This is a genomic window from Clostridium sp. TJA085 (assembly GCF_058310235.1).
In genome coordinates, this window is the sequence record NZ_JBZEEZ010000006.1 from 1 (window position 1) to 57,671 (window position 57,671).

Below are 57,671 nucleotides of genomic sequence, written 5' to 3' on the forward strand. Positions count from 1 at the left end.
TCCTTTCCATTCCGAACAGGAAAGTTAAGCTCTATAGCGCCAATGGTACTGCATGGGTGACCGTGTGGGAGAGTAGGACGTTGCCAGGTGAGAAAAAGAAAGAGATAGTTTTAACTATCTCTTTTTTCTTATATAAAATTATTTTTATATATAATAGATTTATGCTATTAAGTAATATCTTACAGTTCTTTCTTCCGATTACTTTAGTATATATAAATTAAGTATATATAAATTATTGGACTTCTTAATTTATCTCTAGAATATGCAATTATTACAGAGTGATTTTGCATATATAATTTTATTAATTCATTTATAATCTCATTTATTTTCGAAATTAAACTTTTTATTATTATAAAAATTGATATGGATAAAATTTTTAAATTAATTTATATTTTTCTTCATTTATTATAGGAATATTATACTGTGATATGTTAGTAGTTATAAATTTTGTTTTTCTTCTTAAATCTATAATGATTTAATTTTTAATATCTTTATACTTTATAAACATTAAAGAACCTAACATTTTAGCAAATGTATTATTTTATATGATATTATTAAATTATGGGGGGAGGTTTTAAATATTTTAATACTTATTTTAGGAATAATATGTTTGACGTATTATGGATTTATAAATATAATGTTTGGTTATACTACATTTAGTGAATTTTATTTAATATTAGGATTAATATTAGTTATTTATTATATTTTTTCATATAAAATAAAAGAATATTTGATTATGAAGAAATTATTTAAGGGTATAAAAATAATTTTATTTATAGGAATATCTATAATTATTTTAGTTGAAGGAGCAATAATAATGTATCCTAAGAAAAATATTGATGGTAGTGATTATATAATTGTTCTTGGAGCTGGATTAAGAGGAGATAGCATAACAACAACCTTAAGGGATAGATTAGATGCAACAATAGATTATGTTAATAAATCTAATTTTGATGGAAAAATAATAGTTTCTGGTGGACAGGGACCAGGAGAATCTATAACCGAGGCAGAGGCTATGAAAAATTATTTAATTGATAAGAAAATTAAAAATGACATAATAATGGAAGACAAAGCTACAAATACTTTTGAAAATTTTAAGTTTTCTAAAACAAAAATTGAAAATATAACAGGAAATAGTATTGATAATTATAAAGTAAAGATAGTAACTACAGATTTTCATGTTTTAAGGAGTTTTATATTAGCAAAAAGAAATAATTATGATAATGTTACTTTTTATAGTAGTAATACTAAATGGTATCTGATTCCTACATTATATGCTAGAGAGTTTTTTGCATTTTTTAAATCTTTAGTTTTTGATAGGTAAAAATATGTATTTTTTTATTATCATTATTTTTATATAGAAATAATGATTTAGTTTATAAATTAGTAGCATAATTATAAAAGTATTAATATTAAGGTTAAGATTGGAGTTGTAGTTTATGAATAGAGATATAAGTAATTTAAAAGGAAAATTAGTTAAACATTTTAAAGGAAAGTTATATTTAGTTGTTGATGTTGCTAAGCATTCGGAAACAATGGAAGAATTAGTTGTATATAAGGCTTTATATGGTGATTTTGGAATGTTTGTCAGACCTAAAGAGATGTTTTTAAGTGAGGTTGATAAAGAAAAGTATCCACAGTGCAAACAAATGTATAGATTTGAAGAAGTAAACAATAATGATATGAAGGAAATAGCAAATATATTGACTAAATAATGAATAAATATTTTTTGACAATCACTCACCAATTTAATAAATTAAATTGGTGAGTATATAAAATAAAAATTAATTATACAAAATCAAATAAATATTATACTTTATTAATTTAAGAAAGAAGGACGCTATGAAAAATCTATGTAAATATAATAAAGAAATAAGTTTTATTTGTGCTAAAAATATATCTATATTTTCTGATTTATCAGATTATGAAATAAAAAAAATAATTAAATTATTAAATAAAAAAGAATATATAAAAGGTGATGTTCTTTGTATAGAGGGTAAAGTTTGTGAAAGTTTATTTTTTATTATAAGTGGACAAATAAAAATTTCAAAAATGACAACAGATGGTAAAGAACAAATAATATATGTACTAAATCAAGGAGATTTTTTTGGTGAAACAAATCTTTTTAATAATATAATAAGTGATTTTACAGCAACAGTTATTAAAAACTCTAAAATATTTATTTTGTCAAAAGAAAACTTAGAAAATATTATAAGGAAAGATGTAAGCATAGCTATTAAAATTTTAAGATCTTTAACAAAAAAGTTATCAGAAACAGAAAATTTGGTTAAATTACTTGCAACAAAAGACATTGATTCAAGAATAGCAAATATGCTTGTTCAGTTAATAAATAAATATGGAGAAAAAATTGATAATAAGATTATTATTGAGTTACCTTTAAGAAGAGAAGATATGGCAAATTATTGTGGTGTTACTAGGGAAACTATAAGTAGAAAATTATCAAAGTTTGAATATAAGAATATAATTGAAATTGAGGGGAATAAAAAAATAATAATAAAAGATATTAATAGATTGAAAGATATTCAGTAAACTATCAAAATAATTAAAATTTTATAGGCAATATAATAATATAAATTTAAAAAATAAATTTTATATTATTATGTTGCTTTTTATTTTTATGAGAATATTTTTATAAGAAATTATATAAAGCATTGTTTAAAAGTAAATGTTTTAATTTTTATATAAATGATTTAAGTAATTTTGGAATATTAACATGGAGATTCTTAAAAAGTATAAGAAGATTTTAAATGAAAAGAAAAGAAGAATTTATAATATTAGTTATTATGGTTTTACACCAGAAGAATTATTTAAAGTTAATAATAATGATATTCATTAAAAATATTTTTTTCTTGTAACTAATGTTACAGAATAAAAAAAATCTGAGTAGTATACTCAATATTGTCAGAGAGATAGAAAAAATTAATTGTATAATTTGTATATTCTAAAAAGAAAAAATAAATATCATCTATAAAATAATTTTTTAAAATCAATATTAAATATAAAACAATTAAGATAAATAGGAGGAAATAATATGTCAATGTTTTGTTTTCAATGCCAAGAAACAGCAGGCTGTAAGGGATGTACAATAAGAGGGGTTTGTGGAAAAACTGAAGATGTAGCAAAGATTCAAGATCTTTTAGTTTATGTAACAAAAGGACTAGCTACAGTAGCTCATGAAGGAAGAAAAGTTGGAATTGTAAGTAATGAAATAAATAAATACATAGTTGAAAACTTATTTATAACAATAACTAATGCTAACTTTGATTTTAAAGCTATTGAAAAAAGAGTTAAAGAAACCTTATCTTTAAGAGATGAATTAAAAGAAAAAGTACAAGCGGCAGGCGGAAATCCAGTAGGAGATGATTTCTATGGTTGTGCAACTTGGAAAGAAGAAACTGAAGAAGAAATGATGGAAAAAGCATCAAAAGTTGGAGTATTATCAACTGAAAATGAAGATATAAGGAGCTTAAGAGAACTTATAATTTATGGTTTAAAAGGTATGTCAGCATATATGAAACATGCTATGAACTTAGGTTATGATAAAGAAGAAATTCACGAATTTATGGCAAGAGCTTTAGTTCAAACTTTAAATGATAGTTTAACAGTTGATGAATTAACAGCTTTAGCTTTAGAAACAGGTAAATTTGGTGTTGATGGGATGGCACTTTTAGATGCAGCGAATACAGGAACTTATGGACATCCTGAAGTAACTAAAGTTGATATTGGAGTTAGAAAAAATCCTGGTATATTAATTTCAGGACATGATTTAAAAGATTTAGAAATGTTACTTGAGCAAACACAAGGAACAGGAGTAGATGTATATACTCACGGTGAAATGCTTGCTGGGCAATACTATCCAGAATTTAAAAAGTATGAAAATTTTGCAGGAAACTATGGAAATGCTTGGTGGTTACAAAACAAAGAGTTTGCATCATTTAATGGACCAATTCTTATGACTACTAACTGTATTACACCAGCTCAAGATTCATATAGAGATAGAATATTTACAACAGGTGCAGTTGGATATGAAGGTTGCAAACATATAGAAGCTGATGAGAATGGATATAAAGATTTCTCAACAATTATAGAATTAGCTAAAAAATGTGAAGCTCCAACAGAAATAGAAAAGGGAGAAATAGTTGGGGGATTTGCTCATAATCAAGTTTTAGCATTAGCTGACCAAGTAGTTGATGCAGTTAAATCAGGTGCTATAAAGAGATTCTTTGTAATGGCAGGATGTGATGGTAGAGCAAAATCAAGAAATTACTATACAGAATTTGCACAAAAGTTACCAAAAGATGCTGTAATATTAACTGCTGGTTGTGCAAAATATAAATATAATAAGTTACCACTTGGAGATATAAATGGAATTCCAAGAGTATTAGATGCTGGACAATGTAATGATTCATATTCATTAGTTGTAATAGCACTTAAACTTGCAGAAGTATTTGGATTAGATGATGTGAATGAATTACCAATAAGCTACAATATAGCATGGTATGAGCAAAAAGCTGTAATAGTATTATTATCATTATTACATTTAGGAGTTAAAAACATCCATTTAGGACCAACATTACCTGCATTCCTTTCACCAAATGTAGCTAAAGTTTTAGTTGAAAACTTTGGAATAGGTGGAATAACAAATGTAGAAGATGATATGAAGATGTTTTACGGAGAAGAGTAGTATTAACAGAAACTTAAATTGAAATAATAGTTGATAGACAATATAATATAATTATATTTAGATGTAATTATAGGTTATGGAGTTAACCTTTAACCGCTTTAATTAGCTAATGACTCCTACAGATTAGGGATTCTTATATATATCTGTAGGGGCATTAGCTTTTTTGTTGGTTATAATAAATATAGTAGAATGAGGTGAATAAAATGCAAAAGATTCAACTTATATTTATAGTTGGTTGTGGAGGATTTATAGGCGCAGCTCTTAGATATTTAATATCAATAAATGCTGCAAAAATATTTGGTCCAAATTTCCCGTATGGTACTTTAATAGCAAATATTTTAGGTGCAATTATAATAGGACTTGTGATGCGACTTAGCTTAGATACAGCCATAATATCCCCTAATATTAAATTATTTTTAACCACAGGCATGATGGGTGGTCTTACAACTTTCTCAACATTTTCATATGAAACAGTTAGTATGTTAAATTCAGGAGAATATATGTTAGGCGTATTAAATTTAGGGTTAAATATTGTATTTAGTTTTATTGGAGTTGTTATAGGAATGTCTATTGCTAAGTTATTAGTATAAGTTTGGATTAAAAGGAGTGTGCTAGGATGAAAGAAATGAGTACTGGTAAATTAATAAAAATTTTCATTCAAGGAGACGATAAATATAAAGGAGAGCCACTTTATACAGCAATTATTGATAAGCTTAAAGAGAGTGGGGTATCAGGTGCAACAATAATAAGAGGAATTGAAGGTTTTGGTGAAGATAAAAAAATTCATTCAGACTTTTTAGAAGTTCTTTCAAGAAAACTACCAATAGTTATAGAGATTGTTGCAAGAGAGGATAAGGTAGAAAAAATATTAGAAATAGCTTCTTCTATGATAAAGAATGGAAAGATAGCAATAATAGATAATGTTGAAGTTATAAATTTTAAAAAATAAATTACTTAAAACTATATTAAAGCTTAAAATTTATTTATATAAATTAAGTTTTAATATAGTTTTTTATATATTTTTTATATAATATAAAGACAAGTTGTTAACAAATCGTTAAAATATTAGTATAGTAGTCAATTAAATTGAAATAGAAGTATTGTAAGGTTTACAATCACAGTATATGAATTTATAAGAAAGGTGGACTATAAATTTGAAGAGAATAGAAAAGGTTTATAATTACTTAAATAAGGTTTGTTCAAGTTATTCAAGAGAGAACTTAGATAAGTGTATGGGGGTAAGTGCTCAGGAAATTGGTAATGAACTTGGAATACTTAGAAATAACGTAAGTAAAGAACTTAATGATCTTTGTAGAGATAAGAGAGCAATTAAAATTAAATGTAGACCTGTAAGATATTTTGACAGAAAAATATTTGAAGAATTATTTAATGTAATACTTTCGAATGAAGTGACAGAAATAGAAGACATAGAATCATTAATAAAACCAATAGAAGAAACAAAAGAAAAGTCTCCTTTTGATTATTTAATAGGAAGTGATACTAGTTTAAAAACACAAGTAGAACAAGCTAAAGCTGCAATTATGTATCCACCAAATGGATTACATACTTTAATAGTAGGACCAACGGGAGTAGGAAAAAGTTTATTTGCAAACATAATGTATAGTTATGCAAAATATATTGGAAAGTTAGATGAAAATTCTCCTTTTATAGTATTTAACTGTGCAGATTATTATAATAATCCACAACTTCTTTTATCATATATATTTGGACATGTTAAAGGTGCATTTACTGGAGCAGATTCTGATAAAGAGGGTATTGTTGAAAAAGCTAATGGAGGTATATTATTTTTAGATGAAATACATAGATTACCACCAGAAGGTCAGGAAATGATATTTTATTTTATGGATACAGGAACATTTAATAAATTAGGTGAAACAGAAAGAAAAAGAAAAGCAAATGTATTAATTATTGGTGCTACTACTGAAGATCCAAACTCAGCTTTACTTAGCACTTTTGTTAGAAGAATACCTATAACAATTAGAATTCCTAGTTTTGAAGAAAGATCAGTTGCAGATAAAATAGATATTATAAAACATCTTTTCCATAATGAAGCTGTAAGGGTGAATAAACCAATAAAAATATCAGTAGAAGCTATTAAGGCTCTTATAGGAAGTACTACTTTTGGTAACATAGGACAATTAAAATCAAATATACAATTACTATGTGCTAAGGGATTTTTAAACAGTATTAATGGGGAAAACTATATTGATATAAATTTAAAAATGATGCCAAATAATATTCAAAGTGGACTTCTTGGAATAAGTTCAGGAATGAAAGAAAAAGAAGAGATAATAAATTTAGTTTCATCTGAATTAGTTATAAATCCAGATAAAAATGCAATATTATTAGAAGGCGAAAGTAATTATGATCCGCCATTTAATCTTTATAAGATAATAGAAGATAAAGCCTCAATTTTAAGAGAAGAAGGTATGGATGAAGAGGCTATAAATAAATTTATAACTACAGATATAACAGTACATATAAAATGTTTTTATGATAGGATCAAAAATGATAAATATTCAAGAGAAGGTTTATTAAAAATTGTTGATGAAAAAATAATAAATTTCTCTCAAGAAATTAAAGCCTTAGCTGAAGAAAGGCTTGGAAGAAATTACAATGATAGATTTTTATATGCAATAAGCTTACATATGAGTGCTTTTTTCAATAGATTAAATCAACATATAGAACCAGATTATGAAGAAATGCAAGATATAATAAAAGAATATCCTAAAGAATATAAAGTTGCAGAAGAAATATGTAAAAAAGCTGAAAAATATTTTAATACACAAATTCCAAAAGGTGAGGCTATATACATAACAATATTATTAACATCAATAGAAGATAATGATACAAATAAAAAGGTTGGAGTAGTTGTTGCAACACATGGAAGTAGTACTGCAAGTAGTATGGTTAATGTAGCTGTTAAATTATTTGATAGTGATAATATAGTGGCAGTTGATATGCCTCTTGAGATAAGCCCTAAGGAAACCTTAGAATTTGTTACTCAGAAGGTAAAACAAATAGATAGAGGAAGAGGAGTAATGCTTCTTGTTGATATGGGTTCATTAAATAGTTTTGGTAATATAATATATGAGGAAACTGGTATAAAAATAAGAACACTTGATATGGTATCAACACCTACTGTATTAGAAGCTGCTAGAAAATCATCATTAAATGATGTTGATTTAGAAGGATTATATCAATACTTAAAAGAATTTAAGGGATACAGCATTAATAAAAAAGAAAATGATAGTACAAGTAGAAATAAGGGCGTAATAATAACAGTATGCTCTAGTGGAAAAGGAGCTGCAATTAAACTTAAAGAATTAGTTGTTGATATAGTAAAGAATATATCAGATGAAAATGTTGAGGTTATACCAATAGGAATTAAAAACTGTAAAGAAAAGATAAAAGAAATAAGAAAAAATAATAAGGTTTTATCAATAGTAGGAAGTATAGATCCAAAGCTTAATATACCGTTTATATCTCTTGAAAGTCTTATATCAGGTAAGGGTGAAAAAATTATAGAAAGAATATTCAAGGGTGAAAGCTTATTATTAGATGATGAAATACAAGAAGATATTGTATTAAGTAATCTTTGTTATGATAGCTTAAAAGAAACAATGACATATTTAAACCCTGATAAAATAAATAATTTATTGCTAGAATTTACAAATATATTAGAAGAAATAACACATAGAGATTTTACAAATTCTATGAAGGTTAGAATAGTACTTCATACAGCCTGTGCTTTAGAAAGAGTATTAACTAATGATCAACTTAAATATTCATATGATAAAGAAAATCTTGATGAAAGTATAGTTAATGGAATAAAACAAGCAACATATATGTTTAAGGAAACTTTAAATTTACAGTTAAGTGATGATGAAATATATTATTTAGCAGAAATACTTTTACTATAGTATTAAAATTTATACGAATTATTAAAAAGTATATTAATATACAATTAAAAGAGTATCAAAAATAAAATAAATTGTATTAATAAAAATTTTTAAAACTTATCTCCTATAAAGTAATTAATAATTTATAGTTAAAATTAATTATTTAATACACAACCTTGGCATGAAAATTGCCTTTTAAATATAAGATATGTAAATTATAACTAAAGAAAAGAGGGATAGGTATGATTCGTGTTATTTTAGGAAAGGATGAAAATTTTTCAAAATACGATTTTTTAAAAGTTTAAAAAGATTACTTAACATAAAAACTGTGAATATGAAATTTAAGGTTGATTATATAAATAATACAAAAGTGGCTGGAGGATGATTTATAATGAAAATAGTTTTAGCAAGAATAGATGATAGATTAATACACGGTCAAGTAGCTACGGTTTGGAGTAAGGAAACTGGATGTCAAAGTATAATAGTTTGTAATGATGAAGTTGCAAACAATGAAATTAGAAAGACATTATTAACACAAGTTGCACCTCCTGGAGTAAGATCATATGTTTTGGGCATAGATAAAGCAATAAAAGTTTATAATAATTCTAAACACATTAAGGATAAAGTTTTATTACTTTTTACAAATCCAACAGATGTAGTAAAAATGATAGAACAAGGTGTTGATATTAAGAGTGTAAATATCGGTGGAATGTCGTTTAAAAAAGGAAAGAAACAAATAAAAAATGCAGTTTCAGTAGATAATGTTGATGTTGAGGCATTTAAAAATTTAAATGACAGAGGAATTGAATTAGAAATAAGAAAAGTTCCTTCAGATTCGAAACAATATATTATGCCATTAATTGAAAAATTACAATTTAAATAGAAATATAGAGTTGCTTTAAAAGCAACTCTTTTTTATTTATATAAATTAATTAATGCGAAAAGAAATAATATTTTAAATATACGAATAATATTTTTATATAAAAAAATAAAATTCGTAAAAATACTTGATTTTAATATTGATATAGATTACAATTCAGATGTAAGGATTAAATATATTAAAAATCCGAATATTAAGTCCTATATAAATCTCTAATATGGTGAGATGTTTCTACCAAGCTACCGTAAAGAGCTATTGGCTATAGGAAAACAATATATTTCTTTAATTATGGAGGGAAGTAGTTTTATGAAGTATGATGTGGTTATAGTTGGAGCAGGTCCTGCAGGGATATTTACTGCTTTAGAACTAAATAAAAGGGAACATAATAAAAAAATATTATTGATAGAAGCAGGTAGAAGTATAGATAAAAGAAGTTGTCCTAAAGAAAAAACTAATAAGTGTGTTTCATGTAAGCCTTATTGTCATATAACAACAGGTTTTTCTGGAGCAGGAGCATTTTCAGATGGAAAACTATCACTAAATTATGAGGTTGGAGGAGATTTACCTGAGCTTATAGGGGGCAATTTAGTTCAGAAATATATAGATTATACTGATAAAATATATTTAGAATTTGGGGCAGATAATAAAGTAGAAGGTGTAAATAATCCAGAGGGAATTAAAAAAATAAGAAAAAAGGCAATAGAGGGAAATTTAAAGCTTGTTGATTGTCCTATAAGACATTTAGGAACGGAAAAAGCACAAAAGATATATTTAAGATTACAAGAATATTTAATTAAAAATGAAATTGAAATTAGATTTGATACACAAGTTAAAAATCTAATTATAGAGTCAGGAAAAATTAAAGGGGTTAATGTAACTGATTCTTTAACTAAGAAAAAAGATGAAAATATATTTGCAGATAGGGTTGTTGTTGCAACAGGAAGAAAGGGTGCTGATTGGCTTAAAGATATGTGTATAGAGCATAAAATAAACCATAAGGCTGGCACAGTAGATATTGGGGTTCGTGTTGAACTTAGAAATGAAGTAATGGAAGAGGTAAATGAGGTTCTTTATGAATCAAAGCTTATAGGATATCCAGCACCATTTAAGGACAAGGTTAGAACATTCTGTCAAAATCCAGGAGGTTTTGTATCACAAGAAAATTACGATAATAATTTAGCTATAGTTAATGGACATTCCTATAAAGATAAAAAATCAAATAATACAAATCTTGCAATACTTAGTTCACATAATTTTGAAGAACCATTTAATCAACCAATTGAATATGGGAAAAAGGTTGCTGAACTTGTAAATATGCTAGGCAATGGAAGTATATTAGTTCAAAGATATGGAGATATATTAGCAGGAAAGAGAACTTGGCCAAATGAATTAGATAGATCAAATGTAAAGTATACACTACCAGATGCGGTTGCAGGTGACTTAACATCAGCTATACCATATAGAACAATGACTAATATAATTAATTTTATAGAGTCATTAAATGTTGTAGTTCCAGGCTTTGCAAGTGAGGAAACATTACTTTATGGACCGGAGATAAAATTTTATAGTAATAAGGTAATAATTGATGAAAACTTTGAGACAAATATTAAGGGGCTTCATTGTCTAGGAGATTCTAGTGGTTGGACTAGAGGTCTTATGATGGCTTCAGCTATGGGTGTAATTATGGGTGAAAAATTATCTAGACTATAAAATGTTTATATTAAAAGGGCATATACAATAAATTGTATATGCCTTTTTTTAATCTAATTTTATATGGCAATATCCATTTGGGTTTTTCTTTAAATAATTTTGATGGTAATCTTCAGCTTTATAATAATTTCTTAATGGTTTAACTTCAGTAACTATGGTTTTAGAATATTTAGTTTGTTCTTCTTTTTTTATTGATTGAATTATTGGAATATCTTTTTCATCTAAATAATATATACCAGTCCTATATTGACTACCAACATCATTTCCTTGTCTATTTAATGAAGTTGGATTTATTATAGTAAAAAATTTTTTAAGAAGATTTTGTAGTGATAAAGTATTTTCATCATATGTAACCTTACAAACTTCAGCAAAGTAAGTATTTTTATAACATACATCTTCATATGTTGGATTTAATGTATTTCCATTTGCATAACCAACCTCTGTTTTTATTACACCATTTATTCTAGATAAAAACTCCTCAACACCCCAAAAACAACCACCAGCTAATACAATTTCTTTCATAAAAATACCTCCTAAATCTTTAATAATTATTCAAATATTTGTGCATAAACATTCTGAATGTTATTTGTTTGTTCATTAGTTATAAACAAATTTTTGATATAATTGTTAAAAAATATATTATTTATTATTATACAAAGGAGGAGATGTTATGACAAAGCAAAAGAAAAAGTTAAGCTTCCCTACAGCCTTTACAGTTTTATTTATAGTTTTAATAATTTCAGCTATCTTAACTTATATAGTTCCAGCTGGATCTTATGCAAAACTAACATATAATAAGGATGATAATAATTTCAGCGTTACTATGCCAAATGGAGATGCACATTCAGAACCGGCAACTCAAGAAACATTAAGTAAACTAGGAATAAAAATAAGTATAGATAAATTTAAAGATGAAAGTATTAATAAGCCTATTGCTATTCCAGGCACATATGAAAGGGTTCAACAAAAACCACAGGGAATTAAAGAAATAGTTGAGGCACCAATACAAGGTACTTATGATACTGTTGATATTATACTATTTGTGCTAGTTATAGGAGGAATTATTGGTATATTAAATGCTACAGGTGCTTTTAATGCAGGTATAGCAAGTCTTTCAAAGGCCACTAAAGGAAAAGAATACTTACTTATAATATTATTTACTATATTAATATCAGCTGGTGGTACTACCTTTGGAATGGCAGAAGAGACTATAGCTCTTTACCCAATATTAATACCAGTATTTTTAGCAGCAGGTTACGATGCACTTGTTTGTATTGCTAGTATATATATGGGGTCATCAATTGGTACAATGTTCTCAACAGTAAATCCTTTTTCATCTGTAATAGCTTCAAATGCAGCAGGTATTAATTTTACAGAGGGATTAAATTTTAGATTTACAGGACTTATAATAGCAACAATAATAACTATAGTTTATATTGTTAGATATGCAAATAATGTAAAAAAAGATCCTACTAAGTCAATTATATATGATCAAAAAGCAGAAATAGAAGCTAAATATTTAAAAGAAGATGATGAAAATGTCCCTGAATTTACTTTTAGATTAAAATTAATGCTTATAATATTTGCATTATCTTTTGTGGTTATGATATATGGAGTTTCAGCTAAACATTGGGGATTTATAGAAATGACAGCTTTATTTTTAGTTGTTTCTATAATACTTGGATTTATATCAACATTAAGTGAAAAAGAATTTGTAGATAATTTTATATCTGGAGCAGGAGATCTTGTTGGAGTTGCACTTATAATTGGAGTTGCTAGATCTATAAATTTGGTTCTTGAAAATGGTCAAATTTCAGATACTTTACTTAACTTCTTCTCAAATGGAGTTAAGGGTATGAATGGATCTATATTTATAATATTAATGCTTATAATATTTATTATATTAGGATTCTTTATCCCATCATCATCAGGACTTGCAGTTCTTGCTATACCTATTATGGCACCACTTGCAGATACTGTAGGACTTCCAAGAGATGCAATAGTAAGTTCATATCAATTTGGTCAAGGACTTATAGCATTTATTACACCAACTGGGCTTATACTTGCAACATTAGCTATGGTAGATGTTACGTATAATAAATGGCTTAAGTTTATAATGCCATTGATGATTATTATAGCTGTATTTGCATCAGCATTATTGTTAGTACAAATTCACTTTTAGAGAAATATAATTATATAAAATCTATATTATTTATAAAAAACTCTCATACAAATAGCGTTGTATGAGAGTTTTTTTATGAAGTTTTTTTAGCTAATATATTAAAAAATGATGCAATTATTATTATTAAGTAACCTATTATTGATAAAATATCTGGTATTTCACTAAATAATATAAATCCATAAGCAGCAGCTATTATAAGGCCTGCATAATCAAACATAGATATTTCAGATGCAGGAGCATTTCTATAAGCTAAGGTTAGAAAAACTTGTCCTAATATAAAACAAATTCCTGCAAGTATCATATATAAAATATTATTTTTAGTAAAACCTGAATTATTAATAAACATAAATGGAAAACATACTATTGTTGCAATACCTGTAAATGAAAGAATAACAGTAAAGAAATCTTCTTTATCTCCAATAACTCTAATCATAGTGTAAGCAAGTCCAGCAGTTGCTGCAGCAATTATACCCATTAATGAAGGGATTATTGAAGAACTAAAATGTGGTTTTATTACAAATAAGCTACCACTAAAAGCTAAAATAAGTAAAAATAATTGTTTAGCAGTAATTTTTTCTTTAAGATAAAGAAAAGAAAAAATTATAGCAAAAAATGGACTTAATTTATTTAACATAGTAGCATCAGATAATAATAAATAATCTAGTGAAAAATAAAATGCGCATATTGATATAGTACCCATAATTCCTCTTAAAAAAAGATATTTTCTATTTTCTTTATTTCCTAAAAATGATGCTTTCCTTTTGCTAATAATTATACACACAACTATAGTTGCAACAGCATTAGTTATGAATGTTTTTTGGTAAGGGGTTATGCCAGAAGCTAGTTTACCAAACATATTCATAGTAGTAAAAAAGAAGGAAGCTAACAACATAAATATAATAGCTTTTCCTTTATTATTAATTGATTTATACAATATTACATCCTCCTAATTTCATTTTTATCCCATATAAACAATTGTTCAGAGTTATTTAATGCACTAAATAAACTTTTTTTAAGTCCAGGGATATCTTTGTTCATATTTCTTATAAGATTTTTTAAATCTTCTCTTTTAGTTTTACCATCAGCTGGACAAGGATTAGTTATAACAGGATAATTATATTCACGAACAGCCTTTTTTATCATAGATTCTTCTATATAAACCATAGGTCTTATAAGAGTTACATCATATTTCTCCATAGTGCTTTTTGGGGAAAAACAATTAATTCTTCCTTCGTAAAATATAGAAAGCATAAAAGTTTCGAGTGCATCATCTTTATGATGTCCAAGAGCTATTTTATTGCAGCCTAGGCGTCTAGCATTATCATTTAAAGCGCCACGTCTTAAATTAGCACATAAAGAGCAAGGGTTTTTCTCTTTTCTTATATCAAATACAATTTCAGCTATATTAGTTTTTATCTCATGAAATTCAATACCTAAAGATTTGCAAAGCTCATGAAGCGGAGCATTATCAACATTTCCAGGATTTAATGTTATAGCTATTAAATCAAACTTTTCAGGAGAAAATCTTTGATAGTTTTTCAATATATGCAATAAGGTTAAACTATCTTTCCCTCCAGAAAGACCAACAGCAATTTTATCTCCATTTTGAATAAGTTCAAAATCATTAATAGCTTGTCTAGTTTTACTTAAAAGCTTTTGCATAGTCATAAAATATACCACCTTTTATTAAAATATTAAAACAACTTCTATATTGTACAGCAATTAATAAGAAAAGTTAAGTAAATAACATAGATGAAGAAATAAATAAAACACAGGGAGAAAGATTTTAAAATAGAGGGACATATGTTTATTAAACAGATGGATAAAAATAATATTAAATTTGTAAAAATACAATGAAAAACTAATAAAAATGAAGAAATTAAGAAAGTGAAAAAAATATTTAAATGTAATAAATTTACATTTTAAAAACTTGTTATTTTTAAATATTGATATTGACTTTCTTTAATCTTTATGAAAATTAAATACATATATTAAAATTAAATCTATATTTTATATTATATAACAAATTTTATTTAAATTGGATAATATATAATGTGTTTATAAAGATTTATATTCAATTTGATAAGTGATACTTTAATTATTAAATATAAGAAATATGAGAAAAGTAAATATAGATATTAATAAAAAAATAGTATCGACATTGTCGATACTATTTTCTAGCGTTTACTACATTTAAAGAAAACTCCGTCTTGTAAATATATTAGATATCCATTTTGAATATAAAGTTCATCAAAGTCACTATTTGGATCAGTTGAACTTGTAATATCTAATGCTGTAATAGGACCTTCATTAAGCCCAGTTCCTTTAAGAGAGTCCATTTTATAACCTCTGCAAAAGTCCTTTTCGGATAATTTTGTTATTAAATATTTTGGTTTATCAATTTTAACATTAAATGCATTATTAACATATTTATTTTTAGAAATAACTAATGTTTTATTTAACGGACTTGTATTGTTTGTTGAATATAAAGTGTGACCAATTACCTTATCTATTGACCATGTTCCGTAATAAGGGGACATAGTATCTTGAGTAGATTCATTATTCTTAGTTTTTTCTTTTACTCTATTTTCAACAACTTTATTGTCGCTTGGAGTATTTTTATGATCTTGTTTAACAGATTCTTTTTTAGAAGTTAATTTATCATTAGTTTCTTTATTAGAAGTATTATTGTTTAATTTATTATTTTTTGACTCATTATTTTCTGTATTTTTTTCGTTAGTTGTAGTAGAAGTATCATTTGAGTTATTTAAATCTGTTTCAGATTTATCATTAATTGAATCTTTATTTATAGATTCATGTTTATTTGATTCTTCTTTATTTGTAGTTTTATCATCAGGCTTACTTTCATCTACAACAGTTTGATTATCGCTTTTAGGAGATTCTTCTTCTACTTGAGTAGTTGAATTATTCTGATTTAGTTGATTTGAACCTTTATTGCAACCTGATACTACAAATACATTACCTAAAATAAGTAAACCTATAAGAATTTTTTTCATAAAAAATTACACCTCCATCTTAATTTTTTTATGAACATACGAATAAGTTATAGTATATATGATAAATATGAAAAATTTAACAAAAAAATTGTGAACAATATAATAAAATATTAATAAAAAAGATGGATTAATAAGTCCATCTTTTTATTGTTGTGCTTTTGGTAGGTCAGATACTACGATATTTCTAACTGTAGTATGTAATTCACTTATTTCTTCTTTTGATAATTTAGTTGTATCAATAGGTTTATGAATATATATTTCTACCGGGCAAGCTTTTATTTTTCCTCCATTTGCTTCTAAAAGTTTATATGAACCATTAATTGTAAATGGAATTATTTTAACTTTTGATTTTAGTGCTAATTTAAAGCTTCCAGCCTTAAATTCAGCAACAGGTTTCCCTTTACTTCTAGTACCTTCAGGAAAGATTACCATTGAATATCCAGATTTTAAAGTTTGGATACCTTGAACTATTGCTTCTGCAGATTTTCTTATATTACTTCTGTCCATAAATACACATCTTATATATTTCATCCACATACTTATGCCTGGCCATTTTTCTAGTTCTTTTTTTGCAATAAATCCTTTAGGAACTTTAATACTACTCATTATAAGTGGAATATCAAAATTGCTTTGATGATTTCCAACAAATAAAACAGCTTCATCTTTAGGAATATTCTCTTCTCCAAAGACTTTAACCTTAGCTCCACTAAGCCACATAACATATTTTGCCCAAAAAGAAGTTATTTTAAATATAGCTTCAGTTCTTTCTTTATCTTTACCTTTATGCTCTAAATATTTTATTTTAATTAAAGCTAAAGGTGCAATAATTAAGCTAAGTATTATTCCAGGATAGAAAAGTATTGTTCTTAGCATAATATCCATCCTCTCTTGAATTTTTCATTTATAAGAAATAAATCCCATAAGAGAAGTATATTATAATTCTTAAAACTTTTAAAGGACTAAAGATTTTTTTATGTATATATTTAAAAATATAGATAATAAAATAGAGAGTTTATAAATTTATTGGTAATAATATAAATAAGATAGGAGAGATATATATGAAAAAATTAAAGAGCTTTCTTATAATAAATAGTATTATTTTTTTATTTTTAGGAATTTTCATATGTTCAAAAATAAGTTATTCACAATCAGATAGATTATATTTAGAAAATTTTGTGGATAAAAGATTTGTATCTGTTAGTAACTTTAATAATGGAGTGGTTTTAACTCCTAAAAATAGAAATGGGCTTATAGGATACATAATATATCCTAAAAATAATAAGGATATAAATTCTTACATACCTAGAATGAGTAAACTTTCAGAACGTGGATTTAATGTTTATATAATAAAAAATCCAATTTATATGAGTTTTGATAAAAATAAAGTAGTAAGTAAAATAATGAATTTAGATAATAGTATTCAAAAATGGATAGTAACAGGTGAATTAGATGGTGAGGTTTATGCAAAGAAGTTTTATAATAAATGTAAAGATAATGGAATTTTAAATATTAGTTTTTATAAGTATGATAAATTAAATGAAATTTTAAAAGAATTATAGTAATAATAAAAAAACTTTATATTAGTATTTAAGGATAAGTTTATTATATATTCTTAAAAATTTAAGATTAAATTAAGATTAGTAAATTAAACTAATTGTATATAAAATACAACTTAATAAAGGAGTTATATAATGGAATGTAAGAGAGTTGAAGATAAAGTGGAGTATGAAGATATACAAGGATTAACAGATGAAGAAGTACAAAAAAGAGTTTTAAATGGTGATGTAAATAAACTGCCAAAAGCTCCATCAAAAACATTTTTGCAAATTTTAAGATCGAACTTTTTTACTATGTTTAATGCTTTAAATCTAGTTCTTGCAGTAGCTGTAATAATTGCAGGTTCACCTAAAAATGCTATATTTGCAGGAGTAATAATTGTAAATAGTTTAATTGGTGTTATACAAGAGGTTAAAGCAAAAAATATAATTGAAAAATTATCGGTTATAAGTGAAGCAAATTGTATGGCAATTAGAAATGGAAAAATTAAAAAAATAGGTATAGAAGATATAGTAAAGGATGATATTATATACATAAAAACTGGGGATCAAATACTTGCAGATGGTATAGTATATAAAGGTAACGAACTAGAAGTTGATGAATCAATGCTTACTGGTGAATCAGATCCAATACATAAAAGATATAATAGTAAACTTTTATCAGGAAGCTTTGTAGTTGCAGGTGATGGTTATATGAAGGTAACTAAAGTTGGATCAAATACATATTCATCAAAGCTTGCAGATGAAGCTAGAAAGTTTAAAATAACAAATTCAGAACTTCAAAATTCATTAAATAAAATACTTAAGGTACTTTTAATATTAATAATACCTATTGGTATATTACTTGCAACAACTCAACTTATATTTATAAAGTCAAGTTGGCAAGATGCTGTTATAGGTACTGTATCAGGTATTATAGGAATGGTTCCAGAAGGTTTAGTACTTTTAACAAGTGCAACGTTTATAGTTGCTATAATAAAGCTTTCTCAGTATGACACACTAGTTCAAGAGCTTTCAGCAACAGAAGTTCTTGCAAGAGTTGACGTATTATGTGTAGATAAAACAGGAACAATTACAGAAGGAGCTTTAAAGCTTATAGATGTAAAAAATGTATCAAATTATGATAATAAATATATAGATGATATTTTAGCTTCTATTTCACATAACCTTCCTAGTAAAAATCCAACTCAACAAGCTATATTGGATAAATATAAAGAAGATTCAAATGTTGAAATAGTAGAAAAAGTACCTTTCTCATCAAAGAGAAAATGGGGTGGGATAGTTACAAAAGATATAGGAACTTGGGTATTTGGAGCTCCTGAAATTGTAATGGGAGATAAATATTCAAATGTTAAAAAGCAAGTTGAAGATGAAGCTAAAAAAGGTAGAAGAGTCTTAATTTTAGCGGAATCAAATATTAAAACATTGAAGAATGAAAAATTATCAGATATAAATGAGGTAGCTATAGTTCTTATTGAAGATATAATAAGAGAAGATGCTCCAGAAACTTTAAGATTTTTTAAGGAAGAAGGAGTAAAAGTAAAGGTTATATCAGGAGATAACCCAGTTACAGTTTCTGCAGTAGCTAAAAGAGCTGGTGTAGAAGGTGCAGAGAATTATATAGATGCAAGAGATTTACCGGATAATATGGAAGATCTTAAAAATGAAGTTGAAAAATATAGTGTGTTTGGAAGAGTTACACCTCATCAAAAGAAAGCTTTAGTAATTGCTCTTCAAGAAAATGAGCATACTGTAGCTATGACGGGTGATGGTGTTAATGATGTATTAGCACTTAAAGAAGCGGATTGTGGAATTGCAATGGCAAATGGTTCAGATGCAGCAAAAGCTGTATCGCAATTAGTTCTTATGAAGTCAAATTTTAGTGCACTTCCAAAGGTTGTAGCTGAGGGAAGACAACAAATAAATAATTTAGAAAGAGTTGCTCAGTTGTTCTTAACAAAGACAACTTATTCAATAATTTTGGCTGTTGTGTTCTCAATATTACTTTTACCATTTCCAATACAACCTATACAACTTTCACTTATTGGAAGTTGTGCAATAGGAATACCAGCATTATTTTTAGCAATGCTTCCAAATAAAGAAAGAGTGAAAAAAGGTTTCTTAGGGAGAATATTAACTGCTAGTATTCCAAATGGTGTGCTTATAGCAATATTTGTATCCTCTACTTTTGTAATATCCTATAAATATGGAGGTGCATCACTTGAGCTTGCAAGAACACTTTCAGTGCTTATGCTTGCAGGAGTAAGTCTTGTAATATTATTTAAAGTAGCATTACCTATAACACCATTTAAGATTCTTCTTGTAACGTTAATGATGGGAATAATACTTCTTGGATTTATTACTCCAATAGGAAGAGAAATATTTACACTTACAAGAATACCACCAATGGAATGGTTAGTATCAGCAGGGGCAATTGCTTTATCAGTACCTATACTAGCAACTGTTGTGACATTATTAAGAAGAAAGAAGAATGTTGAACAATAATAAAGATAGCATATGCTATCTTTATTTATTTTGTAAAAAAATTACTTTTTTAATTGACATATTTATGTTACTATAATAAAATTTAAATAGTAAGCTCCCATAGTTTAATGGATAGAACAATCCCCTCCTAAGGGATAGATACAGGTTCGATTCCTGTTGGGAGTGCCACTTATACATAAAGAATGGCTTAACTATGAGGGTTAAGCCTTTTTATTTTGCTTAAAAGGTGACAAAAAGGGGACTAAAAGTTTTTTCGAGTATTTAGTCACCTTTTTTATTGAATAAATTATCTAATAATTCAGCTGTATTATCCTTCATTTCTTCCATGATATGAGTATATGTATTTAATGTTGTAGTTACATCTTTATGACCTAACCTATCAGATACTATTTTTATATTTTCACCATTTAATATTAATAAAGTAGCATGAGTATGTCTTAATCCGTGTATAGTTATTTGAGGTAAATTAGGGTATTTAGATACTTTCTTTTTAAAGTCCATTGATAGATTCCTAGGATTACATATTTCATCTTGTCTATTTAGTATTATAAAATCATTAGGATTACCTCTTCTAAGGCTTAATTCATTAAGTAATATGTTTGGTATGGATATAGTTCTATTACTGCCATTAGTCTTTAAATTATCCGTACATAAAAGCTCTTTAGTAGATTCATCTCTTATTACTTGTCTATTAATATTTAAATATCCTTTTTCAAAATCTACATCACACCATTTCAATCCACATAATTCAGCTACTCTAACACCAGTTAAAGCACATAATAAGACTGGAAAGTATAAATAAGTTGCTTGCATTTTATCCAGGAAGAAATCTAATTGATCCTTAGACCAATATTCTATTTTAGGTTTTTCAATATATACTTTTTCAATGTCAGTAGGCAAGAATGATATTAATTTTAATTTTTTAGCATACTTTAAACAATTATTAAGAGTTTCTATTACCTTTTTAGCGGAAGAGGGTTTTAATGGGTGCTCTTTAGTTAATAAATGATTATAAAAATTCTGTACTGTTAATGTATCAATTTCAGTAAGTTTATAATTACCTAGTAAAGGTACTATATAAGTGTTAATTCGGCTTATATAATGGTTTCTAGTATTAACACCTATAGATAATACTTTATGGTTATTAAACCAGTCTAAAATGAAATCTTTAAGTAATATATTCTTTGATTTAGGAAGTAAAAATCCATTATTAACTTTTGTATTATAATCATTAACAAACTTTTCTGCTTCTTTTTTAGTTTTAAAACCTTGTTTTTTAACTCTTATTCTTTTTTTAGTAACTGGATCATTGCCTAAGGAAATAACAACTTGCCAATTACCTTTTGCTATTTGTTTAAAACTTGCCATAATATCACCTCGATTCTTAATTTGTAGTTACTTTATTTTAAATTTAAATAACTAAGTAATTATGTAGTGATAAGTTATAAATAACACTACAATATATTTACTACATAAGTAGGGAATAAAAGGTGTCGTGAAACGCTACCACTTAATAAAAAAACATTTCTGCTATTTGTTGAGAATATCTAAGTTCTTCTAAAGCACTTAGACCACAAGCAGGTGAAAGATGGAGTAACGAAATGTTACTTCATCAGCTCAGCGAAAATTTTCGTCCACCTAATGTAAGGAAATAACTAAGTGGAAATTTCCCCGTTGAAACTAGAAAATCAATATTTTACCCAATTTCAAATTGGATAATCTAAATGGTTTAATATAAAAATTACTATATATAATATTATATTTTAGTAGAGTTATTTCTCTTCTTTTGATTTATTGATTAATTTATATACCTCTAATTCTAAGGTATCAGTAAGTCTTTTTATAATTGGATTTATTTTTTTATTATAAATTTCTTCAATATTTTTAATATCTTCCTCATAAAGTGTTTTAGATGAAGGAATGCTAGCTAAATATCCTTGAAAAAATTGATTTAATTTTTTATCTTCGATTTTATTTGAAAGAATTTTTAAAACTTCAATACAATCGTTAAATTCAGTATTTTCATGTACTACGAAACTTTCATTACTAGCTAAACTTTTTAGTGTATTTTGAATAGTTAATAGTCGTTTTTTATCATCTTCATCATATAATAAGAAATCAATTGGAACGTTTAGAGCAGCAGCTATTTTATTAATTATTTCTATATTAGGGTATCGTGTACCCCTTTCATATTGACCTAAAGCAACTCTAGAAATTTTAGCTTTTGTGGCTAAATCATTTTGTGTAAGATTTTGTTTTAATCTTAAATCTTTAATATTATTACCAATATTCATTTCCTCACCTCGTATAATATTATATCACTAAAGAATACAAATGAAACAAAAAAATAAAAAATATATTGACAAGATAACGAATGAGTCATAAAATAAGTCTTGAAGATAACGAATGAAACAAATGAGGTGAAAAAATGAATATAAATTTAAACAAATTAAAATTAGTACAAGCAAGAGCGTGCTTATCAACTAACGATTTGGTTAATAGAACAGGACTTGGACGAGCAACAATTTCAAGAGTTATTAATGGAAAAGTAAAAGCTACACCTAAAACAATAGGGTTAATAGCAAAAGCTTTGAATATTGATGTATCTGAAATTATTTCAGAAGAGGAATAATTTATATAAGTATATTATTCATATCTAAAATTAATTTATTTAGAAGTCAATTTAAGTGACATCAAAAATCACATCTATTAATCAAATAAGATGAACTAAGTTCTATTAGGATTCTAGTCTTAAAGTATCGCAATAAGTTGCCAAAGATATTAAATAATTGGAGGGAGAGAATTGAGTAAAGTATTAAAGATTGAAGAAGTAGCAAATAGAATAGGAGCTACTGTTCCATATGCTAGGGAGCTATGCAGAAGAGGAGAAATTAAAGCTAAGAAGGTAGGGAAAGAGTGGTCTATTGAAAGTAAATCAGTAGATGAATATTTAGGAATTACTACAAGTGAAGAAGAGCTTAAAAGAGAAATTTATATCAAAGAATTAGAGGGTAAGATTAAACATTATGAATTTATTTTAGGAGCTATAAAAGGTAATCTAAGTAATATTGAGTTAATGCTAACCACTAATAATTAGAGAGGTGTTTAAAATGAATTTTAATCTATTTAAGAAATATATAGACTTATGTATCGAATTACATAAAGAACCTACGTGGGAAGGTGTACAAGCTTTTAGAGGTATATTTGCATAAGACAAGTGGAGGTGTTGAAAATGAGTAAGGAGGTGAGTAAAAATTATTACAATATTCCTTCTAAATTGAATAAAGATGAAGTTCTTATATATTATTCATTATGTGAGAATACAAACTTTACTTTAGATGAATATGAAGGAAGAGAAAAATTTGAGTGTTTTTGTAGTGTAAGAACTTTAAGTGAAGATACTTTATTATCTACAAGGATAGTAAGCAATGTATTAAAGAAATTAGAGGGATGTGGATATATAGAGCTTATTAGTAAGGGTAAGCCTCCTAAAACTCCAAGTAAATACAAATTAACATATGCAGAAAATATCAAAAAAAGCGTAACGTTAAACGTACCATTAAGCGAAACATTAAGCGAAACAATGCAAAGTATTGAAAATAAAAGGATTAATAATAATTCTGAAACGTTAAGCGTAACAATGAATGAAACATTAAGCGTTACACCTTCTAAAGATATATCTAAAGATAAGTCTAATAATATATATAGTCCTTTAGATAGTGAAGCTTATGTTAATGAAATTAATAAGGAATTAGAAAATGATTTACTTAAGAAAATAAAAAGTAAATATTCTAAAGAACTTATAAAAGATGAATTAGAGAAACTTAAGAATGAAGGTCTTAGTAGTTTAGATTTATTAAAAGAGCTAGAGAAGAATTTAAAATATAAGAAAAAAGAAATAAAAGAAGAGTGTAACAAAGATATAAAAACTATATTTGATTGTTGGAATTCTAAAGGGATCATTAAGCATAAGGCTTTAAGTCCAGTAATTAAAAAGTCAATAGAGAAGGCATTAAAGGATTATAAGCTAGATGATATAGTACAAGCTATAAATACTTATAGTGAAATATTAAATAGTCAGTTTTACTTTAATTATAAGTGGAGTTTAAGCGACTTTTTGAATAGAAAGAATGGCATAAATACATTTATGGAAGAAGGTTCTAATAAGATTAACTATGAAGAATGGGAGAAAAATAAAGATAATATTTCAAAATTAAATCCTAAAAATATAAAAGTTAATCCATTAGAAACACCAACTAAATTAAGAGGGTGGGATTAATATGGAACGAGTTAATTTTAATAAAATTAATGAAATAATTGATAGATGTAAATCTAAAGCAGAAAAGACAGAGTATAAGTGTCCTATTTGTAGAGATACAGGACAAATAATAATAGAACAATTACACGCTCAACCAATAATTAAAGAGTGTGCTTGTAAAAATAAAGATAGGTTAAGAACAGAGTGGATAGAAAATGGATTTAATCCAAATAGAAATGATTTAACATTAAATAAGTTCGATAATAATAAAAATGCCTTATCTAAGAAGATGAAAGAAATAGCAGAAGAATATATTTCAAATTATGAAAATATACAGTTTGATGATAATAGTTCGATTGCATTCCTAGGAGAACCTGGAACTGGTAAGACACATATTTGTATTGCTATATCATTAGAATTACTTAAGAAAGGATTTAAACCCGTATATTTTCCTTATAGGGATTGTATTGATTTATTAATTGATTTAAGAGTATCAGATAAGATTAAGTACAATGAAAAATTAAACAAATACCAAAAGTGTAATATATTATTTTTAGATGATTTATTTAAAGGTGGTTATAGTGAGGCTGAAATAAGATTATTATTTAAAATAATAAATTATAGATATATAAATAAGCTACCTATAATCATATCAAGTGAATATCTAAGTGAAAATTTATTAAAGATTGATAGAGCAATAGCTTCAAGAATTATAGAAATGGCTAAAGGTAGGTTGTTAGATATTGTAGGAGAACAGTATAATCAAAGGCTATATTAAAAAAGACCAATGTAAACACATACATCAGTCTTTAGGGTTATAGTGATACCCTCTAAGTTTCGCATCTTAAGAGTATCACTATAGCTCCAATGAAATCAAGAGGAAAACATAAGAAAGATTGGAGAATTTTAAAGTGAAAGTTAAAGATCAAGTTAAATTATTTAAAAATATAATAGAAAATGAATATAAACATATTCAAAATACAGAGGTTGAAGATATAGAAAATTCATATTTAGAATATGGAGTACATACAGAAAAAAAGGTTAGGATAATGGAGAAACTTAAAGAAATTGTATCAGATGAGGTATTTCAACTTATAAGTGAGTTAGATGATACAAATACAGAAATAGCATGTATAGAGCAAAGACACTATTTTAAAGAAGGTGTAAAGGCTGGTATAGATAACCTTAACTTTTTAAGTGAATATGAAACTAAGATGTTACTTTAATATTTATGTGATTGGAGAATTTTAAAATGATTAGAAAAATTAATGGAAATATATTTTATATATCAGCTTTAGACTTTCAAGGAGATAATAAAAAGTTTTATATTACATTTCATCCTAGTAATACAATTAATGGATTTGACTTAACTTTTAATAAGAAGTGGATAGATAGTATTGGAATGGATAGCGTAGTAGAAAAGATAGAATATATATTACTTAATCCAAAGAAAGCAATGGTAAATAGATTCGGAAAATTAATAAAAATTCATAAGAAACTTGAATTTTATAGAAAAAAACAATCAAAAAAAGAACAACAGTTATTTAAAGATAATTTAATAAAAGAGTTTAATAAAATAGAGAATGCTGAATTAACGCTTATTAGGAAATTTAGATTATTAAATGAATTTGGAAAAGCAAGTGCAATGGATTATATAAATGACTTAATAGAAATAAATAGATACAAATTAGAGGTATAGTAAATGAGCAAGATAATGATAAGCTATCAAACTATTGAAGAAAGACAAAAGATCATTAAAGCTTTATTAACTGGAACAAAGATAAAAAGGATTAGTAAGGCTTATGACAATGGTAAATATAGAAGAATATATATTGATATAGAGTAGGTTACTACCATAAAGGGCGTAACTTAATAAGGGGTTCAACATTAAGTTGAGCCTTATTATTTAAATAAAATGTAGTGGTAGAAGTTTATTAACACTACAAAAGGAGTGAAATAGTATGTTTTGTTCTGTGAAGAAAGGTAAAGATAAATACGGTGAAACATATAAGTTTTATTTATGTGAGAGATATAGAGATAAAGAAACTCGTAAGGTGAAGAGTAGTGATAAGTATATAATGACACTACAAAAAGATAAAATATTAAATAATATAAATATAAGTGAAATAAAAGAATACTGTATAGATAAAAATTTAAATAGTAATGATATAGAGTTAATAGTAAATAAAATAAATGTATTAAAAAGTGTAGTGTCAAAAGATAAGAACACTACATCTAAAAAGAATGTATTGATAGAAAATAATAACACTACAAATGAAGAGGTTGAAATAGTACAAGCTGACATAATAGATGAATGTGATATTGATTGTAAAACTTTAATAATGTTTGATGTACAAAGAGAATATTCAAAAAATATTAAAGATAGTTTAAAGATGAACTCTTTAATAAATGTTTTTGGAGGAAATAAAAAAGATATATTTGAGATAGAAGAAGAGGAGTTAAAAAAGATACATGATAAAGCTGATTTAATTAATAAAAAAATAGAGAAGATATTAGAGGAACATTACAGAATTGAGGAATTAAATAATCAGTTAATAGAACTAAATAGCAATATAAGAGTTATTCATGATATATATATTTCTTGTTATAACAAAGTACCAAGCAGCGAGATATGGGTAATTGGTGGTAGTTGTATAACGAGAATATATGAAATTAATGATTTAGTACTACCATATATGGGGTATAGTTTATATGATGAGTGGGAAGAGATAAAATCTTATGATAATTTAGATGATAGTAAAGCTTACATACATGACTATGAAAGTTTTGAATAACTAAATTTATATGATAAAAGCAGTATTCAAATAGATAATAAAGATTTAATAGGATCACTAATAAAAATAATGCTTAGTGGTAATTGTACTATCGAGTATTCATGTGCTGATTTTATAGATATTAACTTTAATGGTAATTCTATTTCATTAAGTATAGAGCATTTAGTTGATTGGATTAATAACAAACCTACAAGAGATTACAAAGTTGATATAATTGATTTAATTAGTTATAAAGAGCAACTATATAAATATAAAAAAGTATTTTAAATAATGTATTGAGTATAGAAAGTTTTAAGTTTGAAATTTATATACTGCAATTTTGTTTATTGGCAATTAATTTAATTTAGTATCAGCTATTTTATTTTTGAATTATACTAACAATATATATTATCAAATATTATGAAGAGAGTTTTATATAGAAACCCTCTTTTTATATAAATTATAAGTTAAATTATAATTTATTTTTATCGGAAAAAAAGGTAAATTTATCCGAATGTAGAAATATGTATATAATAGCATTCTAATAGTACGCGATTAGTGGTATTATAATTTGAGTAAAAGTAAATTTAAAAGGGATGTAGTTATGGTAAATGACAATAGTATTTTAAATAAAATATTTACTCAAAATGGTATGAAAGCATGGTTGGATAATAAAGAAAGTGCTTTTTACAAGGAATTTGTTGAAGGTTTTGGAAGTAAATATGTAGGTAAGGAAAATAGAGAAATAATAGAGGATATATACAAATATTTAAATAAGTATTATAGAAATGAATATTTTTATAAGAATACATTGCTTAATAAATTTTTATTAGGAAAACATAGTTTAAATACAACTACTGCAATTACTGAAATTCCTATAAATAAATCTAAAGCTGATTTTATATTGATAAATGGAAAAGCTGTAGTTTATGAGATAAAGACAGGATTAGATAGTTTTGAGAGATTAGAAGGTCAGATAGAAGATTATTTTAAAGCTTTTGTGAATGTATATGTTGTAACTTGTGAAGAGAATTACGAAAAATTAAACAGTGTTTTAAATAATGATAATGTTGGAATATATATACTAACTAATAGAAATACACTTAGTAAAAAGAGAGAGGCAAAAGACTATTATTCTAAATTAGATTATAAGACTATGTTTAATATTTTGAGAAAAAACGAATTTGAAAATATATTATTAGAACATTATGGTGAATTGCCTAATACAACTCAATTTAAGTATTATGATGAATGTTTTAAATTATTTAAAAATATAGAAAAGAAATTAGTTTATAGATATATGTTTTTAGAACTAAAGAAAAGAGTAAAAGTAAATAAAGAGAATTTTAATAAGTTTATACCATATGAACTAAGGTTTTTAGTTTACTTTTCTAATTTTAAAAAACAAGATTATCTAAAACTTAATAAATTTTTGAATAATAAGTATTAGGAGGGTTTACAATGTATTTGCCATATTTGAGAGGTAGAAAAAATGAATTATTAGCATTAAAAGAACTGGCTAATAATGATTTAATAGGGGATAAAATAATGCCTATAATAGAACCTATTAAATTATCAAGCACTTTAATTTCAGTTATTGAATTGTTCAATAGCCAAAATAGAAAATTAATAATTATACAAAATCCACAAGTAGGTAACTTTGAAGATGAACTAAATAATAGTAATAAAAGTAATTTGTATTATGATGCAATAAATAATGATAATATACTTAAAGGAATTATAGCAACAGATAACTTTAAAAATGATATAGATAAATTAAGAATTAATAATACTGAAAATGAAAATATTGTAGTAATATTAAATGAAAAAAAATATATAGATTTATACAGGGATGAGTTTGATAAACAAAATAATCCTTGTTATACTTTGATACCAGATAAAAAATCTTTCAGAAGGAAAGTGTATGATAATAAGGTTATATTAGAAGATTATTTCAAAAAGAAAGATAGGAATACTGATTATGGTGAAGATGCAGAATTCTTTTCTGCAGATCACATAGATTATGATATGGATAATTTTAATGGCTTTTCAGATTATTCTATAATTGGTAAAGAGTATAAAGATAGTGGATTTGCTCCGTATGCTGTCGCTATACATATAGTATTTTTAGATGAAGATAATGAGTTGTATGTTAAACATTTTGTTTCAGATAGTAATGATAGTATAAAGGATCCAGCAAAGAAATTTTATGAAGCTTTAAAAAAATTAATGGATTGGAAAGAAGAAGTTGGGTTACAAACATATGGATTAAGTTGTTTTGAAGAATATTTTGAAAAACAACAATATCCAGGATTAGGTGTTGTAAAAAAATTGGCTTTAATGCATCATATACAACTTATTAATGATTATTTAGAAGATAATAATTAATTATAAATATATTTTATGATATAATAAGATTAAGAAAAAGAATATTTTAAGTACCCTACCTAAAAGGTGGAAGGCGTGTTATATAGCCACGGGAAACAATTAATTAGTATATAAATACTGGTGTTGTTCTCGTGGCTTTTTTATTGATTAAAAATAGAAAGGAGTATTGAGAGTGAATGAAAAGGCGAGAGAAGAAAGGAATGCATATATGAGAGCATGGCGTAAGAAGAATAAGGATAGAGTAAAGGAATATAACGCTAATTATTGGGAGCGTAAAAGTAAATTAAGAGGGAAGAAGAGTGAATATAGTGCCTCTTCAAATGATGTTTAATTATAAGTTAATTAAAAAGCCTTACTATTTAGTAGTTCTCGCGTATATATAAGAAGGTGATTAATTAATGAAATATATAGATGAGTACTTAAAGCTAGATATAGACGAGGTTTTAAGCCTTAAAGGAAATAGGTTTATATTCAAATCGAGTGAGCTAAAAGGTAGTATTTTAACTATAAAAGATAGTGAAATTAGTATAAATGATACATTTATAAGAATAGAAAAGTATAAAAATAAGTTTGGAGAAAAGAATTTATTTATATGTCCTTATTGCTTAAGTCCTAGAAAACATATTTATTATGTTAATGGTATTTGGAAGTGTAGAGAATGTGGATCATTGAAGTATAAAAGTACAAATACTTATAGAGGTGGAATGGATTATTGTGATTTAAAGATAGATAAGATACTAGATAAATTAAAACTAGAGCATAACATTAATTATTATACTGGTGATTCAATGACTAGTAATATATTAAAACCTAAATATATGAGATGGACCACATATTATAAATTAATTAAAGAGCTTATGTATTGGCAAGAAGAACGTAATAATAGGTGGCTTAATTTAGTTAATTTGAAAATGAGTAAATAATAGTGAGCGTTGCAAAAAAATAACGAACGTTGCATACAAAGTTTATGTAGTACTACATTGAAAGGTAACGTAGTACTACATTGAAATTACAAGGATTAAAGCCTTATATAGAGTAACATAGAACCCTAGTAAAACCTTGTCTGAAAAGGAACGTTAATGCTAGGAAATGCTAGTATGAAATATTGTAATTAAAAAGGAGCGATACCTAAGAAAACCTAAGATATATGTTAGGAAATGTTAGGATTTAAAGTAACGTTTATATTAAAAAATTCTAATATCTAATATTATATAAATGATAATTTACACTAAAAGTGGGGTGAATTAAATGACTAATGAGGAACTTGTTGTATTATATCAGCAAGGCAATAAACAAGCCTTAGAGCAGTTAATAGAGAACAACCAGAAGTTTATATATAAGATTGCTAATAAGTTCTATACAGAGGGAATAAGCTCAATAGATAAAGATGATTTAATACAAGAGGGTACAATAGGTTTTATTATAGCTTGTAATAAGTATGATATTAATAATGAGAAAAAAGCATTATTTATTACTTATGCTTTTCATTGGATATATTCAAAGATACATAGGTTTATAACTAATAGAGATACCAACGAGGAAACAAGCCTTAATAAAACAGTCGGTGAAGAGCAGAGAGAATTAATGAATCTTATAGAAAGTAAAGATAATTGCATAGAAAAAGTAGAAGATAATTTATATATAAAGGAATTAAGAGAAGAGTTAGAGGGTGTAATGAATACTTATAATACATTACATGAAAGAGAAGTATTAAAGCTATATTATGGGTGGGATACAGACCAAGTATCAATAGAAGATATAGCAGATATATTTAAAGCCTCTTCTAATGATATAAGAAGCATTAAATCAAAAGCTATAAGAAAGATAAGAAATAGTACATGGTTTAGAATTGAATACAATAGAAGGTACAGAGAAGATATAACATTTGAGAGAATTATAAGAAATATAGATTTTGAAATAAAGTTAAATAAAAAGACTATCTTATAGATAGTCTTTTTATTTAATATAGTTATTCAATTGTTATAGGAGAAGTTACATGCCAAGATTTTTCTTCATTTGTAATATTTAATCCAACGCTAGAGCCACTTGATGACATTCCTAATGAATAACTTGGAACAAGCTTAGAATATGTATGGACGTATTGAACTGTGAAAAGTTGTGGGCCAGAAGTACTTCCAACTTTTTTTAGTTTTGCAAAAGAAGATATATTTCTCGCACCTATATAGGTACTGTTAGTTGGATATTTATCTTGGAATTGCCAAACTACTCCATTTGAATTACTAATTTCTTTAATGCTAGCATTTATTGATGATCCATTGTTATAAAATCCTTTAAAATTTCCATCTGACCAACGATATTTAGTTGGCCATGCTAAGCACATAAGGTCTTCTCCGACAGCAGGAGATTTATATTGGTCACTATTAAATCCAGATACATCCCAATTAGCATTTCCAACTAGATTATAAACGTTTGCTTGTCCGGTTAATTTTGGGGAAACTAGTAAAGATGTTAATGTTAACTTACCTTTACGTTGTTCAACACCAGAATTAACTGAAGCAAAACAAGTATATTTTTTAGGCGTTGTGTAGGCTTTAACTTCTGAATTTGTTAAAAATCTATATTTTGTTTCACCTGTTTTTTTATCTATAGATTCTTCTAAGTACCTTTCAGTAACTGATAAGCCTATTATTTTATTTCCTTTTTTTAGCTGTTTAGAAATAGCTTGTTTTACTGCCGGATTCTGTTTTATTATTGAATTTAATTTTTCTTTTTTAGTATCTTCAGGTAATTTTATAAATAGGCTTGATTTTAAATTATTTTTGTTATCAATTTTTGTTATAGAAATATTATTAGAATTTGTGGACTCTACTGAATAATTTTGTAAATCAAAATTATTATAGTTGTTATAGATATCATCACCGGAATTTTTAGGTGATGCATTAGCAGATATAGCATTACCGGATAATGTTAATCCGATTGCTGTAAAGAGTACAAATATGGATTTTGTTAGTTTATTCATATTAAATCCCCCTTAAATTTAAATTATTACAAATATTTTACAACAAAATTTTCCTAAAAACATAAAAAATAATACTAATTAACTAAAAATTTACAAAAATAAATGTAATTATTAAGGAAAATTATATTAAAATTAAAAAAAAGCATTTTATAAATGGAGGGTTATTGTGAAATTAGAAAAAAAATTTCTGTTAATTAGTGTACTGTTTATATTTATAATAATTGGGATACTAGGAATATATTTTATTAAAAATAAAAATATTTCTGAAAATGAAAAGGTAGAACAATCTTTAGAAAAATTTCAATATTTAAATAATATTAAACAAAAATCTATTATTTCTATTAAAGATTTTAATAAAGATAATAAGATAGTTATATGGCAAAGTACAAAAGATGATGTTATATTTTCTATAATTCATAAACATATATTTAAAGGGTGGAGAGTTGAAACATCTACTTCTAATGGATTTGTAAAAAATAATACTATTGTATATACAAGTGCCCCTAAATATAATATTGGTATTATGATTGGATCTATAAAATATGATAATAATATAAAAAGTATAAAGATAGATAATAAAAAGGTTGAATCAATAATATTTGAGAACAATATAATATTTTTTATTTATACTGATATTAATAAGCTCATGAAAGAGAATATGTATTATAAACCTAATTTAAATATAGAATATAAAAATAATAAAGTATTTAATAATAATGGATGGGAATGGAATTTAAATAATAAGTAAAAGGATAGGATTAATGTTCTTATCCTTTTATTTATTATGGGTGTAAAGTATTTAACGCCCTATAAATTGAGGAGGAGAGGTAATGGAGCATAGAGAATTAATGATGAAGAGAATAGAAGATATGGGATTAAGTTTAGAAGATGTATATAAGAGGGAAGAGGCTTATTTCAAGGCTATACATAATAAAGAATATGATAAGTATTTAGTATATGTAAAAGATTTAGGATTAACTCAATGTTGGGCGAGTAATAAAAGAAAGATAAAAAGTCCTGTGTATGTTAAGGTAAGTATATATACAGTATTTAAGTATTATATAAATCTAGGAATAGTATTTAGAGATAAGAATAAGAGATATTATACTATGGAAGAAGTAGAGCAGTTATTAAAAGAGTATTAAGGAATATTGATTTAGGTATTGATATGAATAATACCTATAATATTTAAGTTTTATTGGAGTGAGTAAATGAGCAATAGTGAAGTAATTAGAAGGTTTGAAAGAGTTATTACAGAATATAAAGGGTTATCATATAAGATTGATTTTATAAATAAAGAAATAGAGATAGTTAAAAATGATGAATACTCTAAAGATGATGAATTAATAGAGTTAAATAAAGATTTAAATAAATATATTAGACTTACAAATATGTTATATATGTGTTTAAATAATTTAAATGGAACAGAAAGAAAAATTATAGAGTTAAGATATTTAAGTAAAGAAAAATTAACATGGAAACAGATAGCTAATGTAGTTGGTTATTCAGAAGATTATTGCAGAAAAGGAATAAAGACTAGAGCTATAAATAAAATAATAATTACTATAAAAGAAAGTGGTATTGATATAAACAATTTACTTAAAGGGTAAGATTAAAGTTCTTACCCCTATTTTATTAGCCATAGAAGGATTAGAAGTTATATTTTAGGTTTGAATAAAAATAATATTAGAAAGTTTATTTTATTGAATTAATAATTTTAGGAACTTGATCTTTCATTCTGTTGTATGTAGAGTATTCCGAATTATTATCTGAATCTAGGAATAGTATTTAGAGATAAAAATAAGAGGTATTGCACTATTGAAGGTGTAGAGCAGATAATAGTTGATTATTATAAAAATAATAACTTAGAATATAGACATAGTATAATTTAGAATAAATTGGGGGAATTTTATTTGAATAACTTAAAAAAGATAGTATGTATATATTTATTAATGATTATTTCTGTATTTATAATGGATAAAGTACATGATAATTATATACATATTAATTATATAGCTTTTATAATCATAGAAACTATATTAATTATATTTTTAGTAAGATTGTTTAAATTAAATATGAATGGAATAATTATATTTTTTAGCTTGATATTTATATTAATGATCTTATTATCCTTAGATATAGATAATTATTACAAGTATTATATTAATATAGGATATACTAAATATACTAGTATATATTCAGAAGGTATATTAAATACATTAATAATAGCAAATATCCCTTTTTTAGGAGTATTTCAGTTTTTGCATAAATACAAAATATTAGAATATAAAATGTATATAATAACAGGATATGTTTTTGTAATTATGATAATATCTTTAATTATAAATAAAATTAAGTTTTTGAGAGAGTGTTAGATCTCTCTTTTATTTTATATAAATTTATAAATAGTAATAAGAAGTATTATGTTATTAAATAGTTAGAGGAGTTATCAATAGAAAAATAAAAGAATATAAAAGGGTGGGGTATGAAAAAGTTTAGGCAGATACCAAAAGGTCGCAGTTGTAGTTTTCATTTAATAAAATTCTAAATACTAAGTTTAAGGGGTGTCCATTTTGGAAACCCCTTTTATAAAAGGAAATTTTTAAGAAAATTTAAAAGTAAAATAATAGTTACATACTTATCAATAAATATAGTATTTAGAGATGATAAGAAAAGATATTATACTATGGAAGAAGTAGAGCAGTTATTGAAAGAGTATTAAGAAATATAGAGTTAGGTGTATAACTTAGATTTAGTATTTTTTATACATAATACTTTAAGGCTTATACTATGTTTATTTTTAATAGAGCTATATTTAAATACAAATATAAATATATGGAGATATAAAAAATAGTTTTAATTTATTAAAAATAAGTAGGAAATAATTATATATAAAGATAAAAATTACTAAAGAGGAGAGAGGTAAGTAATATGAAAAGTAATAAAGTCTTAAAAAATAGAATTTTAATATTAGTTGTATTGGTAATGTTATCTATAGTGAATTTTTTTATTATGAAATATTTATTTAGTATTAATAATAGTATTTTAAGTTTTATTGCATTAATATGTAATTTGATTTTTGATATTTCTTTAGATGCTATAGTATTTATAGTTATAGTTTCTATAGTATTTGCTATAGATAAAGGGAAGAAAAGATAATGGATTCCAGAAATAAGCATAAATTTTATCAATTAAAATAATTTGAAAATGAATTAAATAAGCTTAATACATAGGATAAGATTGAAAGTCTTATCCTTTTTTATATACGGGTATAAAGTAATTAATGCTAAATTAATCAAGGAGATTATTATAATGGAGCAGAGAGAAATAATGTGAAGTGAATAAAGAATATGGGATTAACTATCTATATATAAATTGTTAAAAAGAGGTTCAAGAAGAATATGGTATAATTTTAATATAATGATAATTAATAAAAATATTAATTATAGAATATTTTTACATAAATGGAGGAGTTATGTTGGGGATATTTAGTAAGAGAAAATTAGATAATGTGATAAAGATTTCAACGAATAAAAGTATAGCAAAATTAAGAGAAAGAATTAAGATACTTATTGTTGATGATCAGAAACCAAGTGATTTGATAGATATACTTAGGGAGCGAGGTTATAGAATATTTTATAAAGAAAATATATCTTATCAAATTGAAACAGAGCCATTTGATATAATATTACTTGATATTAAAGGAATTGCGGCTTCATATGGAAGTAGTGATGAGGGGTTTGGGTTCGCTTTAGCATTAAAAAAAGATTATCCAGAAAAAGTAGTGGTTAGTTACTCAGGAGAATCTAATCAGAGAATAAGTGAAAGGCTTAATGAAATAGATGGTTTTATTTCAAAAGATACAAGTGCTGATACTTGGTGCAGTAAATTAGATGGATATATAAAAAAATATTGTAACGTAAATTATCAATGGGATGCTATTGCTAAAAAGTTAAAAGATAATGGAATAAATGATGATACTATAAATTCTGTTAAAGATGAATTTATAAGGAGTTTTTCACAAGATACGTTTGGTGGATTTAATGACTATTTTATTAATGCTATAGAAGATTTAAAAATATCAATGGATTTAATGAAATCAATAATTTCTTTAATAAAAATATTTGGATAGGGGATTATAAAAGTGGAGAAAAGTTTTTTGCCAATATATAAAAGTGGAATGGATGAGATACAAGATGGATGTGTAATAAAATTACCAGAATTCTGTAAGAAAAAAAATTCAAAATGTGAAAATTTTTATAGAAGCATATTTAATAAAGAGGGATTGAATGTATGTCCATATGGTTTTAATACATATATTAATGTATATAAAGGAGAAAAAGATATATTTACTGGGTTTAGAGTTAAGGGTGAATTTGACGCTAAAAAAACTAATCCTAAAATTGATTTGAAGGATAAAAATAGAATAATCACTTATGATGAAATGTTAGAATATATTAAATATTATCAAGAGCACTTAGAATTAAAAAAAGAAAATTATTATTTGAAAGAAAGTATGAGTAATATAATTCATGATGTTAAGGAATATAACGGTAATATAAAAAATAAGAGTGAATTTATTATGAACAAAGGTTTATGTAAAAAAAAAGAACGTGAAAAAGTTGTTAATAAAGGTAAGGGAATTTGGGCAATGAGCCAATTGATATCTACTAGACTAAAATCTTATGATTATTTATATAGCAATTTTCCTTATAAAAATGGCAGTAAAATAGAATTCAATTTTTATCGAAATTTTGATAAAATAAGAAGATGCTTTGAAGATGAAGCAAAACAAAATAACAAAAAAATTGAAGTTAGTTCAAGAGAAAATTGTTCAGAAGTGTATTTATATGATAGTGTAGAATATATGCCATTTTTAATTATTGAAAATGCATTAAAGTATTCAATGAATAATTCAACGATTGAAGTTGAAATAATTGATAAATCTGACGAGCAAATTATAATAGTAAAGTCTGAAGGGATTTTAGTAGAGGATAGTGAATTAGATAGTTTATTTAAAAGAGGGTATAGAGGAAAATTAGCTAAAGAATATAAACAAAAGGGAAATGGAATTGGATTATATCTGGTTAATGAAATTTGTAAAGCAAATGATATCGATATAAAAATAGAAACTGAAAGATGTCATAAAAAAAATAGTCAAGGTGTTGACTTGGGATTTTTTAAAGTGATATTATGTATTAATAAAGTAGTAGAAAATTATTGATTATAGGAGTTGAGAGTCGTGATTAATTCAAAACAATTTTCAGAGCTTATACTAAGTTATGGAGATTTCTCTCACAAAAAATTACAGAAATTATGTTATTATGTATACTGTAAATATTTGGTTGAATATAATGAAAGATTAGCTGATGTTGAATTTGAAGCTTGGGTTCATGGACCAGTATCGCCAGAAATATACCAAATTTATAAAAATTATGGATGGAATAGTATTCCTAAATATAGAGGCAATATCGCAGTAAATGATACCATTTATAATAGAGTTACTAGTATTATAAATGAATATATTGATTATAGTGCGAATCAATTAGAGAATATGACACACCAAGAAAAGCCTTGGAAGAACGCTAGAAAAGGATGTAGAAAATATGAATCTTCGAATAATATAATTTCAGATGATGAAATATTAAACTATTATTCATAGTTGATATATAGGTTATTAAATCAATAAATAGCAATAAAAATGTATAATAAGTTTAATTTTTATAATAAAGGTACACAGAGGGAATACTTTGTAAATTAAAAAGAAAATATAAGTGATTTTATATAAGGAAAGAGATATATTCTATATTTAGGTTATATCTCTTTTTATTTATAAAAATATGCAATAAGTGTGCAATAGATTTTGTTTTTATATTAAATTGCATAGAATCAAATTGAATTTTAAGTTTAATAAATGGCTTAAATACCAACTTATAAGAATTGTATTAAACTAACTTAAATTTATATTAATCGAATCCAAAGGGCGAGAGTTAAAAAGGTGACACTAAGGGGACGATTTTCAAATATAAAAGAAAATATAAATAAATTTATTAAAATATAAAATATTTATAAATAGAGTAATTTCAACGGTTTGAATATAATATTAAAATGTATAGAAATATATTAAAATACATAGTTTCATACCTGTTGGGAGTGCCACTTATATATAAGAAAAGGCTTAACCGTAATGGTTAAGCCTTTTTATTGTGCTTAAAAGGTGACAAAAGTTTATATTAGTACATTAGAAATAGTTTAATGCAGTTTTTATTATGTAATAAAATTTTACTTTTTAAGTAATTAAAACTTACCTCTTTTTAAAAATTTACTTTTGAATACGTTAACATAAAGTTAAAGGAAATATTAGGAGGTAAATAATAATGAAAAAGAAAAGTTTAATTGCTGTAACTCTTTCAGCAGTTATAAGTTTAGGTTTATTTGCTGGGTGTGGAGCAGATAAAAAAGAAGAAAAGGCATCAGGAGAAACTTTAACAATTTATTGTGGTCTTATGGAAGATCATATGGTAAAAGCGGTTGAAGAATTTAAAAAGGAAACAGGAATAGATGCACAAGCGGTAAGAATGTCATCAGGTGAAATACTTGGCAGAATAAGAGCAGAAAAAGATAATCCTAAGGCTTCAGTTTGGTTTGGAGGCCCAGCAGATGCATTCGTTCAAGCTGGAGATGAGGGATTATTAGAAGCTTATAATTCACCAGAAGCAAAAGAAATACCAGATAAATATAAAGATCCAAAAGGATTATGGACTGGAATTTATGTTGGTTATTTAGGATTTGCTTCAAACTCTAAATTATTAAAAGAAAAAGGAATAGAGGCTCCAAAAAGTTGGGCAGATTTATTAAAACCTGAGTTTAAAGGTCAAATTTCTATGGCAAATCCAGGTTCATCAGGAACTGCATATACAATGCTTGCTACTATTGTTCAACTTATGGGAGAAAAAAAGGGAATGGAGTATATGGCTAAATTAAATAAGAACATTAAGTCATATGAAAAGTCAGGAACTGCTCCAGCTAGAATGGCAGGACAAGGTGAAGTTATGGTTGGTATTTCATTCTTACATGATGCAATTAAATATAGAGAAGAAGGAATGAAGGATTTAGTTTTAACTGCACCTAGTGAAGGAACTGGATATGAAGTTGGTGCTGTTGGTATATTAAAAGGTGCTCCAAATCAAGAGGGAGCTAAAAAGTTTGTAGACTTTGTTTTATCTAAAAAAGGTGAAGAAATAGGACAAACTGTTGGTTCATATCAATTTTTAACAAATCCAGCTGCAAATAGTCCAAGTCAAGCAGCAGAAATTAAAGATACTAAACTTATAAATTATAATTTAGAATGGGCAGGAAGCAATAGAGGTAAATTAGTAGAAGAGTGGAATAAAGCAATAAAAAAATAAATTTAAAATTTTAAGGTAAGGACAATATACTATTTAATAAATAGTATATTGTCCTGCTAAGTTTAGTTGTTTTTATAAGCTGAAGGGAGAAAATAATCATGTCAATGTACACTAGAAAGTTAAAACTAAAGCATGAATTAAGAGATATGAAAAAGATATGGAGAGATCCGATACTTTTAACTACAATAATATTTCTTATAATTTCATTATCAATATTCATATTATATCCTTTGTATTCAGTACTAAAGGTAAGTTTTATAGATGCAGGTAAAGAGTTTAGCTTTGCATCATATAATCAAGTTTTAAAAGACTTAGATTTTAGAGCAACATTTTGGAATACTATAAAACTTGGAGTAACTGTTGGAGTATTATCAACTATAATTGGATTTATATTTGCTTATGCAGATGCGTACATAAAATCACATTTTAAGAAATTATTTAAATTAGTATCTATATTACCAATAATTTCTCCACCTTTTGTATTAGCATTATCAGCTATTATGTTATTTGGACAATTTGGTATTATAACTAGACAATTACTTGGAATGAATGATGCTAATATTTATGGATTTAAAGGCATTGTAATGGTTCAAACTATGACATTTTTTCCAATAGCCTATCTTTTATTAATTGGATTACTTAAAAAAATTGATCCAGCTTTGGAAGAGGCTTCAAGAAGTATGGGAGCATCAAGGTGGACAACTTTTAAAACAGTAACATTACCTCTTATGCTACCTGGGATTGCAAATGCATTTTTATTAACTTTTATTGAAGTAGTAGCGGATTTCTCAAATCCTATGGTTATTGGAGGTAGTTATTCAACATTAGCAACTAAAATATATATGCAGGCAATAGGAAATTATGATATGAGTGGAGGAGCTGCAGTTGCAGTTATACTTTTAGTTCTTTCAGTTCTTTTATTTGTATTAGAAAAGTTTTGGATTGAAAGAAAATCATATGTAACAGTAACAGGTAAGGCATCAAAAGAAAGAATATTAATTGAAGATTCTAATATAGTATGGCCAATAGATATATTCTGCTTATTAGTTACTATATTTGTATTAGCATTTTATATTTTAATACCGTTAGGCGGATTCTTTAAGGTAATGGGTGTAGATTATTCATTAACTTTAGAGCATTTTAAATATGTATTTGATTTAGGATTTGAATCAGTAAAAGATACAGTAATATTATCACTTTGGGCAACACCTATAACAGGAATTATAGGAATGGTTATAGCATTCTTAGTTGCAAGAAAGAGATTTATTGGTAGAGGATACATTGAGTTTGTATCATTACTAGCTATGGCAGTTCCAGGTACTGTTTTAGGACTTGGATATATAAATGCGTTTAATGCAAAACCATTACTTTTAACAGGTACATGTTTAATTATAGTAATTGCTTTTGTAGTTAGAAGTTTACCAGTAGGAATAAGAGCTGGAATAACTTCACTTGGACAAATAGATCCAGCAATAGAAGAAGCGGCACAAGATTTAGGAGCTAATTCTAAAAAAGTATTTACATCTGTTACACTTCCTCTTATTAAATCAGCTTTCTTTAGTGGATTAGTATATACATTTGTAAGAAGTATGACAGCAGTAAGTGCAGTAGTATTTTTAGTTACACCTAAGTATCAATTATTAACTGCATCAATACTTTCACAAGTTGATACAGGAAGATTTGGTGTTGCATCAGCATATTCAACTGTATTAATAGTTATAGTTTATATAGCTATAGCATTGATGTATTTTGGGTTAAGTAAGATGGGTGTAAGTAAATCAAGTGATAGTGTTATATAACAAAGTAAGGAGTTGTAGTAATTATGGAAAGAAGCAAAGGTGTAAATATAAAAAATTTAACTAAGATATATTTAAGTCATAATAAAAATTCAGAGTTTAAGGCTGTTGATAATATATCAGTAGATATAAAAGCTGGTGAATTTGTAACTCTTTTAGGTCCATCAGGTTGTGGTAAAACAACTACATTAAGAATGGTTGCTGGATTTGAAATACCTACAGAAGGAGAAATTTATCTTGGCGGTGATAAAATAAATGATTTAACACCAGATAAGAGAGATACAGCTATGGTTTTCCAAAGTTATGCGTTATTTCCTCATTTAAATATATTTGATAATATTGCATATGGATTAAAGCTTAAAAAAATGAGTAAGGAAGAAATTAAAGAAAAAGTAAATAATATAATAGATCTTGTTGGTCTTAAAGGTATGGAAAATAGAAGTCCAAATCAACTTTCAGGAGGTCAACAACAAAGAGTTGCCCTTGCAAGAGCATTAGTTATGGAACCGGGAGTATTACTTTTTGATGAACCTTTATCAAATTTAGATGCAAAGCTTAGAGTTTATATGAGAACTGAAATAAGAAAAATTCAAAAGAAAACAGGAATAACTGCTATATATGTAACTCATGATCAATCAGAAGCTATGAGTCTTTCAGATAGGATTATAATTATGAAAGATGGAATTATAGAACAAGTTGGTACTCCTGAAGAAGTATATGGAAAACCAAGTAATAAATTTGTTGCGGAATTTATAGGTAATGTAAACTTTTTAAAAACTAAAGTTGAAAAGATAGAAGACGGAAAAGCTTTAGTTAAAATTGGCGAAAACAAATTTAAACTTAATTATAGTGGAAATAAAAAGGTTTCTGATGAAGTTAGTGTAGTTTTAAGACCAGAAGCAATAGAAATTGGAAAGGAAGGAATACTTGAAGGGAAGGTTATATCATCAACATTTATGGGATCATATCAGGATTATATAGTTGAAGTAAATGGTGATAATATTTGTATAGAAGTAACTAATCCTAAAGCAAAAGAACATTTCTCAGAAGGAGATATGGTCAAGCTTAATTTTAATCCACAAGTTCTTCATATTGTTTAGATTTAGATATATCCCTTTAGTTAAAATATTATTTTATATTATATATAAAATAGGGGAGGCCGATAATGGAGATAAGGGATATTGTAATTAGATTATTTTTAGCTGTTTTAATAGGGGGATCTATAGGATATGAGAGAGAATTTAAAAATAGACCTGCTGGATTTAGAACTCATATATTAGTATGTGTAGGTGCTACAGTAGTTTCTTTAATACAATCTCATATGGCTGAAACGGCAATGAATAATATAATATTACATCCTGAATTAAGTAATGTTATAAAGGTTGATTACGCAAGGCTTGGAGCACAAGTAATAACAGGAGTTGGATTTTTAGGGGCAGGTACTATATTGCATGATAAAGGTTCTATAAAAGGTCTTACAACTGCTGCTTCTATTTGGGTAGTTGCTTGTGTTGGATTGGCTATAGGAATGGGTTATTACTCTATAGGTATACTTTCAGGAATATGTATAGTATTAGTTCTTGGGGTACTTAAGAAGTTTCAAAATAAATTTATAACTCAACCAGATTGCATAAAGGTTCAAGTATCATATGTTGACAAAAAAGATGCGTTAGAATATATTGAGAGTTACTTAATGAGAAAAGCTATAAAAATAAAGAATATAGAATTTTACATTAAGGATAATATTAAAGGGTATAATAACGTTGATAGCTGCTTATATACTATTGAAATTCCTAGGAGTATTGATATAAGCAATTTAATTAGCGAATTATCTAGAAGCGATAGCATTTTTAGTGTTGAGTTAGTAGAAGATTAAAAGAATGTTGCAAAATTAATTTTGCAACATTTTTTATGTTTAAAATGGAATTATAAAATAAGTTAAATATTAACAATATGTAAATTGGATTAATAAAAACATAAAATATATTATTTTATATGTATAATCAAATTATGAGTAAACGTTATCGTACATTTAAAAATAGAATTACAATTGCATTTATAATAGTATCAATATGTCCATTTTTAATATTTGGATTTTATAATTTAATTTATACTTATAATTCAACAAGAAAAGAAGTAAAAAAATTTACTTTAGCAAGTATTAAAAATAGTTCTGAAAATATAACAAATTCAATGGTTGGCTTTAGTAATATGGTTGACTTTATATCTTCTAATAATGAAATTATAGATATAGTTAAAAGTGATGATAAAAATAATAATGAGAAAAAATTTAAAAATACACAAAAGTTATATAATATAACCTCAACTTTAATTTCAACAATGCCGATGAAAATGCCAATACATATTATAGACAAGAATAAGGTAAGTAGGTATTCATCAACTAATTATTATAAACCAATATATAAAGATGTTTATGGGGATTTTTACAAAAGCTTAGAAGAAGATGAAAATAGAGTTCATCAAAAGATTTATAGAAGATTTGATAGTGAATTACATCAGGATATAGTTTTGGTATTAGGTAAGGCTATAGTAGATAAAAATAAGAAGGTTATAGGATATGTAATTATTGAGATTTTAGAAAAATATTTTAATCAATATATTGATGATGTAACATTTTTTAAGGACAGTAATATATACGTTACTGATATAAATAATAAAATAATAGTAGACAGGAATCATATAGAGAATGTAGGGAAAAGTTTAAATGATGTAATTAATAAAAATGATAAAATTTATTATTCAAGTAAAGATATAAAGAAATTTAATGTTATTTCTACCATTCCTAAAAAGGATTTGTATTATGAGTTACTAAGTAATATAAAGGTATTTTTGATTTTGATATTAATTGTAATTATTTTAGGAACAATAGTTATTTATAATATTAGTAAAAGAATCTCAAATCCAGTACATGAAATGAGTGAGGTTATTAAACAAATTGAGGATGGTAATCGTAATATAAAGGTTAAGTATAGTGGTGATGATGAGCTAGGTGAACTTTGTGATAAGTTTAATTCAATGATACAAGAAATAAATAGGCTTATAGAAGAAGATTACAATAAAAGAATATTAATAAATCAAGCTAAATTTAATGCTTTAAAAGCTCAGATAAATCCACATTTTTTATATAATGCGCTAGGAACTATTAATTGGATGGTAAAGTTAGGTGAAAAGGATAAAGTTACAAAGATGATAAATGCTTTATCAAAACTCTTTAGATATTTATGTAGAAATAGTGAAGATGAGGTTCTTATAGGAGAAGAACTTAAAGCTATAGATAATTATTTATATATACAAAAAATTAGATATGAAGATAAACTAAATATTGAATATTTAATAGAGGATGAAATAAAAAATTGTGAAATAGTAAGATTAACCCTACAACCAATAGTGGAAAATGCTATAATTCATGGACTTTCTAATAAAGCTGGTAAGTGGAAGATTATTATTAGTGGAAAAATAGAAGGTTCTGATATAGTATTTGAAATCAAGGATAATGGGGTAGGTATAGGAAATAGTAAACATACTGGAGAAGGCGTTGGAATTGATAATGTTGATACTAGAATTAAGATACAGTATGGAGAAAAGTATGGTATAAGTCATAAATCTGAAGAAAATTTAACTGTATTTATTATAAGAATACCTTTAAGGGAGGCAGTAAATGAAAAAAGTTCTTTTAGTTGATGACGAAATATATTCATTAAAAGGTATGGAAGTAGTTATTCCATGGGATGAAATTGGTTGCGTTATTTGTGGATCAACAACTGATTCTAATGAAGCTATAGAAATTGCAATTAAAGAAAAGCCTGATATTGTTATTACTGATATAAATATGCCTTGTATAGATGGTCTTGAATTATTAAATATATTAAAAGGTAAACTTCCAAGATTACAAGGTATAGTTATAACTGGGTATGACGACTTTAAGTATGCAGTAAAAGCAATAAAGCTAAATGTTATAGATTTTATACTTAAGCCATTAGATGAAGAAGAGTTAATTTGCGCCGTAAATAAAGCTATTAATAAACTTGAGATATTTAATAATGTTGTTAAGCCAGATAGAAAATTATTAGATATTGTAAGGGGTGAAACTAATTTAGCCGATATATATAATTATTTTACAAGTGATTGTGTAGTTATGGCTTTTATAGATATTAATAAAAGAGATGATAAAAAAATACAAAACTTAATTGATAATATTTATAAGGAATTAAAAATTAACAATAAATATTACATATTAAAACCTCATAATTACAGAATTGTTTTAGTTATAGATGGAGAAGTTAAAGATGTGGAACATTTATTTAAAGATATATGTAAAAAAGAATTATCTATAGCTGTAACTAAAGCACATAAATTAAATAATATAATTAAGTGTTATGCTGAAGGAAAAAAATTAATTGAAGAAACTTTTTATTTAGGTTATGGAAATATAGTTAGTAAAAATCAAGAGAGAATTAATATGTCAGAAAAAGATATAAGAAATAATTTAGATAAGTTTTATATAGCATTAAATGGAGAGAGTAATTTACTTATAAGAAATAGCATAGAAGATTTATTTAAATTTTTGAAGGATAATAGAATTAATAAGGAAATATGTACAAGTATAACATTGGATATTTTATTTAAATTAAGGGGAAGTATTGATGTTTTAAAAAATAAAGAAAATAATATTGAAATTAAAGAAATAGGGTTAACTATAGATTATTTGAAAAGTATAGTAATATTGGAGTCAGAAAAGTATACTGAAATAAAAAAAGAGTCTTGTTGGATTAGAGAAGATAGAAGTATTGATAGATGTATAGAGATTATAGAAAATAATTATATGGAAAATTTAAAGTTAAAAGATGTAGCAAAGGAATTATATTTGAATGAATCTTATTTTAGTAGAAGATTTAAAAGTACTGTTGGAGTAGGTTTCAATGAATATCTAACTAAAGTAAGAATGGAAAAGGCTATAGAATTTTTGAAAAAAGGTAAGAAAATTAAAGAGGTATCAAGAGAAGTTGGCTATATAGATTATAGAAACTTTTCTATAAATTTTAAAAAATATACAGGTTTTAATCCAAGAGAATATAAAAGGAAATTGAGCTAGATAATTATCTAGCTCAATTTAATTATTAATAATATTTTAGTGTTAAAAATATATACAATTTTAATGATTTATATAAAAATGTTATATTTATATAACAAAAATGTAAAATATTGTTGTATAATTATATAAAGATAACTTTATATAATTACTAGATTATCACTAATTTATTGAAATCTTAATATAACTTACATTTAAGCTTTTTAATTGATACTTAACTTTAAGCGACTTAATATAAATAAATTTTGTATAAAGGAGAGATTTTTTATGAGTAAGGTATTAAATAATAAGTCATTAGGGTTGTATGTAGTTGGTATTTTATCTAGTGTTTGTATAATTTCTGTAGTTGGGCATATACTTATATACTTATTGTTTGATATTATTAATTTAAGAATTATAACTGTAACATATATTTCTTTGTTTTTAGGCTGTATTTTAAAATTAATTAGCTTTCTTTACTAAATGTTTAAGTTTAATTAAATTAATTTATACTTTATATAATATAAAATCTTCTTTTTGATTTAATTCTTTAGATTCTAAAATATTTTCTTTAAATTAATCAGCAATATATTTTAAATAAATAATTATGCAAATATATAATTATCATAATAAAAGAAGTAGAAAAGCTAATAATAAATTATAAGTAACATATTAATAGTTATTTATAGTTTTAATACAACTATATTATAAAGATATATCTCTAAATTATTTAAAATAAAAGGCCTTAATTTTTTGTAAGGTCTTTTATTTTTTTGAAGATAAATTTTTTACTTAAAAAATTTATATAATTTATATATGGAACTAATAAGTTTAAGAAATAATGTAAAAATGAGCAAAAGAAATAAGGCTTAGAAAATTAAATGGAAGCTTAAAAGTTATTTAAAAAAGTTTTTGCAGAAAGAGAAATATAAACAGTTATAGGCGTTTATATAATAAATGCTATTAATGAAGCAACTGTATGTATAATTTTAGAGGTTATAATGGAGTTTTTAATAATACATTTTTATATGTATTTTATTGATTTACTCTGTAGAAAAGTTATACACTTATATGAGGATAACATATTTAAATATATAATTTATAAAATTGACTAATGAGAATAGGAGAGTGAATTATCAAATGAAAATTGCAATTGCTGGAGCCGGTGCAATGGGCTCACGTTTTGGGTATATGCTACATGAAGCAGGTAATGAAGTTTTATTAATAGATTTATGGAAAGAACATGTAGATACTATCAATAAAAAAGGATTAACAATTGAGGAAAATAAAATAAGTAAACAAGTTAATATTAAAGCTGTATTACCTAAAGATGCAAAAGAAACACCAGATTTAGTTATACTTTTTACTAAATCAATGGGACTTGAAAGCATGTTAGAATCTATAAAAGGAATTTTAGGTAAAGATACAAAGGTATTGTGTTTATTAAATGGATTAGGACATGAAGATACAGTTGCAAAGCATGTTGATAAGAAAAATATTTTTATGGGAGTAACTTTATGGACAGCTGGATTAGTAGGTCCAGGACATGTTACATTAACAGGTGATGGTAGTTTAGAGGTACAAAATATCTATCCTAGCATGGATAATGAAGCAAAGAAAATTTGCAGGGTTTTAAATAAAGCTGGTTTAAATGCACATTATAGCGAGAATGTTTTATTTTCTATATGGCGTAAGGCATGTGTTAATGGAACGTTAAATAGTTGCTGTACAATTTTAGATTGCAATATAAAAGAATTTGGTGAAATTAAAGAATCTGCAAGTATTATACGTAAAATAATTAAAGAATTCTCTGAAGTTGCTAAATATTATGGAGTAAAGCTTGAGGTTGAAGAAATTGCTAAAGGAATTGAGAATATTTATGATCCAAATAAGGCTGGGGAGCATTATCCATCAATGCATCAAGATTTAATTCAACATCATCGTCTTACAGAAATTGATTATATTAATGGGTATGTATCAAGAAAGGCTAAAGAATTAAATATAAATACTCCTTATAATGATTTGATTACTAGTTTTATTCATGGAAAAGAGCAATTATTAGTTAAATAAATATAAAAATCAATAATAAAGGATATACTCAAAATATTGAGTATATCCTATTTTTATAAAATAAATATTATTTAGAAATTTTCTCATAAATTATAGGGCTTTCAAATCCAAAGGTTATTTTTCCATCTTTTTTAAATACTTCACTAACTTCTAAAATATTATCTTTTACGGTTTCTTTTAAAATAAATGTTGTTTCTGAATTAAAATAGCTTATGCTTTCCCCTTTAAATTCACCATTTTTATAAATATAAGTCATTGGGGTGAATTTTTCAGATATTTTTAAGTCATTAAAATTCATTTTTAAATTTAAATTATCATTTCTAAAGTCTTCTTTTTTAATATTATTAGGAATATCATATGAAGTTAAAACAATATTTCCATCAGCATTTAAGGTGAATAAGAATAAGTGTGGAAGAGAGTTTTTAAAGTTGCCTATTTCGTAATAGCTTTCTTCCAATACAAAAAATCCATGAAAATTAGTAGGAATATTAAAAATTTTATCGTTGCAAATACCATTTATATGCATAGCTTTAGGATGAATTAATTTATTTTCCTTTAGTTCTAGACTTACTTGATTCTTGTTGTCAAAAGTTCCACATAAATTATTTATAAAAGTATTTAAAATATTCAAGATTAACACCTCCAAATAAATTCTATAAATTAAGTATATTACTTTGAATATACATAAGATAGAAGAAATATAAATAATTATATAATTTTAAATCTTTAAGAGAATGGAGAAGTAGATATGAGCATTCAATCAAAGATAATTGATAAATTAATAAAGATAAATATCCATAAATGTGAGAAAGGAAAAATTATTATGGAAATGAGGTGTTTAAGAAATATTGATAGTAAATATAACAAGTATGAGAAGCTTTTTAAGAAGGCTATGTCAAAATTAAATGGAATTACAGAAGTTTATTTAGATTTGAATAATGGTTTTGTAATTATAAATTATGATGAAAATAAGCAGAATAAAGAAAACATAATTGATTGGGCATATAAAATTAGGAAAATAGGAATAGAAAATGTAGACTTGATAAAAAATAAAGGGAGAGACAATTTACCTTATGTAGTAAAAATTTTAGAAAAAAAGTTAGAAATAGAAGCAAAAAAGTATTTGTTAAAAAAATAACTAACAAAAATCGACAAAGTTCAAAGTGTTGATATAACTGGCTTAATAAGACTTTTTACGACATAAAAATACAAGTAATTGTTAAAAATATAACAATAGCAATGAAAATGGTTAAAATTTTAACAAATTCAAACCAAAGGTTTGAATTTGTATATATGTAAATCTTTTTCTCTATGATATAATGAAAAATAATATATTTAATTTGAATTATGGGAGAGTGATAATTTTTGGACTCTAGTTATACGGGACAAATAATTTTATTAATAGTGCTAATTATTCTTTCTGGATTCTTTTCAATGTCAGAAACAGCATTAATGTCTTTAAGTAAAATTAGAATTAGACACATGGTTGAAGAAGGGGTAAAAGGAGCTAAGCTCGTAGAAAAATTAATAGAAGATCCAAATAAGCTTTTAGGAGCTATTTTAATAGGAAATAATATAGTTAATATAGGTTCATCTGCTATAGCTACTTCGTTGGCTGTTAAGATTTCAGGTGGAAGTGAATCAGCTGTTGCTATTGTTACAGGAGTAATGACGGTTCTTATACTTATATTTGGCGAAATTACACCTAAGTCTATTGCAAAACAAAAATCAGAAAATGTATCATTAAAAGTTAGTAAACCAATAAAATTTTGTGTTTTTATTTTTAAACCCTTTGTATCCATATTTACTGTTGTGTCAGCAGTATTTATTAAACTTTTAGGGGGAGACCCAAAAGCTACTGAACCATTTATTACAGAAGAAGAGCTTAAGACAATGGTTGGTGTAAGCGAAGAAGAAGGTGTACTTGAAGATGTTGAAAAAGAGATGATATTTAATGTTTTTGATTTTGGTGATTTACAGGTTAAAGATGTAATGGTTCAAAGAGTTGATGTTACTGCTGTAGAAGTTAATTCAAGTTATGAAGAACTTATGAAAGTAATAAAAGAAGATCAATTTTCAAGAATTCCTGTTTATGATGATACAATAGATGATGTAGTTGGAATAATAAATGTTAAAGATCTTATTATAGCTGGATATGAAGGTGAAGAATTTGATGCTAAAAAATATATGCGTGAACCTTTATATACGTTTGAATTTAAAAAAATAATTGAACTTTTTAATGAAATGAAAAAATCTAGAAATCATATGGCTGTTGTTCTTGATGAGTATGGTGGTACAGTAGGAATTGTTACAATTGAAGATTTAGTAGAAGAAATAGTTGGTGATATTGAAGATGAATATGATAAAGAAAGAGAAATGATTGAAGTCATTAAAGAAGATGAATATGTTGTTGATGGAAGCGCTAGGCTAGATGATGTTAGTGATCTTATTGGAGTTAATATGGAGTCAGAAGAATTTGATTCTGTAGGTGGTTTAATTATTGGAGAACTTGGTACAATTCCTAGTAAGGGCCAAGAAGTAATGATTGGAAAGATAAGATTTGTAGTTGAAGAAGTTGAAAAAAATAGAATTTTAAAGGTAAGAATATATACTTAAAGTTAGAGGACAGATAATCTGTCCTTTAATTATATTTAAAGTGGTGATTATTTGGATTATATGAAATTAGCTATTGATGAAGGGAAAAAAGCATTAAACTTAATGGAAGTACCTGTTGGAGCTATTATAGTAAAAGATGATGAAATTATTGGAAGTGGATATAATCTTAAGGAAACTAAAAAAAGTGTTATATCTCATGCTGAAATTATTGCAATAGAAAATGCTTGCAAAACTATTGGGGATTGGAGACTTAATGGAGCTTCTATGTATGTTACTTTAGAGCCTTGCCCTATGTGTGCTAGTGCTATAATTCAAAGTAGAATTTCTAAATTATACATAGGTACATTTAATAAGGATATGGGGGCGTGTGGAACGGTTGTAGATATTGTAAATAATAAATATTTAGATACTTTTATTGATATTGAATGGGTATATAATGAAGAGTGTAGCAACTTATTAAAAGAATTTTTTAGGAAGAGAAGAAAAGAGAAAAACTTAAAATAGAAAGGAGAAATTTTATGAATGATCCTGTAGCTTTTAAAATATTTGGCTTTGATATCATGTGGTATGGTGTATTAATAGGATTTGGTATAATATTAGCATTTATATTAGCTTATTTTAATTCTAAAAGAAAAGGTTTAAAGTTTGAAAACTTAATAGATATATTTTTAATTGCATTTCCTTGTGCAATAATAGGTGCTAGAGTTTACTATGTGATATTTGAATGGAGCAATTATAAACATAATTTTATTGATATATTTAATATAAGACAAGGTGGTCTTGCTATTCATGGTGGACTTATAGGAGCTTTTTTAGCTGCTTTTATTTATACTAAGATTAAAAAGATAAATTTTTTAGCTTATGCAGATTTAGTTGCACCATCAATAATATTAGCTCAAGGGATTGGACGATGGGGTAACTTTATGAATAGTGAAGCTCATGGAGGAGTTGTTTCTAAGGAATTTATATCAAAATTTCCATTATTTATTCAACGTGGTATGTTTATAGATGGTGAGTATTATCACCCAACCTTTTTATATGAATCAATATGGGATTTATTAGTTTGTATAGTATTGGTTATTATACTTTATAAAGTAAAAAAAGGATATGAAGGCATTGTAATAAGTTCTTATATGATTTTATATTCATTAGGAAGATTTTTTATAGAGGGGTTAAGAACAGATAGCTTAATGTTTTTGGGGTTTAGAATAGCTCAATTAATTTCATTTGCAGGAATTATTTTAGGTATAATATTTATTATAATTATTATAAAGAAAAATAAAGAGAGAATGATTTTTGGATAAAATTTATAAAAACTAATGTATATAATTATATACATTAGTTTTTATTTATGTAAAATTAATAATTTTTTGATATAATTTAAAATAAATATTTTTAGTTAGGGGATATACTATGGAAATGAGAAAAATATCTAATGTACTAACTGTAATAGAATTGGTAGTACTTATTTGTATAATATTTGTTGCAAAAACAGGAGTAATAAGAATTGCTTTATTTGTGTTTTTAATGCCTATTTTACTTATAAATGGTCAAATGAAAAAGCAAATGTTTAAAGAGGAAAAGGAAAATAGAGATAAAGAATTAAATGAAACAGAAGATAAAAAATAATAAGAAATCTATAGTTAATTATTTTATGTATTAATACTTTTTAATAAAGAAAATGTTTCTATTGAACTAAAATAACATTTATGATAGAATGAAACAGTATTAAAATTTAATACGTTTATAATATAATTTATATATTAAGATTTAGATAGGTTAAACTATTTAAGCTTAAGTTTTTTAATCTGGAGAGATGTCCGAGTGGTCGAAGGAGCACGCCTGGAACGCGTGTGTAGGGGAAACTCTACCGTGGGTTCAAATCCCACTCTCTCCGCCAGACCGTGCTAGATGGGGAGTTAGCGGTGCCCTGTAACCTGCAATCCGCTATAGCAGGATCGAATTCCTCGGGGAGGCTTTAGCTTGTGTGGTCTGCCCTATGTAAGTGGTGTTGATGGCTGGGTCCCACGCAACGGGAGCCCATGAACCTTGTCAGGTCCGGAAGGAAGCAGCAATAAGTGGTTCCTTCCGTGTGCCGTGGATCAATCTGGCCTGAGCTAACTGCATAGGTAACGCATATAAGCTACTGTCGAAGCGAGGTGCACGGTTTTTTAATGTTATTTTGAGCATGAGAATACATATATTCAAAATAAGAATACATATATTCAGTAAATAATTAATTTAGGTTACTCTTCAATAGGATTAACAATATAGGACAAAAACAATAGGATAAGAAAGAGAGGGAGCCTTGCATCCAAGAGCAAGTACCCCTCTTTTTCTTGTTTATAAATAAGTGGAGTTACAATTTTAAATGATAAATAAGTTTAGTATAAAATATAATTTAAAAAAAGCAGTCATTAAAATGACTGCTTTAATATATTTGATAAATTATTTTCTTAATAAATCAATAAATTCAAAATTTAATCCACTTTTTTCATCAATTTTTGTTTCTGAAGTGTGGATAACTTTCCATTCATCAAGATTTATTTGTGGAAAAAATGTATCTGCATCGAAATCATTATAAACTTTTGTTAAATAAAGTTTATTTGCAAATGGAAGAAATTCTTTATATATTTCTCCACCACCAATTATAAAGATTTCTTCATTAGAATCTTTATAATATTTAATAGCATCTTCAATATTATTGATAATAGTTACCTTATCAGAATCAACATTAAAATTTTTATCTCTAGTTAAAATTATATGTTCTCTATTTGGCAAAATTCCTGGAAGAGATTCAAAAGTTTTTCTTCCCATAAGTATTTTATGACCAGATGTTATCTCTTTAAATCTTTTTAAATCTTCAGAAATGTGCCATAAAAGAGAGTTATCTTTACCTATTGCATTATTAGATGCTGCTATTGCAACTATTATAGATAACATTAAACAGATACCTCCATTTTGATTGCAGGATGATGCTGATAATTTTCAAGTTTTATATCATCTGGTGTAAAATCATAGAAGTCTTTTATTTCAGGATTTATCCATAATTTTGGTGCATCAAATGCTTCATCTTTTCTTGATAATTGAATTTTCATTCCTTCAACTTGGTTTTCATAAATATGTGCATTATTTATAACATGAGTAAATAATCCAGGTTTTAGTCCAGTTACTTGTGCTATAAGATGAACAAGAACTGCATATTGGCTAGTGTTAAATGGAACACCTAGAGGGATATCTCCTGAACGTTGTACAAGCATGCAGTTTAATCTTCCATCAGTTACATCCCACATTGTAAGGAAGCAACATGGGTGAAGAGCACCAGTATCTAAATATGGTATTTGCCATAAATTAATCATCATTCTTCTATCTTGTGGATTATTTTTTAAAGCATCTATTAAGTTATCAATTTGATTAAATTTTTTAACAACCCAACCATATGATGTTCCTATAGTTCCATCATCCATCATCCATTCATTCCAAATCTTAACGTTTTGTTCTTGAAGTTTCTTAACGCTATTTGATTGGTCTTTATATATCCATAAAAGTTCTTTAACAGCAGTTTTAAAAGCAACAAATTTAGTTGTAAGAATAGGAAACTCTTTTTCTAAATCAAATTGCATTATTTGATGTGGAAGTTTGTATGTAGCTACTCCAGTTCTATTTTGATCGTAATATCCGTCATTTAAAATTTTTTCTACAATATCAAGATATTGCTTATCGTATAAACTCATTGAAAAAAACTCCTCTCATTTTAGTATCATATTATTTTAACATATTATTTTAATTAAAAAATGAAAACTGCAAAAATAAAAACGTTAGCTTTTTATTAAACTAACGTTATATGTAAACACATTAATATTATAAATATAATACCAAGTCCTTTATGAGCATGGATACTTTTATTAAAAATTCTAAAAATACCTGTTATAAGTATTAATAATAGGTCAATAAGGGCCAAAATACCAATAATATATCCAACTCTCCACTTAAATCCTAAATGTAAAAATATATAAGCATGAATTAATATTAAAGAAATTGATATTAATGCTATTATTATATGAAATCTTTGAAAAATTTTTGATATACTAAATAAATATTTTTTAATTTTTCCTAATATAGTATTTTCTAAAAATTTATTTTGAACTTCTGTTGGAATTACTATATTAATTTTATTTAGCCACTTATTTAATATATTTTCTCTTTTTTGATTTAGATTTTTGATTATACATCTAAGAGCAAATAAAGTAATTGCTAAGAAAAAACCTATTTCAGCTAATGTTGAAAGTGATTTTGCAAAATCTTTTAAATTTTTAGCATTAAAATTTATTAAGTAATTAGTTGAGACGGAATAATAAATAAATCCAGCTGAACATACTACAAGTATTATTCCTAATAAGAAATATATTAAATTGTTTTTTTGAATTGGAAGTAATTTTTTATTCATTAACTCACCTCAAGACTTTTTATAAATATGTTAGCACTAAAATATTTAAATTTATTATATGTAAACTAAAATTTAAAAAAGTATTAGCTTATTTAATAAATAAAATATATTATAAATTAAAATTATTATTTAAAAGTATAGTAAAAGGGTATAATTACTATTAATGTTTATACGTAGTTTTATTAATATATTTATTGTATAATTAATTTAAGTTTAACTTTAGAAAAAGAGGTGGAAAGCCCTTGGCATATACAGCGTTATATAGAGAGTGGAGACCAAAAACATTTGAAGATGTAGTAGGTCAGGAACATATAACAACAACATTAAAAAATCAAATATTAAATGATAGAATAGCTCATGCATATCTTTTCTGTGGAACAAGAGGTACTGGTAAGACTTCTACTGCAAAGGTATTTGCAAAGGCATTAAACTGTTTAAATCTTAAAGGCGGTGAGCCTTGTAATGAATGTGATATGTGTAAAAAGATAAATGAAGGGTTAGCAATTGATGTTACAGAATTAGATGCGGCTTCAAATAATGGTGTAGATAAAATTAGAGATATTATAGATGATTCTAAATATCCACCACAAGAAGCAAAGTATAAGGTTTATATAATGGATGAGGTTCATATGTTGTCAACTGGAGCCGTTAATGCATTCCTTAAAACTTTAGAGGAACCCCCATCAAATGTAATATTTATCCTTGCAACAACAGATCCTCAAAAGCTTCCAATAACAATTCTTTCAAGATGTCAAAGGTTTGATTTTAAAAGAATAAATAATTCAGAAATAACAGGAAGACTTAGAACTATAGTAGAGAATAAAGGCGTTTTTGCAGATGATAAAAGTTTAAATCTTATTGCAAGAGTGTCAGATGGTGCTATGAGAGATTCCTTAAGTATATTAGATCAAGCCATTGCTATGGGAGATGGAAATGTAGATTATGAAGAGTTAGTATCAATGCTTGGGTTAGTTACAAATGAGTATTTATTTGATTTAACTTCTGCAACTATAGAAAGAAATATAGAAAAAGCTATAACTATAATTGACAAAATAGTATTTGCAGGGAAGGATGTATTTTTATTTATAAAAGATTTAATAGCACATTATAGAAATCTTTTAATGATTAAGGTTACAAATAACCCAGAAGAAGTTCTTGACATGTCACTTGAAAATATTGCTTTAGTAAAAGAGCAAGGTGATAGAATAAGAGTTGAGGAAATAATGAGAAGCATAAGAATTCTTCAAGAAGCAGAGACAAATGCAAAAATGTCAAAGCAAGCAAGATTATATTTAGAACTTGCAATAATTAAGATATGTAAAATAGAATATGATACATCTAATGAAGTAATTCTTAGCAGAATAAA

At 25.6% G+C, this 57,671-nt stretch carries 61 protein-coding genes, 2 tRNA genes, 1 rRNA gene, 1 other RNA gene and 2 riboswitches (1 of these 67 running past the window's edge); of the genes, 53 read left to right on the plus strand and 12 right to left on the minus strand.

Features of this window, described 5'->3' with window-relative positions; all coding sequences use genetic code 11:
* The 11 genes from rrf to AC4FQW_RS12230 all read left to right on the plus strand — a co-directional run.
* A 5S ribosomal RNA gene (rrf, locus tag AC4FQW_RS12180) occupies window positions 1–89 on the plus strand; the annotation flags it as partial.
* Window positions 90–736: 647 nt separating this feature from the next.
* Window positions 737–1,324 carry a YdcF family protein gene (locus tag AC4FQW_RS12185; protein WP_491149320.1) on the plus strand — a complete coding sequence of 196 codons (588 nt, stop codon included), beginning with the start codon at window positions 737–739 and terminating at the stop codon, window positions 1,322–1,324.
* A gap of 115 nt (window positions 1,325–1,439) precedes the next feature.
* Window positions 1,440–1,715 (plus strand): DUF1653 domain-containing protein, encoded by a 276-nt coding sequence (locus AC4FQW_RS12190; protein WP_491149321.1) that lies wholly within the window; start codon window positions 1,440–1,442, stop codon window positions 1,713–1,715.
* 127 nt (window positions 1,716–1,842) lie between these two features.
* Entirely contained in the window at window positions 1,843–2,550 is a 708-nt protein-coding gene (locus tag AC4FQW_RS12195) for a Crp/Fnr family transcriptional regulator (RefSeq protein WP_491149323.1), read from the plus strand.
* 184 nt (window positions 2,551–2,734) lie between these two features.
* On the plus strand, window positions 2,735–2,857 hold the full coding sequence (locus AC4FQW_RS12200) for a hypothetical protein (RefSeq protein ID WP_491149325.1): 123 nt from the start codon (window positions 2,735–2,737) through the stop codon (window positions 2,855–2,857).
* Between the two features lie 195 nt (window positions 2,858–3,052).
* The gene (gene hcp, locus AC4FQW_RS12205; protein ID WP_491149326.1) at window positions 3,053–4,705 is read left to right on the plus strand and encodes a hydroxylamine reductase; all 1,653 of its coding nucleotides are present in this window, start codon (window positions 3,053–3,055) and stop codon (window positions 4,703–4,705) included.
* Window positions 4,706–4,768: 63 nt separating this feature from the next.
* A riboswitch (Fluoride riboswitch) is annotated at window positions 4,769–4,831 on the plus strand.
* Window positions 4,832–4,908: 77 nt separating this feature from the next.
* Complete coding sequence (gene crcB / locus AC4FQW_RS12210; protein ID WP_491149328.1) at window positions 4,909–5,295, plus strand: fluoride efflux transporter CrcB; 387 nt, start codon at window positions 4,909–4,911, stop codon at window positions 5,293–5,295.
* Window positions 5,296–5,321: 26 nt separating this feature from the next.
* Complete coding sequence (locus AC4FQW_RS12215; RefSeq protein ID WP_491149330.1) at window positions 5,322–5,654, plus strand: DUF190 domain-containing protein; 333 nt, start codon at window positions 5,322–5,324, stop codon at window positions 5,652–5,654.
* Between the two features lie 205 nt (window positions 5,655–5,859).
* On the plus strand, window positions 5,860–8,649 hold the full coding sequence (locus tag AC4FQW_RS12220; RefSeq protein ID WP_287565454.1) for a sigma-54-dependent transcriptional regulator: 2,790 nt from the start codon (window positions 5,860–5,862) through the stop codon (window positions 8,647–8,649).
* A 370-nt stretch (window positions 8,650–9,019) separates the two neighbouring features.
* The gene (locus AC4FQW_RS12225; protein WP_287565452.1) at window positions 9,020–9,511 is read left to right on the plus strand and encodes a mannose/fructose/sorbose PTS transporter subunit IIB; all 492 of its coding nucleotides are present in this window, start codon (window positions 9,020–9,022) and stop codon (window positions 9,509–9,511) included.
* A gap of 177 nt (window positions 9,512–9,688) precedes the next feature.
* A riboswitch (purine riboswitch) is annotated at window positions 9,689–9,790 on the plus strand.
* Between the two features lie 24 nt (window positions 9,791–9,814).
* Window positions 9,815–11,218 carry an NAD(P)/FAD-dependent oxidoreductase gene (locus AC4FQW_RS12230; protein WP_303130262.1) on the plus strand — a complete coding sequence of 468 codons (1,404 nt, stop codon included), beginning with the start codon at window positions 9,815–9,817 and terminating at the stop codon, window positions 11,216–11,218.
* A gap of 48 nt (window positions 11,219–11,266) precedes the next feature.
* Here AC4FQW_RS12230 and msrA read toward each other — a convergent pair whose 3' ends face one another.
* Window positions 11,267–11,740 (minus strand): peptide-methionine (S)-S-oxide reductase MsrA, encoded by a 474-nt coding sequence (gene msrA, locus AC4FQW_RS12235; protein ID WP_303130260.1) that lies wholly within the window; start codon window positions 11,738–11,740, stop codon window positions 11,267–11,269.
* 148 nt (window positions 11,741–11,888) lie between these two features.
* Here msrA and AC4FQW_RS12240 point away from each other — a divergent pair, with 148 nt between their 5' ends.
* Window positions 11,889–13,400 (plus strand): YfcC family protein, encoded by a 1,512-nt coding sequence (locus AC4FQW_RS12240; RefSeq protein ID WP_303130259.1) that lies wholly within the window; start codon window positions 11,889–11,891, stop codon window positions 13,398–13,400.
* 73 nt (window positions 13,401–13,473) lie between these two features.
* Here the strand turns inward: AC4FQW_RS12240 and AC4FQW_RS12245 are convergent, their stop codons facing one another.
* From AC4FQW_RS12245 to AC4FQW_RS12260, 4 genes are all read right to left on the minus strand, one after another.
* Entirely contained in the window at window positions 13,474–14,322 is an 849-nt protein-coding gene (locus AC4FQW_RS12245) for a DMT family transporter (protein WP_491149425.1), read from the minus strand.
* Between the two features lie 14 nt (window positions 14,323–14,336).
* Entirely contained in the window at window positions 14,337–15,062 is a 726-nt protein-coding gene (locus AC4FQW_RS12250) for a tRNA 2-thiocytidine biosynthesis TtcA family protein (protein WP_303130277.1), read from the minus strand.
* Between the two features lie 515 nt (window positions 15,063–15,577).
* Complete coding sequence (locus AC4FQW_RS12255) at window positions 15,578–16,417, minus strand: hypothetical protein (RefSeq protein ID WP_303130257.1); 840 nt, start codon at window positions 16,415–16,417, stop codon at window positions 15,578–15,580.
* Window positions 16,418–16,561: 144 nt separating this feature from the next.
* On the minus strand, window positions 16,562–17,290 hold the full coding sequence (locus AC4FQW_RS12260) for a lysophospholipid acyltransferase family protein (RefSeq protein ID WP_303130254.1): 729 nt from the start codon (window positions 17,288–17,290) through the stop codon (window positions 16,562–16,564).
* Window positions 17,291–17,475: 185 nt separating this feature from the next.
* On the opposite strand from AC4FQW_RS12260, the gene AC4FQW_RS12265 reads away from it, so the two are divergent.
* The 3 genes from AC4FQW_RS12265 to AC4FQW_RS12275 all read left to right on the plus strand — a co-directional run bounded on the left by AC4FQW_RS12265 (window position 17,476) and on the right by AC4FQW_RS12275 (window position 20,646).
* Window positions 17,476–17,976 (plus strand): alpha/beta hydrolase, encoded by a 501-nt coding sequence (locus AC4FQW_RS12265; RefSeq protein WP_491149332.1) that lies wholly within the window; start codon window positions 17,476–17,478, stop codon window positions 17,974–17,976.
* 132 nt (window positions 17,977–18,108) lie between these two features.
* A complete protein-coding gene (locus AC4FQW_RS12270) occupies window positions 18,109–20,478 on the plus strand; it encodes a cation-translocating P-type ATPase (RefSeq protein WP_491149334.1) in 2,370 nt (789 codons plus the stop codon).
* A gap of 93 nt (window positions 20,479–20,571) precedes the next feature.
* A tRNA-Arg gene (locus tag AC4FQW_RS12275) sits at window positions 20,572–20,646 on the plus strand.
* Between the two features lie 93 nt (window positions 20,647–20,739).
* Here AC4FQW_RS12275 and AC4FQW_RS12280 read toward each other — a convergent pair.
* Window positions 20,740–21,846 carry a site-specific integrase gene (locus AC4FQW_RS12280; protein ID WP_491149336.1) on the minus strand — a complete coding sequence of 369 codons (1,107 nt, stop codon included), beginning with the start codon at window positions 21,844–21,846 and terminating at the stop codon, window positions 20,740–20,742.
* 404 nt (window positions 21,847–22,250) lie between these two features.
* Window positions 22,251–22,772 (minus strand): helix-turn-helix domain-containing protein, encoded by a 522-nt coding sequence (locus tag AC4FQW_RS12285; protein WP_491149338.1) that lies wholly within the window; start codon window positions 22,770–22,772, stop codon window positions 22,251–22,253.
* A 134-nt stretch (window positions 22,773–22,906) separates the two neighbouring features.
* Between AC4FQW_RS12285 and AC4FQW_RS12290 the strand changes: the two genes are divergently transcribed.
* From AC4FQW_RS12290 to AC4FQW_RS12355, 14 genes are all read left to right on the plus strand, one after another.
* Window positions 22,907–23,110: a helix-turn-helix transcriptional regulator gene (locus tag AC4FQW_RS12290; RefSeq protein WP_491149340.1), complete on the plus strand. Its 204-nt coding sequence runs from the start codon at window positions 22,907–22,909 to the stop codon at window positions 23,108–23,110.
* A 171-nt stretch (window positions 23,111–23,281) separates the two neighbouring features.
* A complete protein-coding gene (locus AC4FQW_RS12295; RefSeq protein ID WP_491149342.1) occupies window positions 23,282–23,575 on the plus strand; it encodes a helix-turn-helix domain-containing protein in 294 nt (97 codons plus the stop codon).
* Window positions 23,576–23,710: 135 nt separating this feature from the next.
* Complete coding sequence (locus AC4FQW_RS12300; protein ID WP_491149344.1) at window positions 23,711–24,757, plus strand: conserved phage C-terminal domain-containing protein; 1,047 nt, start codon at window positions 23,711–23,713, stop codon at window positions 24,755–24,757.
* 1 nt (window position 24,758) lies between these two features.
* Complete coding sequence (locus tag AC4FQW_RS12305; RefSeq protein ID WP_491149346.1) at window positions 24,759–25,514, plus strand: ATP-binding protein; 756 nt, start codon at window positions 24,759–24,761, stop codon at window positions 25,512–25,514.
* 133 nt (window positions 25,515–25,647) lie between these two features.
* The gene (locus tag AC4FQW_RS12310; protein ID WP_491149348.1) at window positions 25,648–25,962 is read left to right on the plus strand and encodes a hypothetical protein; all 315 of its coding nucleotides are present in this window, start codon (window positions 25,648–25,650) and stop codon (window positions 25,960–25,962) included.
* Between the two features lie 26 nt (window positions 25,963–25,988).
* Window positions 25,989–26,435: a hypothetical protein gene (locus tag AC4FQW_RS12315; RefSeq protein ID WP_491149350.1), complete on the plus strand. Its 447-nt coding sequence runs from the start codon at window positions 25,989–25,991 to the stop codon at window positions 26,433–26,435.
* A gap of 3 nt (window positions 26,436–26,438) precedes the next feature.
* Window positions 26,439–26,582, plus strand: coding sequence for a hypothetical protein (locus tag AC4FQW_RS12320; protein WP_491149352.1), 144 nt, complete (start codon window positions 26,439–26,441; stop codon window positions 26,580–26,582).
* Between the two features lie 115 nt (window positions 26,583–26,697).
* Complete coding sequence (locus AC4FQW_RS12325; protein WP_491149354.1) at window positions 26,698–27,531, plus strand: hypothetical protein; 834 nt, start codon at window positions 26,698–26,700, stop codon at window positions 27,529–27,531.
* Between the two features lie 69 nt (window positions 27,532–27,600).
* On the plus strand, window positions 27,601–27,798 hold the full coding sequence (locus AC4FQW_RS12330) for a hypothetical protein (protein WP_491149356.1): 198 nt from the start codon (window positions 27,601–27,603) through the stop codon (window positions 27,796–27,798).
* Window positions 27,799–28,114: 316 nt separating this feature from the next.
* Complete coding sequence (locus AC4FQW_RS12335; RefSeq protein ID WP_491149358.1) at window positions 28,115–28,960, plus strand: sce7726 family protein; 846 nt, start codon at window positions 28,115–28,117, stop codon at window positions 28,958–28,960.
* Window positions 28,961–28,971: 11 nt separating this feature from the next.
* On the plus strand, window positions 28,972–29,898 hold the full coding sequence (locus AC4FQW_RS12340) for a sce7725 family protein (protein WP_491149360.1): 927 nt from the start codon (window positions 28,972–28,974) through the stop codon (window positions 29,896–29,898).
* Between the two features lie 172 nt (window positions 29,899–30,070).
* Window positions 30,071–30,229, plus strand: coding sequence for a hypothetical protein (locus AC4FQW_RS12345; protein ID WP_491149362.1), 159 nt, complete (start codon window positions 30,071–30,073; stop codon window positions 30,227–30,229).
* Window positions 30,230–30,296: 67 nt separating this feature from the next.
* Window positions 30,297–30,821 carry a hypothetical protein gene (locus tag AC4FQW_RS12350; RefSeq protein ID WP_491149364.1) on the plus strand — a complete coding sequence of 175 codons (525 nt, stop codon included), beginning with the start codon at window positions 30,297–30,299 and terminating at the stop codon, window positions 30,819–30,821.
* 325 nt (window positions 30,822–31,146) lie between these two features.
* Window positions 31,147–31,845: a sigma-70 family RNA polymerase sigma factor gene (locus tag AC4FQW_RS12355; RefSeq protein ID WP_491149366.1), complete on the plus strand. Its 699-nt coding sequence runs from the start codon at window positions 31,147–31,149 to the stop codon at window positions 31,843–31,845.
* A 22-nt stretch (window positions 31,846–31,867) separates the two neighbouring features.
* On the opposite strand, the gene AC4FQW_RS12360 is transcribed toward AC4FQW_RS12355, so the two are convergent.
* Complete coding sequence (locus tag AC4FQW_RS12360) at window positions 31,868–32,878, minus strand: hypothetical protein (protein ID WP_491149368.1); 1,011 nt, start codon at window positions 32,876–32,878, stop codon at window positions 31,868–31,870.
* A 166-nt stretch (window positions 32,879–33,044) separates the two neighbouring features.
* On the opposite strand from AC4FQW_RS12360, the gene AC4FQW_RS12365 reads away from it, so the two are divergent.
* The 16 genes from AC4FQW_RS12365 to AC4FQW_RS12440 all read left to right on the plus strand — a co-directional run bounded on the left by AC4FQW_RS12365 (window position 33,045) and on the right by AC4FQW_RS12440 (window position 49,242).
* Window positions 33,045–33,626 (plus strand): hypothetical protein, encoded by a 582-nt coding sequence (locus AC4FQW_RS12365; protein WP_491149369.1) that lies wholly within the window; start codon window positions 33,045–33,047, stop codon window positions 33,624–33,626.
* An 82-nt stretch (window positions 33,627–33,708) separates the two neighbouring features.
* Window positions 33,709–34,023 (plus strand): hypothetical protein, encoded by a 315-nt coding sequence (locus AC4FQW_RS12370; RefSeq protein ID WP_491149371.1) that lies wholly within the window; start codon window positions 33,709–33,711, stop codon window positions 34,021–34,023.
* Window positions 34,024–34,089: 66 nt separating this feature from the next.
* Window positions 34,090–34,488, plus strand: coding sequence for a sigma factor-like helix-turn-helix DNA-binding protein (locus AC4FQW_RS12375; RefSeq protein ID WP_491149372.1), 399 nt, complete (start codon window positions 34,090–34,092; stop codon window positions 34,486–34,488).
* A 303-nt stretch (window positions 34,489–34,791) separates the two neighbouring features.
* Complete coding sequence (locus tag AC4FQW_RS12380; protein ID WP_491149374.1) at window positions 34,792–35,253, plus strand: hypothetical protein; 462 nt, start codon at window positions 34,792–34,794, stop codon at window positions 35,251–35,253.
* Window positions 35,254–35,809: 556 nt separating this feature from the next.
* Complete coding sequence (locus tag AC4FQW_RS12385) at window positions 35,810–36,037, plus strand: hypothetical protein (RefSeq protein ID WP_491149376.1); 228 nt, start codon at window positions 35,810–35,812, stop codon at window positions 36,035–36,037.
* A gap of 319 nt (window positions 36,038–36,356) precedes the next feature.
* Window positions 36,357–37,010 (plus strand): DNA-binding transcriptional response regulator, encoded by a 654-nt coding sequence (locus AC4FQW_RS12390; RefSeq protein ID WP_491149378.1) that lies wholly within the window; start codon window positions 36,357–36,359, stop codon window positions 37,008–37,010.
* Between the two features lie 12 nt (window positions 37,011–37,022).
* Window positions 37,023–38,102 carry a sensor histidine kinase gene (locus AC4FQW_RS12395; protein ID WP_491149379.1) on the plus strand — a complete coding sequence of 360 codons (1,080 nt, stop codon included), beginning with the start codon at window positions 37,023–37,025 and terminating at the stop codon, window positions 38,100–38,102.
* An 18-nt stretch (window positions 38,103–38,120) separates the two neighbouring features.
* Window positions 38,121–38,540 (plus strand): Panacea domain-containing protein, encoded by a 420-nt coding sequence (locus AC4FQW_RS12400; RefSeq protein ID WP_491149381.1) that lies wholly within the window; start codon window positions 38,121–38,123, stop codon window positions 38,538–38,540.
* A gap of 715 nt (window positions 38,541–39,255) precedes the next feature.
* Window positions 39,256–40,287: an ABC transporter substrate-binding protein gene (locus AC4FQW_RS12405; protein WP_303129050.1), complete on the plus strand. Its 1,032-nt coding sequence runs from the start codon at window positions 39,256–39,258 to the stop codon at window positions 40,285–40,287.
* 98 nt (window positions 40,288–40,385) lie between these two features.
* Window positions 40,386–42,086: an ABC transporter permease gene (locus AC4FQW_RS12410; protein ID WP_303129054.1), complete on the plus strand. Its 1,701-nt coding sequence runs from the start codon at window positions 40,386–40,388 to the stop codon at window positions 42,084–42,086.
* Between the two features lie 23 nt (window positions 42,087–42,109).
* Entirely contained in the window at window positions 42,110–43,183 is a 1,074-nt protein-coding gene (locus AC4FQW_RS12415) for an ABC transporter ATP-binding protein (protein ID WP_303129056.1), read from the plus strand.
* Window positions 43,184–43,248: 65 nt separating this feature from the next.
* On the plus strand, window positions 43,249–43,959 hold the full coding sequence (locus AC4FQW_RS12420; RefSeq protein ID WP_491149384.1) for an MgtC/SapB family protein: 711 nt from the start codon (window positions 43,249–43,251) through the stop codon (window positions 43,957–43,959).
* A gap of 134 nt (window positions 43,960–44,093) precedes the next feature.
* Window positions 44,094–45,785, plus strand: a complete 1,692-nt coding sequence (locus tag AC4FQW_RS12425) for a sensor histidine kinase (RefSeq protein ID WP_491149386.1) — start codon at window positions 44,094–44,096, stop codon at window positions 45,783–45,785.
* Window positions 45,763–47,196, plus strand: a complete 1,434-nt coding sequence (locus AC4FQW_RS12430) for a response regulator transcription factor (protein WP_491149387.1) — start codon at window positions 45,763–45,765, stop codon at window positions 47,194–47,196. The genes AC4FQW_RS12425 and AC4FQW_RS12430 overlap by 23 nt, the downstream gene beginning before the upstream one ends.
* Window positions 47,197–47,460: 264 nt before the next feature.
* Window positions 47,461–47,655, plus strand: coding sequence for a hypothetical protein (locus AC4FQW_RS12435; RefSeq protein ID WP_491149388.1), 195 nt, complete (start codon window positions 47,461–47,463; stop codon window positions 47,653–47,655).
* A gap of 657 nt (window positions 47,656–48,312) precedes the next feature.
* Window positions 48,313–49,242, plus strand: a complete 930-nt coding sequence (locus AC4FQW_RS12440) for a 2-dehydropantoate 2-reductase (protein WP_491149389.1) — start codon at window positions 48,313–48,315, stop codon at window positions 49,240–49,242.
* Window positions 49,243–49,309: 67 nt separating this feature from the next.
* On the opposite strand, the gene AC4FQW_RS12445 is transcribed toward AC4FQW_RS12440, so the two are convergent.
* The gene (locus AC4FQW_RS12445) at window positions 49,310–49,873 is read right to left on the minus strand and encodes a hypothetical protein (protein ID WP_491149391.1); all 564 of its coding nucleotides are present in this window, start codon (window positions 49,871–49,873) and stop codon (window positions 49,310–49,312) included.
* A 117-nt stretch (window positions 49,874–49,990) separates the two neighbouring features.
* On the opposite strand from AC4FQW_RS12445, the gene AC4FQW_RS12450 reads away from it, so the two are divergent.
* The 7 genes from AC4FQW_RS12450 to ffs all read left to right on the plus strand — a co-directional run bounded on the left by AC4FQW_RS12450 (window position 49,991) and on the right by ffs (window position 54,025).
* The gene (locus AC4FQW_RS12450) at window positions 49,991–50,380 is read left to right on the plus strand and encodes a hypothetical protein (protein ID WP_491149393.1); all 390 of its coding nucleotides are present in this window, start codon (window positions 49,991–49,993) and stop codon (window positions 50,378–50,380) included.
* A 227-nt stretch (window positions 50,381–50,607) separates the two neighbouring features.
* A complete protein-coding gene (locus tag AC4FQW_RS12455; RefSeq protein WP_491149395.1) occupies window positions 50,608–51,858 on the plus strand; it encodes an HlyC/CorC family transporter in 1,251 nt (416 codons plus the stop codon).
* A 60-nt stretch (window positions 51,859–51,918) separates the two neighbouring features.
* On the plus strand, window positions 51,919–52,362 hold the full coding sequence (locus AC4FQW_RS12460; protein WP_491149427.1) for a nucleoside deaminase: 444 nt from the start codon (window positions 51,919–51,921) through the stop codon (window positions 52,360–52,362).
* Window positions 52,363–52,376: 14 nt separating this feature from the next.
* The gene (gene lgt / locus AC4FQW_RS12465) at window positions 52,377–53,162 is read left to right on the plus strand and encodes a prolipoprotein diacylglyceryl transferase (protein ID WP_491149397.1); all 786 of its coding nucleotides are present in this window, start codon (window positions 52,377–52,379) and stop codon (window positions 53,160–53,162) included.
* Window positions 53,163–53,271: 109 nt separating this feature from the next.
* The gene (locus tag AC4FQW_RS12470; RefSeq protein WP_491149398.1) at window positions 53,272–53,487 is read left to right on the plus strand and encodes a hypothetical protein; all 216 of its coding nucleotides are present in this window, start codon (window positions 53,272–53,274) and stop codon (window positions 53,485–53,487) included.
* Between the two features lie 181 nt (window positions 53,488–53,668).
* A tRNA-Ser gene (locus tag AC4FQW_RS12475) sits at window positions 53,669–53,758 on the plus strand.
* Between the two features lie 2 nt (window positions 53,759–53,760).
* An RNA gene (ffs, locus tag AC4FQW_RS12480) (signal recognition particle sRNA large type) lies at window positions 53,761–54,025 on the plus strand.
* Window positions 54,026–54,306: 281 nt separating this feature from the next.
* Here ffs and AC4FQW_RS12485 read toward each other — a convergent pair.
* The 3 genes from AC4FQW_RS12485 to AC4FQW_RS12495 form a co-directional block, all read right to left on the minus strand.
* Window positions 54,307–54,801, minus strand: a complete 495-nt coding sequence (locus tag AC4FQW_RS12485) for a dihydrofolate reductase (protein ID WP_491149400.1) — start codon at window positions 54,799–54,801, stop codon at window positions 54,307–54,309.
* Window positions 54,801–55,592 carry a thymidylate synthase gene (locus tag AC4FQW_RS12490; RefSeq protein ID WP_303129091.1) on the minus strand — a complete coding sequence of 264 codons (792 nt, stop codon included), beginning with the start codon at window positions 55,590–55,592 and terminating at the stop codon, window positions 54,801–54,803. The genes AC4FQW_RS12485 and AC4FQW_RS12490 overlap by 1 nt, the downstream gene beginning before the upstream one ends.
* A gap of 95 nt (window positions 55,593–55,687) precedes the next feature.
* Window positions 55,688–56,305, minus strand: coding sequence for a hypothetical protein (locus tag AC4FQW_RS12495; protein WP_491149402.1), 618 nt, complete (start codon window positions 56,303–56,305; stop codon window positions 55,688–55,690).
* A 242-nt stretch (window positions 56,306–56,547) separates the two neighbouring features.
* On the opposite strand from AC4FQW_RS12495, the gene dnaX reads away from it, so the two are divergent.
* A protein-coding gene (dnaX, locus tag AC4FQW_RS12500) for a DNA polymerase III subunit gamma/tau (protein ID WP_491149404.1) crosses the window boundary here: on the plus strand, window positions 56,548–57,671 show its 5' portion. Its footprint extends 517 nt past the window's final position; 1,124 of the gene's 1,641 nt are visible here — the first part of the coding sequence; the start codon lies at window positions 56,548–56,550; the stop codon falls past the right edge of the window.

What these genes read in the sequence shown, in the direction of transcription:
- AC4FQW_RS12185 (WP_491149320.1), top strand. Translation starts at nt 737, where the DNA reads ATGAAGAAATTATTTAAGGGTATAAAAATAATTTTATTTATAGGAATA.
- AC4FQW_RS12190 (WP_491149321.1), top strand. Translation starts at nt 1,440, where the DNA reads ATGAATAGAGATATAAGTAATTTAAAAGGAAAATTAGTTAAACATTTT.
- AC4FQW_RS12195 (WP_491149323.1), top strand. Translation starts at nt 1,843, where the DNA reads ATGAAAAATCTATGTAAATATAATAAAGAAATAAGTTTTATTTGTGCT.
- AC4FQW_RS12200 (WP_491149325.1), top strand. Translation starts at nt 2,735, where the DNA reads ATGGAGATTCTTAAAAAGTATAAGAAGATTTTAAATGAAAAGAAAAGA.
- hcp (WP_491149326.1), top strand. Translation starts at nt 3,053, where the DNA reads ATGTCAATGTTTTGTTTTCAATGCCAAGAAACAGCAGGCTGTAAGGGA.
- crcB (WP_491149328.1), top strand. Translation starts at nt 4,909, where the DNA reads ATGCAAAAGATTCAACTTATATTTATAGTTGGTTGTGGAGGATTTATA.
- AC4FQW_RS12215 (WP_491149330.1), top strand. Translation starts at nt 5,322, where the DNA reads ATGAAAGAAATGAGTACTGGTAAATTAATAAAAATTTTCATTCAAGGA.
- AC4FQW_RS12225 (WP_287565452.1), top strand. Translation starts at nt 9,020, where the DNA reads ATGAAAATAGTTTTAGCAAGAATAGATGATAGATTAATACACGGTCAA.
- AC4FQW_RS12230 (WP_303130262.1), top strand. Translation starts at nt 9,815, where the DNA reads ATGAAGTATGATGTGGTTATAGTTGGAGCAGGTCCTGCAGGGATATTT.
- msrA (WP_303130260.1), bottom strand. Translation starts at nt 11,740, where the DNA reads ATGAAAGAAATTGTATTAGCTGGTGGTTGTTTTTGGGGTGTTGAGGAG.
- AC4FQW_RS12240 (WP_303130259.1), top strand. Translation starts at nt 11,889, where the DNA reads ATGACAAAGCAAAAGAAAAAGTTAAGCTTCCCTACAGCCTTTACAGTT.
- AC4FQW_RS12250 (WP_303130277.1), bottom strand. Translation starts at nt 15,062, where the DNA reads ATGCAAAAGCTTTTAAGTAAAACTAGACAAGCTATTAATGATTTTGAA.
- AC4FQW_RS12255 (WP_303130257.1), bottom strand. Translation starts at nt 16,417, where the DNA reads ATGAAAAAAATTCTTATAGGTTTACTTATTTTAGGTAATGTATTTGTA.
- AC4FQW_RS12260 (WP_303130254.1), bottom strand. Translation starts at nt 17,290, where the DNA reads ATGCTAAGAACAATACTTTTCTATCCTGGAATAATACTTAGCTTAATT.
- AC4FQW_RS12265 (WP_491149332.1), top strand. Translation starts at nt 17,476, where the DNA reads ATGAAAAAATTAAAGAGCTTTCTTATAATAAATAGTATTATTTTTTTA.
- AC4FQW_RS12270 (WP_491149334.1), top strand. Translation starts at nt 18,109, where the DNA reads ATGGAATGTAAGAGAGTTGAAGATAAAGTGGAGTATGAAGATATACAA.
- AC4FQW_RS12280 (WP_491149336.1), bottom strand. Translation starts at nt 21,846, where the DNA reads ATGGCAAGTTTTAAACAAATAGCAAAAGGTAATTGGCAAGTTGTTATT.
- AC4FQW_RS12285 (WP_491149338.1), bottom strand. Translation starts at nt 22,772, where the DNA reads ATGAATATTGGTAATAATATTAAAGATTTAAGATTAAAACAAAATCTT.
- AC4FQW_RS12290 (WP_491149340.1), top strand. Translation starts at nt 22,907, where the DNA reads ATGAATATAAATTTAAACAAATTAAAATTAGTACAAGCAAGAGCGTGC.
- AC4FQW_RS12300 (WP_491149344.1), top strand. Translation starts at nt 23,711, where the DNA reads ATGAGTAAGGAGGTGAGTAAAAATTATTACAATATTCCTTCTAAATTG.
- AC4FQW_RS12305 (WP_491149346.1), top strand. Translation starts at nt 24,759, where the DNA reads ATGGAACGAGTTAATTTTAATAAAATTAATGAAATAATTGATAGATGT.
- AC4FQW_RS12315 (WP_491149350.1), top strand. Translation starts at nt 25,989, where the DNA reads ATGATTAGAAAAATTAATGGAAATATATTTTATATATCAGCTTTAGAC.
- AC4FQW_RS12320 (WP_491149352.1), top strand. Translation starts at nt 26,439, where the DNA reads ATGAGCAAGATAATGATAAGCTATCAAACTATTGAAGAAAGACAAAAG.
- AC4FQW_RS12325 (WP_491149354.1), top strand. Translation starts at nt 26,698, where the DNA reads ATGTTTTGTTCTGTGAAGAAAGGTAAAGATAAATACGGTGAAACATAT.
- AC4FQW_RS12330 (WP_491149356.1), top strand. Translation starts at nt 27,601, where the DNA reads ATGCTTAGTGGTAATTGTACTATCGAGTATTCATGTGCTGATTTTATA.
- AC4FQW_RS12335 (WP_491149358.1), top strand. Translation starts at nt 28,115, where the DNA reads ATGGTAAATGACAATAGTATTTTAAATAAAATATTTACTCAAAATGGT.
- AC4FQW_RS12340 (WP_491149360.1), top strand. Translation starts at nt 28,972, where the DNA reads ATGTATTTGCCATATTTGAGAGGTAGAAAAAATGAATTATTAGCATTA.
- AC4FQW_RS12350 (WP_491149364.1), top strand. Translation starts at nt 30,297, where the DNA reads ATGAAATATATAGATGAGTACTTAAAGCTAGATATAGACGAGGTTTTA.
- AC4FQW_RS12355 (WP_491149366.1), top strand. Translation starts at nt 31,147, where the DNA reads ATGACTAATGAGGAACTTGTTGTATTATATCAGCAAGGCAATAAACAA.
- AC4FQW_RS12360 (WP_491149368.1), bottom strand. Translation starts at nt 32,878, where the DNA reads ATGAATAAACTAACAAAATCCATATTTGTACTCTTTACAGCAATCGGA.
- AC4FQW_RS12370 (WP_491149371.1), top strand. Translation starts at nt 33,709, where the DNA reads ATGGAGCATAGAGAATTAATGATGAAGAGAATAGAAGATATGGGATTA.
- AC4FQW_RS12375 (WP_491149372.1), top strand. Translation starts at nt 34,090, where the DNA reads ATGAGCAATAGTGAAGTAATTAGAAGGTTTGAAAGAGTTATTACAGAA.
- AC4FQW_RS12385 (WP_491149376.1), top strand. Translation starts at nt 35,810, where the DNA reads ATGAAAAGTAATAAAGTCTTAAAAAATAGAATTTTAATATTAGTTGTA.
- AC4FQW_RS12405 (WP_303129050.1), top strand. Translation starts at nt 39,256, where the DNA reads ATGAAAAAGAAAAGTTTAATTGCTGTAACTCTTTCAGCAGTTATAAGT.
- AC4FQW_RS12410 (WP_303129054.1), top strand. Translation starts at nt 40,386, where the DNA reads ATGTCAATGTACACTAGAAAGTTAAAACTAAAGCATGAATTAAGAGAT.
- AC4FQW_RS12415 (WP_303129056.1), top strand. Translation starts at nt 42,110, where the DNA reads ATGGAAAGAAGCAAAGGTGTAAATATAAAAAATTTAACTAAGATATAT.
- AC4FQW_RS12420 (WP_491149384.1), top strand. Translation starts at nt 43,249, where the DNA reads ATGGAGATAAGGGATATTGTAATTAGATTATTTTTAGCTGTTTTAATA.
- AC4FQW_RS12425 (WP_491149386.1), top strand. Translation starts at nt 44,094, where the DNA reads ATGAGTAAACGTTATCGTACATTTAAAAATAGAATTACAATTGCATTT.
- AC4FQW_RS12430 (WP_491149387.1), top strand. Translation starts at nt 45,763, where the DNA reads ATGAAAAAAGTTCTTTTAGTTGATGACGAAATATATTCATTAAAAGGT.
- AC4FQW_RS12435 (WP_491149388.1), top strand. Translation starts at nt 47,461, where the DNA reads ATGAGTAAGGTATTAAATAATAAGTCATTAGGGTTGTATGTAGTTGGT.
- AC4FQW_RS12440 (WP_491149389.1), top strand. Translation starts at nt 48,313, where the DNA reads ATGAAAATTGCAATTGCTGGAGCCGGTGCAATGGGCTCACGTTTTGGG.
- AC4FQW_RS12450 (WP_491149393.1), top strand. Translation starts at nt 49,991, where the DNA reads ATGAGCATTCAATCAAAGATAATTGATAAATTAATAAAGATAAATATC.
- AC4FQW_RS12460 (WP_491149427.1), top strand. Translation starts at nt 51,919, where the DNA reads ATGAAATTAGCTATTGATGAAGGGAAAAAAGCATTAAACTTAATGGAA.
- lgt (WP_491149397.1), top strand. Translation starts at nt 52,377, where the DNA reads ATGAATGATCCTGTAGCTTTTAAAATATTTGGCTTTGATATCATGTGG.
- AC4FQW_RS12470 (WP_491149398.1), top strand. Translation starts at nt 53,272, where the DNA reads ATGGAAATGAGAAAAATATCTAATGTACTAACTGTAATAGAATTGGTA.
- AC4FQW_RS12485 (WP_491149400.1), bottom strand. Translation starts at nt 54,801, where the DNA reads ATGTTATCTATAATAGTTGCAATAGCAGCATCTAATAATGCAATAGGT.
- AC4FQW_RS12490 (WP_303129091.1), bottom strand. Translation starts at nt 55,592, where the DNA reads ATGAGTTTATACGATAAGCAATATCTTGATATTGTAGAAAAAATTTTA.
- AC4FQW_RS12495 (WP_491149402.1), bottom strand. Translation starts at nt 56,305, where the DNA reads ATGAATAAAAAATTACTTCCAATTCAAAAAAACAATTTAATATATTTC.